Here is a 56,365-nt window from a genome sequence, read left to right on the forward strand (position 1 = left end):
CCGCGCTCGCCTACGGGTACCTGCCGGTGCTGCTCGGCGACCGCACGGGGTCGTGGGGGCTCGGCTACGCGACCCTGCTGACCGTCATCGCGCTCGGGATGGCGTCCCTGGTGCAGCCGATCGCCAAGCGTCTCCACACCGTCTCCAGCGCGCGCGGCCTGGTCTCGGCGCTGGCGATCATGGCGGTCGGGCTCGCGGTGCTGACCGGTGCGGTCGCCGCCCGGTCGCTGCTGCTCGGGCTCGCCGCCGCGGTCGTGCTGGGAGCGGGGATGGGCGTCGCGCTCGTCTCCGGTCTGCTGGAGGTGCAGCGCATCGCCTCGCCGCGGGATCTCGCGGGGCTCACCGGCGTCTTCTACGCGGTCGCGTACGCCGGGTTCCTGCTGCCGACGCTGATGGCCGCGCTGACACCGCCGCTGCCGACGCTCGTGCTGCTCGCGGCTGTGGTCGTGCTCGCGGTGCTGTCAGCGCTCGCGCTGCTCCCCGCCTCCACCCGCCACCTCCCGCACACGCCCCTCGCCGAGTAGCCGCCGAGTACGCGGAAAATGCTCCCTGAGATCGATCCCGGGGAGCATTTTCCGCGTACTCGGCGGCTGGGGTCTCGGCGGCCGCCTCAGCCGACCTGCTGCGCCGAGAGGAGGCGCTGCACGGCCGTGAACGGGATCGGGATCCACGCCGGGCGATGCCTGGCCTCGTAGAGGATCTCGTACACCGCCTTGTCGAGCTCGAACGCGTCGAGCAGCCGCTGGTGGTCGTGCAGCTCCGTGCCGACGACCGACGCGTACCCGTCGAGGTACGCCTGCCGCGCCCGCGCCGCCCACGCCGAGGCGTCGACGGGAGGCTGCCGCTGGGCCAGCGAGCCCGCGACGTAGTCGAACGAGCGCAGCATCCCCGCGACGTCGCGCATGGTCGCGTCGGGCAGCGAGCGCTCGGCGAGCGGCCGCAGCGGCTCGCCCTCGAAGTCGATGAACTGCCAGCCGCGCTCCCCCGAGTGCAGCACCTGGCCGAGGTGGAGGTCGCCGTGGATGCGCTGCAGCGTCGGCAGCGGCCCCGCGGCGGCCGACTCGTAGACCGCGGCGATGCCCGCCCGCAGCTCGCCGACCTCCGGCACCTCCGTGGTGGTCAGCGTGAGCCGCCGGAACATGCCGTCGAGGGCCTGGGCGATGTCCTCCTGCTCGGCCTCCCTGGTCGGCAGGGCGCTCGCCATGAGGCGGTGCAGCTCGGCCGTGCCGCGGCCGAGGTCGTAGGCGCGGTCGGCGAAGTCCTCGCCGCGCTCGGCGGCGTCGACCGCGAGCTCCCAGCCGTCCTCGGCGCCGGGGACGAAGTCCTGCACCAGCGCCAGCTCCCCGTGCGCGGCGCCCTGGCCGGAGGGCGCCGGCCAGCTGCCGCTCAGCCAGCCGAGCAGTGCAGGGGTGCGGCGCGAGCCGCCCTGCGTCAGGGCGGCCAGGGTGGAGATGTCGGGGTTCTCGCCGTCCTGCACCACGCGGAACACCTTGATCAGCGTGAGCCGGCCGTCGTCGAGCTCGGCGACGATGGAGGTGTTGGACTGCTCCCCGGTCAGCCGGCGCGAGGAGCGCACCGCGATCGTGCCGCCCAGCGTGTGGCCCTGCGCGTGCGCGTCCCGCCCCTCGGTGCGGGCGGCGCCGCCCATCAGCGCGGCGAGCGCCGACACGTACGCCTCCTCGGCGGGGCCGTCGTAGAGGTGGCGGCCTCCCGCCTCGCCGATGAAGGCGGCGGGGTCGCCGTCGCGGTCGTCGCGCGCGACGACGGGCACCTGGTAGACGCGCGGGGTGCGCGGCGCGTCGTCGGCGAAGAAGTGGGTCACGATGCGGACGCCGGCGTCCGCGGGCTCGGGCTCGGTCTCGAAGGAGGCGAGGAGGCGCAGCTTCGGTTCGACGCTCTTCGTCGAGTACCACCGCTGGCGGCGCATCCACGTGCCGACGAGCTCCGTCAGTTCGGTCATGCCTGAACCGTACGCCCGCCTCCCCCGATCTGAGGAGGCCCTTGCGGAACCCACAGGATCACGGCACGCGGGTCCCAGCGCAGGCGGCGGCGCGCGCCCGGCGCTTCAGCGGGTGCCGAGCGCCACCCCGCGGGCCGCGAGGAACGGCAGCGGGTCGATCTGCACCCCGTTCACCCGCACCTCGAAGTGGAGGTGGCAGCCGGTGGAGGCGCCGGTGGTCCCGACCTGCGCGATGGGCTGCCCGGCGGCGACCTGCTGGCCGACGGTCACGCCGATGCCGCCGTCGCGGATGTGCCCGTAGGCCGTCTGCACCCCGCCGCCCTGGTCGATCAGCACGAAGTTGCCGTAGGAGCCGTTCGGGCCGGCCGCGACGACCGTGCCGGCCGCGGCCGCCGAGATGGTGGTGCCGCAGGCCGCGCCGACGTCGTCGCCCGGGTGGAAGAGCGCGGTCCCGGCGGGCCGCGACGGCCGCGGCCCGAAGCCGTCGGTGAGCGAGCCGTGCACCGGGAGCGCCCAGCCCGATCCGGCGGGTGCGGCGCCGGGGTCGACGGTCAGCGCCTGCCAGCCGCCCGCCGCCGAGAGCACGGTCGGCAGGGAGGCAAGGGCCGTCGCGGCCAGGTCGACCTGCGTCTGCGCGGCGGCGACCGCCTGCTCGCTGGAGGCGGTATCGATCGCGCCGACGGCCTCCGTCGCCTGGGAGGCCTTCTGCGCCAGGTCGTCGGCCCGCTCGGCGTCGGCGGACGCGGCGCGGAGGGCGGCGTCACGGTCCGCGGAGAGCGTGCGCAACCGGTCGACGGCGCCCAGCTTGATGAGGAGGTCGCCGCCGGGCGCGCTCAGCGCCGCGGCCAGCGGGTCGGGGCCGGGGAGCCCCGGCTTGCCCGCGCTGCGCAAGAGCGCGGTGGCGAACGCCGCCGACGCCGTCGCCGTCTCGCGCGCATCGGCGGCCTGCGCGGCGAGCTGGTCGGCGGCGGCCTGGGCGCGCTCCCGCTCGCGCTCGGCGCCGCGCGACTGCTCGGTGGCGTCGGCGAGCGCCTGCTGGGCCTGCGCGAGGTCGCTGGCCAGCTCGGACGCGCGCTGCACCTCCACGGGGTCGATCGTGTTCCCGGCCGGGAGGTCGGGGGCGACGAGCGGGACCTCATCGGTCGGCGGCGGGGCGGCGGGGGCGGGGGTGCTCGGGGCGGGCGTCGGCGTGGGCGTCGGAGTCGGCTTGGGGGTGGTCGACGGGGTCGGGGTGGGTGTCGGAGTCGGAGTGGGTGTCGGAGTCGGAGTGGGTGTCGGAGTCGGCGTCGGCGTGGGAGTCGGGGTCGGAGTGGGCGTGGGCGTGGGAGTCGGCGTGGGTGTCGGCGTCCCGTCGCCGCCCTGGTCGCCGTCCCCGTCCCCGTCGTCGCCGTCACCCTTCGGAGTCGGAGTCGGAGTCGGAGTCGACTGCTCCCCCGTCTCCGCGCACCCCGGCTGCTCGCACGTCGTCGCGGTGGCGGCCTGCGGAGCTGCGAGCACCCCGACCGCGAGCACGACGGCGGCGAGCGACGACAGGAGCCGTCCGGCACCAGGCGGGCGCCCGAGTGGCGTGAGCCGTGCGGGATCGACGCGGCGCGGTCGTCCGCGTCGTGCATCCTTCCCGAAGCCTGGGAGTGCGTTCCGCATGGTCACGCGGGAGCCGGCGGTCGCCGGACGACCCGTGTGAAGATGCTCTCACCCTGTACGCGGTACGACAAGGAGCGGGGTGCCGATCGGATGCGTCTTTCAGCCTCCACACGCTAGCGTGATCAGTTGTGACCGACACGACCGCGACCGCACGCCCTCGCCGCTCCTCTCGTCGTTCGGGCTGGAAGTCGCTGCTGCGCGATGTGGTCGTCATCGTCGTCGTCGCCGTCCTGGTCTCGTTCCTGATCAAGACGTTCGTGGCGCGCTCCTTCTACATCCCCTCCGGGTCGATGGAGAACACGCTGCAGATCAACGACCGCATCATCGTGAACGAGCTGCAGCCGAAGGTGTTCCCGCTGGAGCGGGGCGATGTCGTCGTGTTCAAGGATCCGGGCGGCTGGCTGCCCCCGGCGCCCCCGGCGACCGGCAACGCGTTCCAGCAGGGCGTCGGCGCGGTGCTCGACTTCGTCGGCCTCGGCGCCTCGGACAGCGACCAGCACCTGGTGAAGCGCCTCATCGGGCTCCCGGGTGACACGATCAGCTGCTGCAACGCGCTCGGTCAGATGAGCGTCAACGGCGTCCCGCTGAAGGAGCCGTACGTGCTCCTCCCCGCCGGAACGCAGGCGGTCTCGGGCAAGCCCTTCACGGTCACGGTCCCCGACGACAGCGTCTGGGTCATGGGCGACAACCGCTACAACTCCGCCGACTCCCGCTACCACATGGACGACCCGGGCAAGGGCTTCGTGCCGCTCAGCGACGTCGTCGGCAAGGCCTTCGTCATCAGCTGGCCCGCGAGCCACTGGATCTGGCTCGACGACTACCCGGACGTGTTCCGCGGAGTCGAGCGCGAGGACTAGGCGAGCTAGTTCTCCGCCCGCCCCAGCCGCCAATACCCCATGAACGCGACGCGGTGGCGGTCGATGCCGTGGCCGCGCACGAGCAGGCGGCGGATCGCCTTGACCGCGGCCGACTCCCCCGCGACCCAGGCGTAGAAGCCGCCGGGCGCGTGCTCGGGGCTCTCCCAGAGGATCTCGCGGTCGATGTCCACGTCGGCGAGCCGCTGGCGGCGCGGGGCGGCGGCCGAGGCGACGACCTCGGGGTTGGCGGCCAGCCACTGCTCGACCGCGGGCAGCAGCGCGGTGCCGGTCGGCGCCTCGCCGCGGGCGAGCCAGGTGATCGTCACGCCGGCGGGCGCGCGCAGCGGCTGGGCGTCCTCCGCAGAGGGCACCTCGATGAAGACGCGTGCGTGGCAGTCGGCCGGGCGCGACTCCAGGATCGCGGCGATGGCGGGCGTGGCCGTCTCGTCACCCGCCAGCAGCAGCTCGGTGCAGTCGCCGGGGCGCCAGTCGATGCCGGAGCCGCGGACCGGGCTGCGGGAGTCGGGGCCGACGATCACGAGCTCGTCGCCGGGGGCTGCGCCGAGCAGCCAGCGCGCGGCCGGGCCGCCGTCGCCGTGCGCGACGAAGTCGATGTCGACCCGGCGGTCGTCCGGGTCGGCCGTGCGCACCGTGTAGGTGCGGAACGGGTTGCGGCGGTCCTCCGGCAGCGCGCGCCAGCGGTCGTACCAGTCGCCCGCCGCGATCGACTCCTCGTCGTCGAAGCCGAGATCCGAGAACGTGCCGTCGGCCAGCGGGAAGAACAGCTTGATGCGCTGGTCCAGCCCCTCGGTGCCGAAGTGCTCGAACGCGTCGCAGCGGAAGCTCACCCGGGTGAAGTGCGGCGACAGGCTCCGGACGGCCACGACCTCGGCGCGATAGGGGCGGTAGGCGGGACGCTCGAGGCGGGGCGGGGCGATGATGGTCACGCGGGCCGGATCCTCTCGGGTGCGCCGCGCACGGCGGAGCCGGGGCGGGTCGGATGGGAACTAAGGTAAGCCTATACTTACCTGCCCCGGCCGTACCTCCGAGCTTCCTCCGAGCCGGGCGCAGGCGTGAAGCAGTCCCCATGACGCACCGGCCGCGAAGGGCCATGATCGTCGTGTGAGCAGCGGTAGCGAGCACCCGGTCGTCGAGACGCGCAGCGGCGCCGTGCGCGGGACCGACGACGGCCGCACGGCCGTGTGGCGCGGCCTCCGGTATGCGGAGCCTCCCGTCGGCCCGCTGCGCTGGCGCGCGCCAGTGCCCGCCGCACCCTGGAGCGGGGTCGCCGACGCCACGGCGTTCGGCGGGACGGCGCCGCAGATCCCCAACCCCGCGGTGCCGCAGGGCCCCGCACGGCAGGACGAGGACTGCCTCTTCCTCAACGTGTGGCGGCCGTCGCTGCGGGAGGCGCTGCCGGGCGCCCCGCGGCCCGTGATGGTGTGGATCCACGGCGGCGCCTACACCCTCGGCTCCGCGAGCCAGCCGATTTACGACGGGTCGCGGCTGGTCGAGGTGGGCGACGTCGTCCTGGTCACACTCAACTACCGCCTGGGCGCGCTCGGCTTCCTCGACCTGAGCAACGTCGTATCGGGAGGCCGGAGCGGGGAGTTCGACACCAACCCCGCCCTCCGCGACGTGCTCCTCGCCCTCGCCTGGGTGCGCGACAACATCGCGGCGTTCGGCGGCGACCCCGACCGCGTCACGGTGTTCGGGCAGTCGGCGGGAGGCGGCATCATCGCCGCCCTGCTCGCCTCCCCCGCCGCCGCTGGGCTGTTCCACCGCGCGATCGTGCAGAGCGCGCCCGCGACGTCGATGTACGGCCCCGAGCGCGCGACCGCGGTGGCCCGGCGGTTCCTGGAGGCGGCGGACGCCACGGGCGCCACTCCGGACGACCTGCGGGCGCTCCCTGTCGACACCGTCCTGCGCGCCGCCGCGAGCGCCTACACCGACGTCCCGAGGGAGCACCCCGGTACGCTCGCCTTCGCACCCTCCGTCGACGGCGACCTGCTGCCGGAAGCCCCCATCGCCGTCCTCAGCGCCGGCCGCGGCCACCCGGTGCCGCTCGTCATCGGCAGCAACCGGGACGAGGCGACCCTGTTCCGGGTCATGCGCTCGTCGCTCCTCCCGCTCACCCGCCGTGGCCTCGACGCGATGTTCGCGCGGATGCTGGAGGAGAACCCCGGCGTGGAGGCGCCGAAGTGCGACCAGGTGCTCGCCGCGTACGCCGGTCTGCCGCGCCGCGCGGTCGGCGTCGGCATGGCGACCGACATCGCCTTCCGCATGCCGGCGGTCTGGATCGCGGAGGGGCACAGCGCGGTCGCGCCGACGCACCTGTACCGCTTCGACCACGCGACGCCGCTGCTGCGCCTGGCGGGAGTGGGCGCCGCGCACGCGAGCGACCTCTACTACGTGTGGGGCAACCTGGAGGCGACGCCGCGCGACCCGTCGTTCCGGCTCGGCGGCAAGGCAGAGGCGCGCCGCGTGACCCGGCGGGTGCAGGAGCGCTGGACCGCCTTCGCCCACGGCCGCCCGCCCGGGACCGACTGGCCCGCCTACCGCGTACCCGAGCGCGAGACGCTCGTGATCGGAAGCGAGGACCGCGTCGTGCGCGACCTCGACGCCGCCCGGCTGGCGGGCTGGGGCGCCACGGCGCTCACGTTCCGCTGATCAGAACTCGGTGTGCCCCAGCCGCGGCTCCGGCACGAAGACGGCCTCGGCCTCCGCCGCCGCCTCCAGCTCCAGCACGATCAGCTCGTTGCGCCCGGAGCGGGTCACCGGCGCCGGCACGTGGAGGGTCTCCTGCGGCCCGCGCGTCCAGTACCGCCCGAGGTTGAACCCGTTCAGCCACGCCACGCCCTTGCCCCAGCCGGTCGTGTCGAGGAACAGCGTCCCCGGCTCTGCCAGCTCGAACACCGCGCGCGCGAAGACCGGCCCGGCCAGCCGCTCCGGCGCCCCGTCCGCCACGGCGGAGGCGTCGAGCGCCTCCCGTACCGCGGTGAGGGCCGTGAGGTCCAGCGGCAGCGCGCTCCACCTGCTGAGCGCCTCGCCGTTCAGCCGCACCGGCGCGATCAGGCCCTTCGCCTCGCCGATCCGGGGACCGTAGTCGACGCGGCCCTGATCCTCGACCAGCACCGTGAGCGTGCCGCGGGCGGGCGAGAGCGTGATCGCGCTGTCGTGGTGGTCGCGCGCGAGCACACCCACACGCGTGGAGCCGACGAAGACGTACGCGCGGTCGCGCACCTCCCCGAACTCCAGCACGGCCGGCTCCGTCGTGTCGATCTCGGTGCGGTACAGCCCGAAGCCGCTGTAGTGCCCGAGCGTGTCGAAGCTCGGCAGGTCGTCGCGGTGGTCCCAGCGGCCCAGCCGGTCGGCGACCGCGAACAGCGGCACGGAGGCGTCGAACGGCACCGTCAGCGACGGCGCGGCGGCGGCGAGCACCGGCTCCTCCTCCGGCACCGGCGCGTGTTTCGCGATGACCTCGCGGAACGCCCAGAACTTCTCGGTCGGCTCGCCCGCCTCGTCGAGCGGGGCGTCGTAGTCGTAGCTGGTGACGATCGGCTGGTACACGCCCTTGTCGTTGGCGCCGTTGGTGAAGCCGAAGTTGGTGCCGCCGTGGAACATGTAGATATTGACCGACGCGCCCGCGGCGAGCAGGTCGTCCAGATCGGCCGCCGACTGCTCCACCGGCGTGGTGTGGTGGTGGGCGCCCCAGTGGTCGAACCAGCCGTCCCAGAACTCCGAGCACATCAGCGGACCGGTCGGCTGGTGCTCGCGCAGGGTGGCCAGGCGCTCGCGCGAGCGGGAGCCGAAGGAGGCCGTCTTGAGCAGCCCCGGCAGCGACCCGTTCTCGAGCATGTGCGGTTCCGGCTGGTCGACCGTGGTCAGCGGCACGTCGATGCCGGCCTGGAGGGTGACCTCGGTCAGGTGCCGCAGGTACTCCCTGTCGTCGCCGTACGCGCCGTACTCGTTCTCGACCTGCACGAGCAGCACCGGGCCTCCCGCCGTCACCTGCAGCGGGCGCACGATCGCGAGCACGCGCTCCAGATAGGCGGTCACCGCGGAGAGGAAGCGCGGCTCCGAGCGGCGGATGCCGACCTCCGGGTCGGTGAACAGCCACGCGGGCAGGCCCCCGTTGTCCCACTCGGCGCAGATGTACGGGCCGGGGCGCATGATCGCGTGCATCCCCTCCTCCTGCACCGTCCGCAGGAAGCGGTCGAGGTCGAGGCCGCCCTCGGTGGTCCACTCCCCCCGGCGCGGCTCGTGCGCGTTCCACGGCACGTAGGTCTCGACGGTGTTGAGGCCCATCAGGCGCGCCTTGCGGATGCGGTCCGCCCAGTCGTCGGGGTGCACCCGGAAGTAGTGGATGGCACCCGACAGGATGCGGAACGGCTCGCCGTCGAGGACGAAGTCGTCGCCCGCGATCTCGAAGCTGGTCATGACGTGCTTTCTCTAGCGGAGGGAGGCGGTGGTGCGGACAGCGCGCGCGGCCGGCCGCCGAGGCGACCGGCCGCGCAGCGGGCTCACTTGCCGGTGACGGTGAAGCCCTGCTGGTTGCCGTACTCGACCATCGCCTTCTGCCAGGCCTGGAGGCCGGGGTTGAGGCTGCTGTTCGAGGTGTACGACTGGCCGACGGTGTCGCCGTAGATGCTGTTCGCGTAGACCTGGAACGGCAGGTACTGCCAGCCGCTGGTCACGTCCTTTGCGCCCTGCACGAGCACCTCGTTGATCTTCTGGCCGCCGAAGTACTCGGGCGCCGTGGCGAGGAAGTCGGAGGACTCGAGGTCCTTCGTGGTCGACGGGAAACCGCCGGACTCCAGGAAGACCTTGATGCTGTCCTCGTCGTTGTTGAGCCATTTGAGGAAGCCGGCCGCGAGCGCCTGGTTCTTGCTCTGCTTGAGCACGACCTGGCCGCCGCCGCCGTTCTCGGCGTTCGCCGCCTTCCCGTCGTAGGTCGGGATCGGCGCGACGCGCCACTGGCCAGAGGCGTCCTTCACCGAGGACTCGAGCACGCCGGGCATCCACGCACCGGTGATGAGGGTCGCGATCGAGCCGTTGCCGAGCGCCTTGTACCAGTCGTCGGTCCAACCGGTGACCGGCGAGAGCAGCTTGCCCTCGACCAGCTTGTCCCAGGTGCCGGTCCACTTCTTGGTGCCGTCGTCCTGCAGGTCGATGCTCACCTTGGTGCCGTCGACCTGGAACGGACGGCCGCCCGCCTGCCAGATCATCGACGTGGTGAAGCCGGAGTCGCCCGAGTCGCTGGTGATGTAGGCGTTCGGGTCGGCCGCGTGCAGCTTCTGGGCGGCGGCGACGTACTCGTCCCACGTCTTCGGCACCGCGATGCCGTGCTTGTCGAAGACGGTCTTGTTGTAGAACATCGCCATGGGGCCGGAGTCCTGCGGCAGGCCGACGAGCTTGCCGTCGACGTTCACCGAGCTCCACGGGCCCGGGGTGTAGTCCTTCTCCAGCTTGTCGAAGCCGTACTGCGTGAGGTCGACGAGCGCGTCGGAGAGCGCGAACTGCGGGATGGCGTAGTACTCGACCTGCGCGACGTCCGGCGCGCCGTTGCCCGCCTTGATCGCGTTCTGCAGCTTGGTGTACTCGGTGGTGTTGGTGCCCGCGTTGACGAGCTTCACCTTCACCTTCGGGTACTCCTTCTCGAACGCCGCGACCTGCGCCTCGGCGGAGGGGGTCCACGACCAGTACGTGATCGTGCCGCCCTTCTCGAGCGCGGACTCGATGTCGGAGGCGCTGCCGCCGCCGCTCCCGCTGCCGCCGGACGAGCAGGCGGCGAGGGAGGCGCCGAGGACGGCGGTGGTCGCGAGCGCCGCGGCGATGCGGCGCAGGCTGCGGGAGCGCGTCGCGCCCTTCAGGACCTGGTCTTTCATGGTGGTGGGGCCTTTCACTTCGTCGGGAACGGGATGGTGCTGGTCACTGCGTCGGTGCTGGTCACTGCTTGACGCTCCCGGCAGCCAGTCCGGACTGCCAGTAGCGCTGGAGCACCAGGAACGCGATCACGATCGGGACGATGGTGATGAGCGATCCGGTGATCACGAGGTTGTAGATCGGCTGGGCGCCGACCCCGGTCGCCTGCGCGCTCCACTGGCTGAGACCGACCGTGAGGGGGTACCAGGTCGGGTCGCTCAGCATGATGAGCGGCAGGAAGTAGTTGTTCCAGGTGGCGACGATCGCGAACAGCGCGACCGTCACGATGCCGGGGGCGAGCAGCCGCAGCGAGATGGTGAAGAAGGTGCGGAACTCGCCCGCCCCGTCCATCCGCGCCGCCTCCAGCAGCTCGGTCGGGATGGCCTCGCTGGCGTACGTCCAGATCAGGTAGAACCCGAACGGGCTGATCAGGGAGGGCAGGATGACCGCCCAGGGGGTGTTGGTGAGCCCGGCCTGGCTGAACAGCAGGAAGGTCGGGACGGCGAGCGCCGTGCCCGGCACCGCGATCGCGCCGAGCACGACCGCGAAGACGGCGCGCTTGCCCGGGAAGTCGAACTTCGCCATGCCATAGCCGGCGACGGTCGCGAGGAGCGTCGCCCCTCCGGCGCCGACCACCACGTACAGCAGGGTGTTGCCCAGCCACTGCACGAAGATGCCGCCGCGGTAGGTGAAGGTGTCTGCGATGTTCTGGAACAGGTTGAAGCCGTCGCCGAACCACAGGCCGAAGGTCGAGAACAGGTCGGGCTGGCTCTTGGTCGCGTTGACGATGAGCCAGATCAGCGGCACGAACGAGTAGATCGTGAACAGGACCATCACGATCGTCAGGACCAGCGACCGGCGGGGCCGGCGGCCTCCCTCCGTGTGACGGGAGGGCCGGGCGAGGGCACGGCGGGCGACCCGGGGCCCTGCGGCCGCGGCGTCCTGGACGGTGTCGAGCGTCGACATCAGCGCATCTCCTTCCGGGAGCCCCGGAGCTGCACCACGTAGGCGATGACCGCGGTGACCACTCCCATGACGATCGCGACGGTGGCGGCGTAGTTGAACTGCTGCCCGGCGAAGCTGAGGTTGTAGGCGTACATGTTGGGCGTGAAGTAGCTGCTGATCGCGTTGGGGGCGAGCTGCTTCAGGAGGTTCGGCTCGTTGAAGAGCTGGAAGCTGCCGATGATCGAGAAGATCGTCGCGATCACGATCGCGCCGCGGACGGCGGGGATCTTGATGCTGAACACCTGGCGGAACGCGCCGGCGCCGTCGATCTCGGCCGCCTCGTACAGCTCGCCGGGGATGACCCGCAGCGCCGCATAGAAGATGAGCATGTTGTAGCCCATGAACTCCCAGGTGACGATGTTGCCGATCGAGCCGAGGATCCACTGGCCGCTCAGCGGGGCGAAGTGCGTGCCGAACAGTCCGTTGATGCTCGCCGTGAGGCCGAACTGGTCGCCGTAGATGAAGCCCCAGATCAGCGCGGCGACGACGCCGGGCACCGCGTAGGGCAGGAACAGCGCGATGCGGAAGAAGCCGGCGCCGTGGAGGCGCGCGCTGTCGAGCGCGAGCGCCGCGGTCAGCGACAGCACCAGCATGATCGGCACCTGGATCAGGAGGAAGATCGACACCCGGCCGAGCGACTCCCAGAACTTGCCGTCCTGCAGCACCGCGAGGTAGTTGGCGAGGCCGACGAACGCGTTGCCGCCGATCAGCTGCTGCCGGAACAGGCTGAGGTAGATCGCGTAGACCACCGGGGCGATGATCATCGCCGCGAACACGATCATGAACGGGGCGACGAACGCCCAGCCCCGCCAGTCGCGGCGCGGACGGCGGCCGCCCGGCCGTGTGCGGGACGCAGTGCCGGCCTGGCGCGCCGGCGGCGTGATGGACGTCGTTGTCATGGCCTTCCTCGGTGTTCGGATCGGTAGGATGTTCACGTCAACATCCACGGCGGCCACCCTAACATGTTGACGTCAACATCACGCAAGCCCACGGGCGGCGAACATGCACCAGAATGGGGAGCCATGACCGAGTCGACGACCGACAGGGCGCAGGGCCAGCGGGCCCGCGGCAGCAGAGGCCCCTCCCTCGGCGACGTCGCGGCGCACGCCGGCGTCTCCACCCAGACCGTGTCCCGGGTCGCCAACGGCCTCACCAACGTGGAGGCGACCACGCGTGCACGGGTGCTCGCCAGCATGCAGGCGCTCGGCTACCGGCCCAACCGCGCGGCGCGCGCCCTCCGCTCCGGACGGTTCCGCAACCTCGGCGTCGTCATGTTCACGCTGTCCTCGTACGGCAACATGCGCACGCTCGACGCGATCGCGGGCAGCGCCGCGACGGCCGGCTACTCGATCACCGTGGTCCCGGTGGAGCGGCCGACGCAGCAGGACGTGAGCGTCGCCTTCACCCGGCTCCTGGAGCAGGCGGTCGACGGCATCATCATCGTCATCGAGGCGCACATCGTCGACCGCGCAGACGTCGAGCTCCCCGCCGGCCTGTCGGTGGTCGTCATCGACTCCACCGAGCGCCCCGACTACCCCCAGGTCGACACCGACCAGGCGCAGGGAGCGCGAATCGCGACCGAGCACCTGCTCGCGCTCGGCCACGAGACGGTGTGGCACATCTCCGGCCCCGACGACTCCTACTCGGCCGCCCGCCGCGAGCAGGCCTGGCGGGAGACGCTGGAGGCGGCGGGCGCGCCGGTGCCGGAGGTGCTGCACGGCGACTGGTCGACCTCCGCCGGCTACGAGCACGGCCGGCGCATCGCCTCCCGCCCCGAGATCACCGCGGTGTTCGCGGCCAACGACCAGATGGCGCTCGGCGTGCTGCGCGCCCTGCACGAGGCCGGCCGCCGGGTGCCGGAGGACGTGAGCGTGGTCGGCTTCGACGACATGGCCGAGTCCGACTCGTTCTGGCCGCCGCTCACGACCGTGCACCAGGAGTTCGAGGCGACCGGCCGCCGCGCGGTCGAGCTGCTCATCGCCGAGATCGAGGGCCGGCCGGAGCCGGTCACCTCGACGGTCCTGCCGACGCGCCTCGTGGTGCGTGGGAGCACCGCGGCGCCGCCGGCGCGCTGACCCGCCCGATCACGCCGGGCCCCGCCATATACTGAGATCGTCTGGGCGGAGCGACCGCCCAGTGCTCGAAAAATGGGCACGAAGCCGCCCGCGGAGGCGCGGCGCGCGAGACACATACGGACCCCGTCACTCCGTCACGTCTCGAAAGGCACCGCCATGCCCTCCGTCTCCGCCCACGTCGCCCACACCCTCGCCCGCCATGTCGACCACGTCTTCGGGGTCATGGGCAACGGCAACGCCTACTTCCTCGACGCGCTGGAGCGCACCGGCGCCGTCACGTACACCGCCATGCGCCACGAGGCCGGGGCTGTGGTCGCCGCCGACGCGTTCCACCGCGCCTCCGGCCGCCTCGCCGCGGCGACCACCACGTACGGCGCCGGCTTCACCAATACGCTGACCGCGCTGGCGGAGGCCGTGCAGGCGCACATCCCGCTGCTCCTGGTGGTCGGCGACGAGCCGACGTCCGGGCCCCGGCCGTGGGACGTCGACCAGATCGCGCTCGCCTCGGCCGTCGGCGCCCGCACCTACACGGTCGGCCGCGCGGACGCGGCGGCCACGACCGTCATCGCCATCGAGCACGCGCTGGCCTACCGTGTGCCGACCGTGCTCGCGATCCCCTACGACGTGGCGACACGGGAGGCGGGGCCCGTCCCTCCCGCGCCGGAGCCGGTGCTCCCCGCCCCGCTCGCACCGGTCACCCCGTTCGCACTCGGCGCCGTGCGCGAGGCCGCCCGGGCGCTCGCAGAGGCCGAGCGCCCGTTCCTCCTCGCCGGCCGCGGCGCCTGGCTCGCCGGCGCGAGCGCCGCCCTCGGCGAGCTGGCCGACGCGACCGGCGCGGTCACCGCCTCCACCGCCCTCGGCCGCGGGGTCTTCCCCGACGACCGCTACGACCTCGGCGTCAGCGGCGGATTCGGGGCGGAGGGCGCGATGGAGCTGGTGCGGGAGGCCGACGTCGCCGTGGTGTTCGGCGCCTCCCTCAACCACTTCACCATGCGGTTCGGCGAGCTGTTCGCGCCCGGCACGCGGGTCATCCAGGTCGACGTCGCGCCCGCCGCCACGCACCCGTACGTGGGCTCGTACATCCGCGGAGACGCGCGGGAGGTCGCGACCGCGCTGGTCGGCGAGCTCGCCGCCCGCGGCGCCCGCCCCTCCGGCTGGCGGGAGAGCATCGACGCCGCTGCCCTGCGCAGGCAGCACCCCGGCGACGGCCTCGCCCCCGACGGCCGCCTGGACCCGCGCTCGGCCGCGGCACGGCTGGCGGAGCTGCTGCCGGAGGACCGGGTCGTCGTCTCCGACGGCGGGCACTTCATCGGCTGGGCCAACATGTACTGGCCCGTCGCCTCCCCTGACCGCATGATCATGGTGGGCACCGCGTACCAGTCGATCGGTCTCGGGTTCCCGAGCGTCGCCGGGGCCGCGCTCGCGCATCCCGAGGCCACCGTGGTCCTGACCACGGGCGACGGCGGCGGCCTGATGGCCCTGGCCGATCTGGAGTCGGCCGTGCGGGTCGCGGGCGGCCGCGGTCTGGCCGTCGTGTGGAACGATGCCGCCTACGGCGCCGAGGTGAACCTGTACGGCCTGAAGGGCCTCGCGGAGGCGCCCATGCGCATCCCCGAGGTCGACTTCGCCGGCCTCGCGCGCGCCGTCGGCGCCGCAGCGGTCACGGTCCGCACCCTCGACGACCTGGAGGTCGTGACGGAGTGGCGCGCCACCCCCGCCGCCGAGCGCCCGTTCCTCCTGCTCGACCTCCGCGTCTCCGGCGCCGTCATCGCCCCCTACCAGCACGAGATCATCCGGGCGAACTCCTGACCTGACGCCCGCAACTCCGGAGATCCGCCCCGCCCGACCGCGATCCTCCGGTCGAAGCAGCATCCGTACGGCGCGTCGCCCCCGACCTCCGGAGTTACGGTGCAGGCCGGCAATTCCGGAGGCGCACGCGCGAATCCCTCCCCCAGGGCCGTTCACACGGAGATGAGGGAGGGATTCGAGCGGGCCTCCGGAGTTACGGCTTCCCGGCGGCGTCAGGCGCGGGAGGCGCCCACGATCGGGGAACGCTCCTGCTCGGCCTCGTGGTCGGGGCCCAGCGGGATGCCGGAGCGGTCGCGCAGCAGCAGCGTCGCGATCAGGCCGATCACGGTCATCCCCGCCAGGTACCACGTCACCGACCAGGTCGTCCCCGTCGCCTGCACGAGCGCGGTCGCGATGGTCGGGGCGAAGGCACCGCCGAGGATCGCGCCGATGGCGTACGAGATCGAGACGCCCGAGAAGCGGATGGAGGCCGGGAACAGCTCCGCGTAATAGGCCGCCTGCGGCCCGTAGGTGAAGCCGAGTCCGATCGTCAGCACCGCGACGCCCGCGAACAGCGACCACACCGTGCCCGCGTTGACCAGCGGGAACAGCAGGAAGACGCCGACCAGCTGCAGCACCCAGCCGATGATGTAGGTGGTGCGGCGGCCGATCCTGTCGCTCAGCCAGCCCGCGCACCAGGTCGACGCGAGCCAGGTCACGGCCGAGCCGGCGACCGCCCACAGCACCGGGCCGCGCTCGAGGCCGAGCGGCCCGTCGGGGTTCGTGGAGTAGTTCTGGATGTACCCGCCGGTGGTCATGTAGCCGACCGCGTTGTTGCCGGCGAAGATCAGCGCGGCGAGCACCACGAGCAGCGCGTGGCGGCGGAACAGCCGCACGATCGGCGTGCGGGTCTGCTCGCGGCGGGCCGCGATCTCGCGGAAGACCGGGCTCTCGTCGACCCGGCGGCGCACGTAGTAGCCGATCGCGATCAGCACGATCGAGAGGAGGAACGGCACCCGCCAGCCCCACGCGACGAAGGCGTCGCCCGGCGCGAGGATCGACATCAGCGCCATCATGCCCGAGGCGAGCAGCAGGCCGAGCGGCACGCCGATCTGCGGCGAGACGCCGAACAGGCCGCGACGCTTCGTCGGCGCATGCTCGACCGCCATGAGCACCGCGCCTCCCCACTCGCCGCCGGCCGAGATGCCCTGCAGGATGCGCAGCAGGATCAGCAGGATCGGCGCGGCGATGCCGATGGCGTCGTACGTCGGCAGGAGCCCGACCAGCGCCGTGGCCGCGCCCATGAGCACAAGCGTGATCATCAGCACGAAGCGCCGGCCGTGCTTGTCGCCGAGGTGTCCGGCGATGAAGGCGCCCAGCGGCCGGAACAGGAAGCTGATGCCGACCGTGAGGAACGAGAGGATGGTCGCGAACTGCGGCCCTGCCGGCTCGAAGAACAGCTGGCCGAAGACCAGCCCCGCCGCCGAGGCGTAGATGAAGAAGTCGTACCACTCGACGGTGGTGCCGACCACGGTGGCGAAGACCACGCGGCGCCGGTCGGTCGCCGCGGCGAAGCTCCCGGTCGGCGTGAAGTGCGCGCCGGCGGTGCCGGCACTGGTGTCGGGGGTGCTCATGGCAGGATCTCCTTCGATCTGACGTCGTCGTCCGCCGGAAAGTATATGATACGATTTCGGATACGTCGAGAGGCTCCTGTGCGTCGAGCGCACACGCTCCCCACCCTCCCCGGCCGATAGGATCACCACCGATGGCGACCGACGAACCAACGCAGAGCAAGTCGCGCGCCGCCTACGACTGGATCAGGGCGCGCATCTCCCGCCGCGACTACACCCCCGGCTACCGGCTGGTGCTGGGCGCGATCGCGAACGACCTCGGGATGAGCGTCGTGCCCGTACGCGAGGCGCTGCGTCAGCTGGAGGCGGAGGGCCTGGTCACCTTCGAGCGCAACGTCGGCGCGCGCGTCGCGATGGTCGACGAGTCGCAGTACCGCTTCAGCATGCAGACGCTCGCCCTGCTCGAGGGCGCCGCGACCGCGCAGGCCGCACCCGCCCTCGGCGCCGACGACCTCCGCCGCGCCCGCGAGATCAACGAGCAGATGACCGAGACGCTCGGCCATTTCGCGCCCGACGTCTTCACCGCCCTCAACCACGAGTTCCACGAGACGCTCTACGCCGCGTGCCCCAACCGGCGGCTGCTGGAGCTGGTGGAGGCGGAGTGGGCGCGCCTGGGCAACCTCCGCAGCTCCACCTTCGCCTTCGTGCCCGGCCGGGCGCAGGAGTCGGTGCACGAGCACGCCGAGATCCTGACACTGATCGAACGCGGCGCCCCCGCCGACGAGATCGAGTCCGCGGCCCGCCGGCACCGCACCGCGACCCTCGACGCCTACCTCGAGCACGAGCACGCCGCCTCCTGAGCCGGGCCCGCGGCGCTCCGGTTCCGCTCAGGCTGCGCCGGTACCGTGCCCGGCATGACGACCGCGCTCGCCCTGTCCGCCGCCGCCACCCCGCCCGACGAGCTCGGCGGCATCGCGGGCCTCGCCTCCCGCGTCATGCTGCTGCTCGGCGAGGTGGGCGTCGGGGTCTGCTCGTTCGTGGAGGTGGTGTTCCCGCCGATCCCGAGCGAGGTGATCCTGCCGTTCGCCGGGTTCCTCGCCCGCCAGGGGTCGCTGAACGTGGTGCTCGTGCTGGTCGCCGCGACGCTCGGCAGCCTCCTCGGCGCCGTGCTGCTGTACTGGCTGGGCCGCACGCTCGGCGAGGAGCGGGCGATCCGGCTGCTGGCGAAGCTGCCGCTGGTCGACGAGGACGACTTCCGCACCGCCGCCGACTGGCTGCACCGGCACGGTCGCGGCGCCGTGTTCTTCGGCCGCCTGATCCCGCTGGTCCGGAGCCTGATCTCGCTGCCGGCCGGCGCGACCCGGATGCCGTTCTGGGTCTTCGCACTGTTCACCGCCGCCGGCACGCTGGCCTGGAACCTCGTGCTCGTCGGCGCCGGGTACCTGCTCGGCACGCAGTACGAGGTGGTCGACCGCTACTCCGGCGTGGTCGACATCGTGATCTACGTCGCGCTGGCCGTCGCGCTGGTGTGGCTGATCGTGCGGCGGGTGCGTCGGGCGCGGGCGTCGCAGCGGGAGGCGCGGGAGTGACGGAGGCTCCTGCCGAGCAGGCGACCGCCTCGGCCCGGAGTCCATGGCTGCTGCTCGGCTGGTTCGCGATCCCGGCGGTCGTGCTGGTGGTCCCGTACCTCTTGTTCGCGACCTGGGTGCAGTTCGAGCTGGACGCGGCCGGCGTGATCGCGCAGTCGCCCGTGGCGGACGCCGGCGAGGAGGACGTCGGCCTGTTCCTCGGTCTCGCCCCTGCTCTGTTCGTCCTCGCCGCGACGCTGTTCGTGACGCTCGTCACCTTCCCGCGCGGGGCCGGACGGGTGCTCTGGACGGGGATGCTGCTGATCGCCGTCGCGCTCCCCGCCGCCGCGATCGCCTGGCTGCTGATCGCGGGCGCGTGAACGGCGCACGGACGTGATGGAGCCGGCTGCGGGACTCGAACCCGCGACCGCTCGCTTACAAGGCGAGTGCTCTACCAACTGAGCTAAGCCGGCGCACTGGACAGCGTAGCGGAGCCGGGGTCAGCCCGCCGACGGCGTGGGTGTGGGCGTGGGAGATGCCGTGGAGGTGTACTCGTCGCCCTGCGCCTGCAGCACGAACGCCTTGAAGTCGGCGGCGTTGGTGAGCGACCCGGTGTACGGCTTGCCGTTCACGAGCACGAGCAGCGCGTTCGTCATCTTCTGCACGTCGGAGTTCGGGATGGGCCCGCTCAGCGCGCGGTCGCTCGCATCGGTGACCCAGGTCTTGAACCGGCCGTCGTCGATGCACGCGTTGATCTCGCTCTTCGCGTCGGCGCCGGCCGCCGCGACCCGCTGCTTGAGCTGCTGGTCGGTGAGGCCGGGGCTGCCCTCCTTGGGCTGCTTGGCGAAGAGGGAGGCGTTGAACGTCCAGAACGCGCCGGGCGAGTAGTTCGCGACGCAGGCCGCGGCGTTGGCGGCGCGCAGCGAGTACTTCGTGCCCGCCGAATGGCTGGTGTAGATCGCCACGGGGTGCATCTCGACCGTGACGGCGCCCGCCTTCACGAGCGGCTCGAGCTGGTGCAGGTTCGTGCGCTGGAAGTCGCCGCACAGGTCGCAGAGGTAGTCGGCGTAGATGCGGATGTCGACGGTGCTGCCGCTCGGATCGGGCTTGCTCGCGACCGGCTTCGCGTCGGCGGCGAGGGCAGCGGTCGTCTTGACCTTGAGCTCGGAGCCGACCATGACGCCGTCGCTGGCCATGTTCCTCGGGCCGGGGACGGTCGGGCGGATGGCGCTCACGATGACGACGGCCACGATGGCCGCGACGGCGAGCACGCCGACGACGATGCCGCCGCCGAGCAGGGCGCGCCTCCTGCGGTCCTTGCGCTGCTGCGACGTGCGGAGCTGCCGGGCTTTCTCACGTGCCGCGGCGCGCACGTCGCCGGGACGGCCCTCGTCGGGATCGGTCATGCGTATCAACCTCGGGGTGCTTCGGGGACTGCGCGGGGGGACGCAGTGTCGGTGAGTGGCCCGCCGAGCGAGCACACGCAACCGGACGATCGTAGAACGCCTGTCTGGGAATCGACCAGACGCGGGCTGGACGCCGGAGGAGCAGCGGGGAGGCTGCCCCCCGAACGCGGTTCGGAGCACCCTCTCCGATGCCATACTATGGTCGCTGAGGCAGCGACGCCTTCGGACGTCGACGCTACATTCATCCATTCACAACGGATCGTCCGGCACGTACCTGCCGGTGAAGGAGAACGAAAGACAATGGCGACAGTCACCTATGACAAGGCCACCCGGCTCTACCCGGGATCGAACCGTCCCGCGGTGGACTCCCTCGACCTCGAGATCGCCGACGGCGAGTTCCTCGTGCTCGTCGGCCCCTCCGGCTGTGGCAAGTCGACCTCCCTCCGCATGCTCGCGGGTCTCGAAGAGGTCAACGACGGCAACATCTTCATCGGCGAGCGCAACGTCACCGACGTGCCGCCGAAGGACCGCGACATCGCGATGGTGTTCCAGAACTACGCGCTGTACCCGCACATGACGGTCGCCGAGAACATGGGCTTCGCGCTCAAGATCGCCGGCGTCGGCAAGGAGGAGCGCGCCCAGCGCGTCCTCGAGGCCGCCAAGCTGCTCGACCTCGAGCCGTACCTCGGCCGCAAGCCGAAGGCCCTCTCGGGTGGTCAGCGTCAGCGCGTCGCCATGGGCCGCGCGATCGTCCGCTCCCCCCAGGTCTTCCTCATGGACGAGCCGCTGTCGAACCTCGACGCCAAGCTCCGCGTCCAGACCCGCACCCAGATCGCCTCGCTGACCCGCCGCCTCGGCGTCACCACGGTCTACGTCACCCACGACCAGACCGAGGCGCTGACCATGGGCGACCGCATCGCGGTCCTCAAGGACGGCGTGCTGCAGCAGGTCGGCACCCCGCGCGACCTGTACGCGCAGCCGAACAACGTCTTCGTCGCCGGCTTCATCGGCTCGCCGGCCATGAACCTGTTCACGGCCGACGTCACCGACGGCGGCATCAAGTTCGGCAACGCGGTCGTCCCGGTCGAGCGCGACATCCTCGCCGCCGCCGGCTCGACGGTCACCATCGGCGTGCGTCCGGAGGACGTCGTCGTGTCGACCACCGAGGGCAGCGGCCTGAAGGTCACGGTCGACCTCGTCGAGGAGCTCGGCGCCGACGGCTACCTGTACGGCCACTCGGAGGTCGAGGGCAAGCGCACCGACATCGTCGGCCGTGTCGACGGCCGGGTCCACCCGAACGCGGGCGACACGGTCTACATCACGCCGAAGCCGGGCCACGTCCACGCCTTCCACGCGGAGTCGGGCGAGCGCCTCGGCGGCGCGGTCGTCGACTGATCCCCAGGAACCATCCTCACTCTGCCGCAGTCCGCTCGCCGGACTGCGGCAGAGTGCTTTCGCCCGCGATCCACCCCGAGAGGCACCCATGGCCGGATCTGTGAACATCACCGCCGCGACGGTCGAGCCCGCGCTGCTCGACCTCCCCTGGAACCTCCCGCTGGAGGACTGGTCGAGCGAGCACATCGCCCTGCTGCCGAAGGGCATCAGCCGGCACCTCGTGCGCTTCGCCAACCTCTCCGGCTACGTCATCGCCATCAAGGAGACGACGGCCGAGATGGCGCAGCGCGAGTACGACATGCTGCGCACGCTGCAGCGGCTCGACGTGCCCTGCGTCGACCCGTTCGCCGTGATCAAGAACCGGCAGGACGACGACGGCAACGCGCTCAACGCCGCCCTGGTCACCCGGCACCTCAAGTTCTCGCTCCCCTACCGCGCGCTGTTCTCGCAGACCCTGCGGCCCGACACCGCCACGCGCCTGGTGGACGCGCTCGCGGTGCTGCTGGTGCGCCTCCACATCGTCGGCTTCTTCTGGGGTGACGTGTCGCTGTCGAACACGCTGTTCCGTCGCGACGCGGGCGCCTTCGCCGCCTACCTGGTCGACGCCGAGACCGGCCAGCTCTACGACGGCCTCTCGAACGGCCAGCGCGAGAACGACCTCGAGATCGCGCGCGTCAACATCGCCGGCGAGCTGATGGACCTGGAGGCCGGCGGCCGCGTCGACGAGTCGCTCGACCCGATCAAGGTCTCCAACGGCATCGTCGCCGCCTACCGGTCGCTCTGGAAGGAGCTGACCGGCAGCGAGTCGTTCGCGTCGTCCGAGCGCTGGCGGATCAGCCAGCGCGTCGAGCGGCTCAACGAGCTCGGCTTCGACATCGAGGAGCTCGCGATCAAGACCTCCGACGAGGGCACGACCGTGCGCATCCAGCCGAAGGTCGTCGACGCGGGGCACCACCAGCGCCGCCTGCTGCGCCTCACCGGCCTCGACACGGGCGAGAACCAGGCCCGCCGCCTCCTGAACGACCTCGACTCCTACGCGGCCACCCTGGGCACCGAGGGACTCGACGAGGAGGCGTCGGCGCACGAGTGGCTGATGCGCGTCTTCGAGCCCGTGGTGCGGGCGATCCCGGCCGACCTCAAGGGCAAGCTGGAGCCGGCGGAGGTGTTCCACCAGCTGCTCGAGCACCGCTGGTTCATGTCGCAGTCCGAGGGCCGCGACGTGCCGCTGGCGGAGGCCCTGACCTCCTACATCAACGACGTGCTGCGCCACCGCCGCGACGAGGCCACGGTCATCGGGCCGCCGACGGAGTCGTTCAGCGCGATCAGCTCCTCCTCGTCGTCCGCCGACGACGAGGACGCCGACGACTGGCGGTCGAAGGTCTGATCAGCCGGACTCGCGCACGCGCAGCACGGCGTCGAGCGTGCGCCGGACGGTCTCGGCCGGGCGCGGCTCGTCCAGCAGCTCCAGCAGCAGCTCGCCGCAGGCCCGGCCGAACTCGCGCGGCTGGAGGTCGACGGCGGTGATCGGCGGGGTGTGGAACTCCATGATGAGGCTGTCCACACCCGAGACGATCGCGATGTCGGCGCCCGGACGGCGGCCGAGCGTGCGCAGCAGCCCTGCGAGGCGCACGGCGACGCCGTCGGCGCCGACGAACACCGCGTCGACGCCGGACTCCGGGTCGGCCCAGTCGCGCAGGCGACCGGCCAGCACGTCGTTGGGGGTGTGGATGCTCTCGAGCAGCACACGCGGCTCCAACCGACGCTCCGCGCACCACTCGCGGTAGGCCGATTCGAGCTCCTGCGCCCAGGCCGACACGCGCTCCACCAGGAACAGGCCGGGACGCTGCGCCCCGCGCTCGGTGAACCGGTCGAGCACCTGGCGCGTCGTGCGCGTGTTGGGCGACTCCACGGTCCCCCACGGCGATGGGAAGCCCGCGGGCGGCGCGTCACCGGTGACCACGGGCAGCCCCTGGCCGAGGATGTGCGCGGCGCCGGCGTCGTCCGAGTGCGGCTCGATCAGGATGAAGCCGTCGACGGGCGGGTACGACTCGATCCTGGCGCTGGTCGGCGTGCTCGGCACGATCAGCAGGGAGAGGTCGGCCGCGTGGAGGCGCTCGGTGAGGCCGAGCGTGGCCTCCGTGTAGTACCCGAAGTGCACCGCCGACTCGGGCAGGTAGAGCCCGACGGCGCCGGCCCGCGACTGCCGCAACGCGCGGCCGAGGCGGTTGATCCGGTACCCCTGCTCGCGGGCGATCGCGAGCACCCGGGCGCGGGTCTCGTCGGAGACGCCTTTCTTGCCGTTGAGCGCGAGGGAGACGGCCGCGGCGGAGACGCCTGCGCGGTCGGCGATGTCGGCGAGCGTCGTCGGCATCCGGCTGCACCGCCTTCCTCTTCGCGCCGGGCGTTTGTGTCCCGGCTCCCGAGCATTGTATAGTCCCGGATTAATCGATTGAGTGCTCAATCGATTCAGTCTCGAGATCGGACCTCCGTGACAGCAGTGCGGCTCCACCTGGCCTTCGTGAACGGCGACGTCTTCGACGGCGTCTCCGACGCCCCGGCGCGGATGGACGTCGGCGTCGCCGATGGGCGTGTCGTCGCGCTCGGCGCGGAGGTGGCCGACCGGATCGGGCCCGAGACGCGCGTGGTCGACCTCACCGGGCGGATGCTCCTCCCCGGCCTGATCGACGCGCATGTCCACCCGGTCGAGGCCGGCGTCGAGCGGCTCAACTGCGACCTCTCCGCGGGCTGGACCCGGGACGACTACCTGGCGACGATCCGCGCGTACGCCGACGCTCATCCGGAGCAGGAGTGGATCGTCGGCGGAGGCTGGCAGCAGGCCGCCTTCCCCGGTGGTGCACCGCTCGCCGCCGACCTCGACGCGGTCGTCCCCGACCGGCCGGTCGTCATGTCGAACCGCGACCACCACAGCGCCTGGGTCAACTCCGCCGCGCTGCGCGCCCTCGGCATCGACGCGAGCACCCCCGACCCCGCCGACGGCCGGATCGAGCGCGACGCCGACGGCGCACCGACAGGCACCTTGCACGAGGGCGCCCGCACGATCGCCCTCCGCGCCGCACCCCAGCCGACCATCGACGACCAGTACGCGGGCCTCCTGGAGGCGCAGCGCCACCTCCACTCGTTCGGCATCACCGGCTGGCAGGACGCCCTGATCGGCGACTACGGCAATCACACCGCCGCGATCGTGGACGTCTACCGCCGCGCGATCGACGAGGACACCCTGCGCGCCCGGGTCAACGGCGCGATCTGGTGGGAGCGCGAGGTCGGCGAGGAGCAGATCGCCCGCATCGACGGGCTGCGCCGGCGGCACCAGGACGAGCGGTTCCGCGTGACGACCGTGAAGGTCATGCAGGACGGCATCGTCGAGAACCAGACGGCCGCGATGATCCACCCCTACTGCTCCGGTCACGCGCCCGCCGGGGCGCACTCCGACGGCATCTCCTTCGTCGACCCCGAGCGGCTGCAGGCCTACGTGACCCGCCTGGACGAGCTGGGCCTCCAGGTGCACTTCCACGCGATCGGCGACCGGGGCGTCCGGGAGTCGCTGGACGCCGTCGCCGCCGCGCGCGCAGCGAACGGCCCCGGCGGGCGCACGCACCACATCGCCCACCTCCAGGTGGTCCACCCCGACGACCACGCCCGGTTCGCCCAGCTCGACGTGGCCGCCAACATCCAGGCGCTGTGGGCCTGCTACGACCCGCAGATGGTCGAGCTCAACATCCCGCTGCTCGGCGCCGAGCGCACGCTCACCCAGTACCCGTTCGGCTCCCTGCTCCGCGCGGGCGCCCGCCTGGCCGCCGGCTCCGACTGGCCGGTGACCACGCCCGACCCGTGGCTCGCGATGCACGTCGCCGTCAACCGCCGGCTGCCGGACGGGCACCCCGACTCCCACCCCGACGTCTTCCTCCCGGCCGAGCGCATCGGCCTGGCGGACGCGCTGCGCGCCTACACCAGCGGCGCCGCGCACATCAACGGCCGCGCCGACCGAACCGGGTCGATCGCGGTCGGCTCCTGGGCCGACCTGGCCGTCGTCGATCGCAACCCCTTCGACGGCCCGGCGGACGACATCGCACGCACCCGCACCATCGAGACCCTCTTCGCCGGAGAGACGGTCTACTCGGCAGCCGACGCCTGACGCCACGCGTCCGGTGCGGCGGGACCGAGCGATCCGCAGCACACACCCCCAAGGAGACAGCACCCATGAGACAGCACCACCTGACCACGGCCGGACTGGCCGTCCTCTCCGCCGCCGCGACCGTCGCGCTGCTCGCCGGCTGCTCCGCCGGCGCGTCCGGCGACGCCGGCGGGAAGAAGGCGGACGACCACCGGACCGCCATCGACGTCGCCGACATCGCGAAGGACGACGCCGCCGCGAAGCTGCTGCCGGAGTCGGTGCAGAAGGCGGGCAAGCTCGTCGTCGGCGTCGACCCGACCTACGCGCCGAACGAGTTCAAGGACAAGGCGGGGCAGCCGATCGGCTGGGAGATCGACCTGATCGACGCCGTCGCCGCGAAGCTCGGCGTGAAGACCGACTACCGCACCGCCAAGTTCGACAACATCGTCCCGAGCATCCTGGGCGAGAAGTACGACCTGGGCCTCGGCGGGTACTACGACACCAAGAAGCGCCAGGAGACGCTCGACATGGTCGACTTCTTCCAGGCCGGCAACCAGTTCGCATCGCCCAAGGACGCTCCGATCACCGACGAGCTCGATGTCTGCGGTCTGAAGGTCGCGGCCCAGAACGGCGGGTCGGCTCCCCTGGTGTACCTGCCGGAGCTCGACAAGAAGTGCACCGCCGCCGGCAAGAAGACCATCACGGTCCTCGGCTACGACACGCAGGACGACGCCACCGCCGCGGTGAGCCTCGGCCGCGCCGACGCCATGGTCGCCGACTCCCCCGTGATCGGCTACGCCGCCAAGCTCAGCAAGGGCAAGCTCGTCACCTCGCCGATCTACGACTCCACGCTCTCCGGCACGCCGATCAAGAAGGACCGCGGGCAGTTCGCGGACGCCGTGCTGCAGGCGCTGCAGGGCCTGCAGAAGGACGGCACCTACACGGACATCCTCACCTACTGGGGCGTCGAGAACGGCGCCATCGACACCATGCAGATCAATGGCGGCACCGAGTAGCCGCCCGGCGGCGCGCCCGGGGCTCCACCCGGTCACGGGCGCGCCCGCCATCCGCTCGACGCCGGTGCGCCACCCGTGGCGGATGGTCGCGGGCATCGTCGTCCTGCTCGCGCTCGCGCTGTTCCTGATCGACGCGAGCGGCCGGGAGGCGTACGACTGGCCCGCCTTCGCCGAGTACCTGTTCGACCCGCGGATCGTGCAGGCCGCCGGGATCACCCTCCTGCTCACGGTGCTCTCGATGGCGATCGCGGTCGCGCTCGGCGTGCTGCTCGCGATCATGCGGCAGAGCGCCAATCCGATCCTCCGCTGGGCGTCGGCCGTCTTCATCTGGATCTTCCGCGGCACCCCCGTCTACGTGCAGCTGGTCTTCTGGGGCCTGCTCTCGACCATCTACCGGACGATCGACGTCGGCATCCCGTTCCAGAAGCCCTGGCTCGTGCTCGAGAGCATCGACCTGCTGGACGTGTTCTGGATCGCCGTGATCGGCCTCGCGCTCAACGAGGCCGCCTACATGGCCGAGATCGTGCGCGCCGGCCTGCTCTCGGTCGAGACCGGGCAGAAGGAGGCGTCGACGGCCCTCGGCCTCACCCGCGCGCAGATGATGCGCAAGATCGTGCTGCCGCAGGCGATGCGTGTCATCATCCCGCCGACCGGCAACGAGGTCATCTCCATGCTGAAGACGACCTCGCTGGTCACCGCGGTTCCGTTCAGCCTGGACTTGTACACGCGCTCGCGCGACATCTCGGCCGAGACGCTGAACCCGATCCCCCTGCTGCTCGTCGCCTCCGTCTGGTACCTGGCGTTCACGTCGCTCATGATGATCGGCCAGCACTTCCTGGAGCGGCGCTACGCCCGCGGCTTCGACCACCGCGGCGGGGGAGCCCCCGATCAGGCGGCGGCCGCGACCGCCGCGCTCGCGACCGAGGACGGCGTGCCCGACGCAGCCGCACCCTCCACCCTCACCGAAGGAGCAGGCCGATGAACGGACGCCCGATGGTCCTCGCCGAGGACGTGCACAAGGCCTACGGACAGCACCACGTGCTCAAGGGCGTGTCTATGGAGGTGCGGGCCGGCGAGGTGGTCTGCGTCATCGGCCCGTCGGGCTCCGGCAAGTCGACCTTCCTGCGCTGCATCAACCATCTGGAGGGCATCGACGGCGGCCGGATCCTCGTCGACGGCGACCTCATCGGGTACCGGCAGAACGGCGACCGCCTGCACGACCTGAAGCCGAAGGAGGCGGCGGCCCAGCGGCGCGACATCGGCATGGTGTTCCAGCGCTTCAACCTCTTCCCCCACCTGTCGGCGCTCGAGAACATCACCGTCGCGCCGACGATGGTGGGCGGCCTCAAGCCGGCCGCCGCGACGGCCCGCGCGCGGGAGCTGCTCGACCGGGTGGGTCTCTCCGCCAAGGCGGACGCCTATCCGGCGCAGCTCTCCGGCGGACAGCAGCAGCGCGTCGCGATCGCCCGCGCGCTGGCTATGGACCCGAAGCTGATGCTGTTCGACGAGCCGACCTCCGCCCTCGACCCCGAGCTCGTCGGCGAGGTGCTGGACGTCATGAAGGGGCTGGCGCGGTCCGGCATGACGATGATCGTCGTCACGCACGAGATCGGCTTCGCGCGGGAGGTGGGCGACACGCTCGCGTTCATGGACGGCGGCGTCGTCGTGGAGTCCGGCCGTCCGGCCGAGGTCATCGCGGCGCCGCAGCGGGAGCGCACCCGGGCGTTCCTCTCGCACGTGCTCTGAGGCTGCCGCCCGGTGCCACGGGAACCCGCGGGGCGGCGGCCTGCTGGGCGCGCGGTGAGCGTTCCCGGCGAGGCGTCGGGTATGGTCGTTCGGGGCGTCGAGTGAGAGGAGCCGGAAGCTGCATCCGAAGATCATCCCGTTCGTGGTCGCCGGCCTGATGGCCGTGACGACCGGCGGAAGCCTCCTCTCCCCCGTGGCGCCGGCCGCTCCTGCGCCCCAGTCCGCGCCGACGAACGTGCCGAGCCAGGCGGTCGCGCAGCCGTTCGCCGCCGCGCCGACGCCGCCGGCGACGCCATTCCCCGGCGCCGCGTCCGGCGCCCTCTCTGCTCCGAGCCCGCAGGCGGACCGCCGCGCCTGGCAGCAGCAGGTCTCCCCCGAGCCCAAGCAGCGCATCAAGCAGGTCGCCATGGCCGCCATCGGCGACTCCATCACCGCGTTCACCGATCGCAACGGCGCCCGCACCCCGTGGTCGTGGGTGCGCACCGCGGCGGTCGGCGGAGTGACGGATGCCGGAGGCTACCGCCACTGGGGCGACACGTCGGCCCAGATCCTCGCGCACACCGGCCGCGTCAAGGCCGACGTGGTCGTGGTGATGGCCGGGACGAACGACATCCGCGACGGCTCCCGCCCCGTGCCCACCGCGCAGACGCTCGCCAACGTGACCGCGATCTTCGACCGCGCCGGGGTGAAGGCCCGCGTGTTGTCCGCCCTCGCGCCCAAGAGCGACGGCGGAGCCGCCGCGACCCTCAAGCTCAATCAGGCGCTGCGCCAACTCGCGGCCCAGAAGGGGTGGACCTTCGTCGACCCCTGGTCGAGCCTCCGCAAGGCCGACGGCCGCTGGGTCGCCGGCGCCACGGTCGACGGCACCCACCCCACCGCCCGCAGCGGCGCCATCGCCGGTGCGGCGCTGCGCGCAGCGGTCGTGGCGGTGTCGCCGGACCGCAGCATCCTGCGCTGATCCCGCGGGAGCGCCGGTCGGCTAGTGCCGCCCGAGCGCCGACGGCGCCTTCGAGGCCGGCGTCCGCCCGCTGAAGCGCCCCAGCGACCAGCGGGCGTGCGCCTCGGGCAGCGCCCGCCCCTCCACCAGGTCGGCGACGCGCTCCCCCACCAGCGCCGCGAACGTGAAGCCCTCGCCGGAGTCGCCGCACGCGATCGTGACGGCGCTCAGGAGGCGGTCGATGACGAAGTCGCCGTCCGGAGAGTCCGTCCACGAGCACACCTGCGCCGCGCCGGTCGTGGTGGGGAGCCCGGGCAGGGTGCGCGCCACGCGCTCGCGGATCATGGCGGTCGGCTCGCGGTCCGGCTCGCGGTCGGCGTCGCCGTCATCGAGCGCGCGCAGCGGCCGGTCGAGCCCGACCTTGTAGCCGAGGCCGGGCGCCGGCATACAGGAGATGCCCGCCTCCCATGCCCGCCTCGTCCACGAGCGCCCGGCGCCAGCACGACGTGGTCGGCACAGCCCTCGCCGCTCCTGCAGACGGGCGCCGACCAGCGCCTCCAGCCGTTCCATCGCCGCGACCGCCTGCGCGAGGGCACGCGCCCGCCAGGCCAGCGTGTCGATGCGCCGCCACAGCCGCGTCGTGCCGGAGGAGGACGAGAGCGTGTTGCCGACGCCGTAGCGGTCGACGAGCGTCACCTCGTGGCCGCGCTCGACCAGCTGCAGCGCGGCGGGCAGCCCCAGGCGCCTGCGCCGACGACGACGACCCTCATCGGACGAGCGGGCTCAGGAGGCCTGGCCGCCCTTCTCGGCGCGCAACTTGGCGATCTCGTACAGCGTGACGCTCGCCGCGATACCCGCGTTGAGCGACTCCGTGCTCGCGCTGATCGGGATGGAGACGACCGCGTCGCAGGTCTCGGTCACCAGCCGCGAGAGGCCCTTGCCCTCGCTGCCGACGACGATCACGACCGGGCGGTCGGCGAACGACAGGCCGGGGAGGCTGGTGTCGCCTCCCCCGTCGAGCCCGAGCACGAACACGCCCGCCTGCTTGAACGCCTTGAGCGTCTGCGTGAGATTCGCGGCCATGGCGACGGGCGTGCGCGCTGCCGCGCCCGCCGAGGTCTTCCACGCGGCGGCGGTCATGCCGACCGAGCGGCGCTGCGGCACGATGACGCCCTGACCGCCGAAGGCGGCGGTCGAGCGGATGATCGCGCCCAGGTTGCGCGGGTCGGTGATGCCGTCGAGCGCGACGAACAGCGGCGTCTCGCCCTTGCGGATCGTCAGGTCGAGCAGCTCCTGCGGGTGCGCGTACTCGTACGGCGGCACCTTCAGCGCGACACCCTGGTGCACGGCGTCGCGGCCGGCGAGCCGGTCGAGCTCGGGGCGCATGACCTCCAGCACCGGGATGGCGCGGCCGGTCGCGATCGAGAGGATCTCCTTCATCCGGTCGTCCATCTCGACCCGCGCCGCGACGTACAGCGTGGAGGCGGGGATGCGGGCCCGCAGCGCCTCCAGCACCGAGTTGCGACCGGTCACGATCTCGCTCTCGTCGCCGGACTTGGCCCGGCGGGAGGCGCCGGACGCACCGCGCGGGGTCGTGTCGCGGCCGCCGCCGCGCTGGGCCGCCTTGGCCGCGGAGCGCTCGCGGAGCACCTTCGCCTTGTGGGCGACGTGCCACTCGCGGTCCTCGGCCTTCGGCGTCGGGCCCTTGCCCTCGAGCGCCTTGCGGCCGTTGCCGCCCGTGCCCTTCAGCGGGCCCTTCTTGCCCTTGCGCACGGCTCCTGCGCGGGGCTTTCCACCCGAGTTCTTCATGGTTCGATGCTCCAATGCGACCCCGTCGGGGTGTCTTCGATGGTGATTCCCGCGGCGGTCAGCTCGTCGCGGATGCGGTCGGCGGCGGCGAAGTCACGCGCCTGCCGCGCCTCCTGCCGGTCGGCGAGCAGCCGCCCGACCAGCTGGCCGAGCGCCGCGTCGGCTGCGGACGAGCCCCCGGCGTTCCAGTGCGGCGACAGCGGGTTGATGCCGAGCACCTCCGTCATCGCGAGGACGTGCCCGCGGGCGGCGGCGGCCGCCTCCAAGTCTTCCGCATCGAGCGCCGCGTTTCCTGAACGCACGGTGTCGTGCAGCACGGCGAGCGCCTGCGGCACCGCGAGGTCGTCGTCCATCGCCTCGGCGAACGCGCCCGGCACGGTCTCGACGCCGCTCCCCGCGAACCGGGTGCCCTGGAGGCGCCGGTCGACGCGCTCGAAGAAGCCGGCGATGCGATCGAGGGCCGCCTCGGCCTCCTCCAGGCTGCCGTCGTGGAAGTCGATGGTGGAGCGGTAGTGCGCCGAGCCCAGGTAGTAGCGCACGACGATCGGGCGCGCCGCGCCCAGCAGGTCGGCCGCGTAGACCGAGTTGCCGAGCGACTTGCTCATCTTCTGGCCGTTCACGTGCACGAGGCCGTTGTGCACCCAGTACTGCGCGAAGTCGTCGCCGGCGGCCGTCGACTGCGCCAGCTCGTTCTCGTGGTGCGGGAAGCGGAGGTCGAGCCCGCCGCCGTGGATGTCGAACGCCGGCCCGAGGTAGCGGCGCGACATGGCCGAGCACTCGATGTGCCAGCCGGGGCGGCCCTCGCCCCACGGGGACGGGAACGCGGCGGAGGCGGGCTCGTCGGTCTTGCGGCCCTTCCAGAGGGCGAAGTCGCGCGGGTCGCGCTTGGCGCGCGGGTCGGCGTCGGCCGCCGCCTCCATGTTGTCGATGCTCTGCCGGGTGAGCGAGCCGTAGGCCGGCCAGCTCTGCACGTCGAAGTAGACGTCTCCGGAGCCGTCGGGAGCGACGTAGGCGTGACCGCGGTCGATGAGGCGCGCGATGATCTCCTGCATCTGCGGGATGCTGGCGGTCGCCCGCGGCTCGTAGGTCGGAGGCTGCACGCCGAGCGCCGTGTAGCCTGCCGTGAACTCCAGCTCGAACCGGTAGGCCAGCGCCCACCACTGCTCGATGCTGCCCTGCTCCTGCGCGGCGGCCGCGTTGACCAGGATCTTGTCGTCGATGTCGGTGACGTTGCGCACCAGCGTCACGTCGAGCCCGCGGTATACGAACCAGCGGCGCAGCTGGTCGTAGACGAGGGCCGAGCGGAGGTGCCCGATGTGCGGCGAGGACTGGACGGTCGGACCGCACACGTACATCCCCACCTTGCCCGGTTCGAGCGGGACGAAGTCGCGCAGGGCGCCGGCCTTCGTGTCGAAGAGTCGCAGAGTCACGCGTTACAGCCTAGAGGGCTGGTCGCGCCTGCGCCCTCGTCACCGCCCCGGAACCACCAGCGCCGTCGCGAACGCGGCGAGCCCCTCCCCGCGGCCGGTGAAGCCCAGCCCGTCCGTCGTGGTCGCGCTCACCGTCACCGGGGCGCCGAGGACGCTCGCGAGGGTGTCCTCGGCCTCCCGCCTGCGGGTCGAGAACCGCGGCCGGTTGCCGACCAGCTGCACGGAGACGTTGCCGATGCGGAACCCCGCCTCCTCGACCAGCCGCCGGGTCTCCTCCAGGAAGACGGAGCCGTGCGCACCCGCGAGCCGCGGATCGCCGGTGCCGAAGATCGTGCCGATGTCGCCCAGCCCCGCGGCCGACAGCAACGCGTCGACGATCGCGTGGGCGACCACGTCGCCGTCGCTGTGCCCGGCCAGCCCCGGCTCGCCCGGCCAGTACAGGCCGGCGACCCAGAGCTCCGCGGACGCGTCGAAGCCATGCGTGTCCGTGCCGAAGCCGACGCGCGGGAGGCTGGCGCCCGCCAGCAGCTCCTCCGCGCGGCGCAGATCCCACGGGGTGGTGATCTTGAACGCGTGCGCATCGCCCGGGATCACCGTCACCGCGTGGCCCGCCGCGGCGACGAGCCCGGCGTCGTCCGTCTCCTCGGTCTCCGCCGCGGCGTACGCGGCCAGGAGCTGCGCGGCCGGGAAGCCCTGCGGCGTCTGCACCGCGGCGAGCTGCGAGCGGTCGACGGTCTCGTGCACCTCGCCGTCGCCGCCCACCCGCTTGATGGTGTCGCTCACCGGGAGGCCGGGGACGATGCCGTGACCGCCCTCGACCACCGCCTCCACCACCCGGTCGAAGAGCGCGGACGGCGTGAGCGCACGGGCGGCGTCGTGGACGAGGATCACCTCGGTGCCGTCGTCCAGCAGCGACAGCCCCTCCTGCACCGAGCGCTGGCGGGTGCCGCCGCCGGGCAGGACGTCGATCAGCCGGCCGAAGATCTCGAAGCCGAGCCGCCGCGCCTCGTCCATCCGGTCGGCCGGCACCACCACGACCGGGTCGGCCGCGTGGCGCATGCCGCGCACAGCATGCAGCGAGCGCTCGAGCAGCGACTGCCCGGCGAGCGTGACGAACGCCTTCGGGACGTCGGCGCCCAGCCGCGTGCCGGAGCCGGCGGCGACGATGACGACCGCGACCCGCGGTCCGGACGTGGAGTCGGCGGTGGAGGTCATGAGGCGACCCTACCCGCCGCGGACGTCCGGGGCCCCACAACGTCGAAGGCCCCGCGACCGGTGGTCGCGGGGCCCTGGAGCGTATGGGGTGAAGCCTAGGAGGCCAGCACCTCGTCGAGCAGGCTGGACGCCTTCTCGTCGTCGGTCTTCTCGGCGAGCGCCAGCTCGGAGATGAGGATCTGGCGGGCCTTGGCGAGCATGCGCTTCTCGCCGGCCGAGAGGCCGCGGTCCTGGTCGCGGCGCCACAGGTCGCGCACGACCTCCGACACCTTGATGACGTCGCCGGAGGCCAGCTTCTCGAGGTTGGCCTTGTAGCGGCGGGACCAGTTGGTGGGCTCCTCCGTGAACGGGGCGCGGAGCACCTCGAAGACGCGGTCGAGGCCCTCCTTGCCGATGACGTCGCGCACTCCGACGAGGTCGACGTTGTCGGCGGGGACCTCGATGGTCAGGTCGCCCTGCGTCACGTTGAGCTTGAGGTACAGCTTCTCTTCACCCTTGATGATTCTCTTCTTGACCTCGGTGATCGTTGCAGCCCCGTGATGGGGGTAGACGACGGTTTCGCCAACCTCGAAAAGCATAGATATGTTGTCCCTTCAGCAAAGAATAGGATACCACACGAGGCACATGCTAAGGTTCGCCCTCGCACCTTCCTCGCGGCCGGGAGCGCGTGGGCGCATGCGCTAGGATCGAACCGAAAACCCCGCTGTGATCAGGGCAGAACCGTGCCCTCCGGCGGAACGATCTGGAGGGTCCTGCCAAGTGAAAGCTCGCGTCGCGGCGTCCGTCGTCCTCGCTCTGTCCGTCGCCCTCGGCACCGCCGGCTGCGGACTCGTCGCCCCGCAGGCGACGACGAAGCACTACGACGCGAGCGACGGTGTGAGCGGCAGCGTCGGCTCCATCGACGTGCGCAACGCGATCGTCGTGACGGGCGACGACGACAGCGTCGGCAGCCTGGTCGTCACCCTCGTCAACACCGACTCCAAGAGCCACCGCGTGGCGGTCACCGCCGGCGACGACTCCTCTTCCCGTGCCTACGTCACGGTGGAGCCCGGCCAGGTCAAGCAGGTCGGCAGCGACCCGGAGTCCGAGACCGGCAACGTCTTCTTCCCGGAGTTCAGCGGTAAGCCGGGCGGGCTCTTCCCCGTCTACTTCCAGTACGGCGACAACACCGGCGTCCAGCTGAAGGTGCCGGTGCTCTCCGGCGGCCTCCCCGAGTACTCCAGCCTGGTGCCGCCGAGCATCCTCCCGGCCGCTCCATAGGCCCCACGACCTACGAAGAAGGGAGGCGGTGCATCGCGCGCACCGCCTCCCTTCTTCGTATACCGGCTCGCTACGCGTTGAAGCGGTAGCCGAGCCCGCGCACCGTCACCAGCATGCGCGGCTCCGAGGGGCTCTCCTCGATGCGCGAGCGGATGCGCTTGATGTGCACGTCGAGCGTCTTGGTGTCGCCGAAGTAATCGCTCCCCCACACCCGGTCGATCAGCTGGCCACGGGTCAGCACGCGGCCGGCGTTGCGCAGCAGCAGCTCCAGCAGCTCGAATTCCTTGAGCGGCATGGAGATCTCGGAGCCGTTGACCGCGACCGTGTGGCGGTCGACGTCCATGCGGACCGTGCCGGCCTCCAGCACGCCGTCGTCGGCCAGCTCCTCCGCCTCCACCCGGCGGCGCAGCACGGCCCGGATGCGGGCGAGCAGCTCGCGCGACGAGTACGGCTTGGTGACGTAGTCGTCGGCGCCGAGCTCGAGCCCGACGACGATGTCGACCTCGGAGTCCTTCGCGGTCAGCATGATGATCGGCACGCTGGAGCGGGTGCGGATCTCGCGGCACACCTCGGTCCCCGGGATGCCCGGGAGCATCAGGTCGAGCAGCACCAGGTCGGGGCCGACGCGGTCGAACTCGGCGAGCGCTGTGGGCCCGTCCTCGGCCACGGTCACCTCGTAGCCCTCGCGCTTCAACAGGTACGCGAGCGGCTCGCTGAGCGCGGCCTCATCCTCGACGAGCAGGACGGATGTCACGGGTTCTCTCCAATCGGGGGGCGGATGACGGCGGCCTCCGGAAGCCGGATCGTGAACGTGGAGCCGCGGCCGGGCTGCGACCACACGCGCACCTCGCCGCCGTGGTTCTGCACGGCGTGCTTGACGATCGACAGCCCGAGTCCGGTGCCGCCGGTGTTGCGGGAGCGGGCCTGGTCGACCCGGAAGAAGCGCTCGAAGACGCGGTCGAGGTCCTCCTCGGGGATGCCCTCGCCCTGGTCGGTGACCGCGATCTCCACGACGCCGTCGACGTCGCGCACACCGATGCCGATGCGGGAGTCGTCGGGAGAGTACTGGATCGCGTTCGAGATGAGGTTGTCGACCGCGGTGACCAGGAGCTTCTCGTCGCCCATGATCTCGGCCTTCTTGTCGCCACGCAGGGCGATCTCGATGCCGCGCGCCTCCGCGGCGACGCGGTTCTGGTCGACGGCCGCCTTGACGATCTTGTGCGCGGAGAGGAGGACGGCGTTGCCCAGCGCATCCGTCGCCTGCAGCCGGCTGAGCTCGATGATGTCCTGGGTGATGCGGGCGAGGCGCGACGCCTCCTCGCTGAGGCGCAGGGCGAACCGGCGCACCTGGTCGGGGTCGTCGGAGGCGTCGTCGAGCGCCTCCGCGAGCAGGCTGACCGCGCCGATCGGTGTCTTCAGCTCGTGACTGATGTTGGCGACGAAGTCGCGGCGGACCGAGTCCAGCCGGAACGACTCGGTGCGGTCCTCCGCGAGCAGCAGCACGTAGCGGGAGCCGAGCCGCGCGACGCGGACGCTCAGGTGGATGTTGGCCTCGCCGAACGGACCGCGTGCGAGCTCGCACTCCGCGGTGATCGGCTCGCCGGTGCGGCGCACGCTGTCGACCATCTCGACGAGCCGGGGGTGCACGAGTGCGCCGTTCCAGACCAGTCCGATCGCATGCGCGCCCGGTGATGCCTTGACCACGTTGTTGGAGGGGTCGAGCACGACGCCGGCGGACTCCATCGCGTCGAGCACGGCATCCACGCCGTCCGGGACGGCCGGGCTGACGACCTGCGCGGCGTGCGTTCCGCGGCGCTCGGCGATGTGCAGGATCCACACGAACCCGGCGCCGACGATGAGCCCCAGGCCCAGCGAGAGCAGCACCAACCAGGCGGAGTCCATACGGCCAAGCGTAGGCGATGGCCCGACGCGTGAAATGCCGGGATGCTCGTTTCGCCGCGTGTTTTCGCGGGTACGTTAGACAGTGTTCAGGTGGACGGCACCGTTCGTTAACCTGTGCCCGAGAGCATTCCGAGCGGAGTCAGTCGACCCCTCGTCCCGCGTGCGTCCGCACGCCAGGAAGGATCACACCCATGCGCGCAGTTTTCCAGCAGGAGCTCGCAGAAGTCCAGGACCGGCTGGTCGAGATCGCCGAGCTGGTCGTGCGCTCCATCCGCAGCGCGACGCAGGCCTTCAACGAGTCCGACGTCTCGCTCGCGGAGGAGGTCATCGCCAACGACCACCGCATCGACGAGGCCACGGTCATCCTGGACGAGCTCTCCATCCAGATCCTCGCCCGCCAGCAGCCGGTGGCGCGCGACCTGCGCATCGTCGTGACGGCGCTGCGCGTGAGCGCCTCGCTCGAGCGCATGGGCGACATGGCCGAGCACATCGCCCAGCTCGCCCGCTACCGCTTCCCGGACAAGGTGGTGCCGAAGAGCCTCCGCTCGACCTTCGCCGAGATGGGCCGCCTCGACGTCGCCATCGCCGAGAAGCTGGTGGAGCTGCTCCGCACCCAGGACATCCGCCTCGCCGACGAGATCCGCAACGACGACGACGACATCGACGAGCTGCACATCAGCGTCTTCGACAAGGTGCTCGGCGAGACGTGGAAGGGCGAGGCGGTCGACACGGTCGACGCGACCCTGGCCTCCCGCTACCACGAGCGCTTCGCGGACCACGCGGTCTCGATCGCCAAGAAGGTCCAGTACCTCGCGACCGGCGACTGGGCCCCGGAGCTCACGACCAACTGACCCGGCTCGGCAAACCGCCGAGTACGCAGAAAGTGCGCGGATTCGCTTCGAGTCCGCGCACTTTCTGCGTACTCGGCGGTTTGCTACGGGCGGAGGGGGACGGTCGCGGCGATCAGGCGGCGGCCGTGCGGGGCGCGCACGACCACCGCGATCGCGGTGAGGGTCGTGCGCTCGCCCGGGTGCAGCGCGCCCGCGCGCTGGTCGGTCACGTGCGGGCGGAACCCGGCCCGCAGGTGACGCTGGTCGCGGATCGTGGCGCCCGCCGCCTCCAACGCATCCACCACGGAGAGGTGGAGGCTGCGCAGCGGCTCCGAATCATGCAGCACGGTCACGGGCACGGTCGCGCGGGAGCCGAACCGCTCGCGCCGGCCGCCGACGACCGGGATGGGCGGAACGCGCGGGACGAGCGCGGCCACGGCCTCCGCCTCCAGCTCGGCATCGAAGGGCGGCACGATCGTAACGTGCAGCGGCCAGTCGGACGTCGGGAACTCCGCGCGCGCGAGCGCCGGTACAGACGCGTCGTCGCCGCGCTCCGGAAGGAACGCGGCGACGACGAAGGTGCGAGTCGTGGCTACTTCTTGCCCTGGTTGGCGACCGCGGCGGCGCCGGCGGCGGCGGCCTCGGGGTCGAGGTAGTACGACGGCTCGATCGGCGAGAAGTCCTCGTCGAGCTTGTAGACGAGCGGGATGCCGGTCGGGATGTTCAGCTCGGCGATCTCCTCGTCGGAGATGCCGTCGAGGTGCTTCACCAGCGCGCGCAGCGAGTTGCCATGCGCGGTGACGAGCACGGTCTTGCCCTCGGCGAGGCTGCCGGTGATGTCGGACTCCCAGTACGGGAGCATGCGCGCGATGACGTCCTTGAGGCACTCCGTGCGCGGCAGCTCGTCGCCGAGGCCCGCGTAGCGCGGGTCGCCGACCTGCGAGAACTCGGCGTCGTCCGCGAGCGGCGGCGGCGGCACGTCGAAGGAGCGGCGCCAGAGCTGGAACTGCTCCGGGCCGTACTTCTCGAGCGTCTCGGCCTTGTCGAGGCCCTGCAGCGCGCCGTAGTGGCGCTCGTTGAGACGCCAGGAGCGCTCCACCGGGATCCAGAGCCTGTCGGCGACCTCGAGCGCGAGGTTCGCGGTCTGGATCGCGCGGGTCAGCACGGACGTGTAGAGGATGTCGGGGGTGAGGCCCGACTCGGCGAGCAGCTCGCCTGCGCGCTTCGCCTCGGCGACGCCCTGCTCGCTGAGCCGGACGTCGACCCAGCCGGTGAACAGGTTCTTCTGGTTCCACTCGCTGTTGCCGTGGCGGAGGAGGATCAAGGTGTAGGGGGCGGCCATGCCTCCAATCTACCGGGCCGGATGCGCGAGACTGGACGCATGGCATCGGGCGCGGTCGGGACGGTCACGCGTGGCACGACGAACACGAATCGGCTGCGCCGCGTCGACCGCTGGATCGCCTCCCTCCCCCTGCTGCGCCGCACGGCCGACCCGCTCGTCGTCGACCTCGGCTACGGCGCCAGTGGCGTGACGGCGCTCGAGCTGCACCAGCGCCTCGCGAAGGTGCGCGCCGACGTCGAGGTCGTCGGCCTCGAGATCGAGCCGGGCCGTGTCCGGACGGCGGAGGAGCAGCTGGTGGAGGTGCGCGCCGGGCGCACGTCGTTCGACCCGGCGGCGCGCATCCGGTTCGCCGTCGGCGGGTTCGAGGTGCCGCTGCCCGATGGACGCCGCGCGGCCGTCATCCGCGCCTTCAACGTGCTCCGCCAGTACGACGAGTCGGAGGTGGCCGCAGCCTGGGAGCGGATGCTCGCGCGGCTGCAGCCCGGCGGCCTGCTGGTGGAGGGCACCTGCGACGAGATCGGGCGCATCTCCTCGTGGGTCGCGCTCGGGCCGGAGGGGCCGCGCACCTTCACCGTCTCGCTGCGGCTCACCGGGCTGGAGGCGCCGTCGATCGTGGCGGAACGGCTGCCGAAGGCGCTGATCCACCGCAACGTGCCCGGCGAGCGCGTGCACGACCTCCTGCTCGACCTCGACCGGCTCTGGCGCATCCACTCGCCTCTCGCCGCCTACGGGCCGAGGCAGCGCTGGATCGCGGTCGCCCAGGGCATGCGCGACGCCGGCTGGCCGGTGATCGGCGGCCGGTCCCGCTGGCGGCTCGGGGAGCTGACGGTGGCGTGGGAGGCGGTGGCCCCGGTCACGCCTCCGCCCGCGACCGCCACAGCAGCCACAGGAAGTACGGGGCGCCGATGACCGCGGTGGTGAGCCCGACCGGGATCTGAGCCGGGGCGATCAGGGTGCGCCCGACGGTGTCGGCCACGCTCACCAGCACCGCCCCGAGCAGGGCGGCGACCGGCAGCACGCGCGCGCTGCGCCTCCCGACCAGCGAACGGGCGGCGTGCGTGGCGACCAGGCCGACGAACCCGATGACGCCGACGGCGGAGACGGCGGCGGCGCTCAGCGCGACCGCGACGGCGAGCAGCCAGAGCCGTGTCCGGCCGAGCGGGACGCCGAGGAGCCGCGGTGTGTCGGGGTCGAGTCCGACGAGGTCGAGCCGCCGATGGGCGACCGCGAGCAGCGGGGCCGCCACCACGAGCGCGACGAGCACCGGCAGCACCTGCGGGAAGGTGCGGCCGTAGGTCGACCCCGAGAGCCACACCAGCGCCTTCGCCGCGTTGAACGGGTCGGTCAGCACGATCAGCAGGCTGGTCAGCGCCGTCGCGCCCGACGAGACGCCGATGCCGATCAGCACGAGCCGGTTCTGCTCCAGCCCGCGGCGCGCCGCCAGGCCGAAGACCAGGGCGGCTGCCGCGGTGGCGCCGATCAGCGAGAAGCCGCCGACGAGCCAGAAGGAGGCGAGCGGCACGACGGTGATGACCGCCACCGCGCCGACGCCCGCTCCCCCGACGACGCCGAGGATGCCGGGCTCGGCGAGCGGATTGCGCGACACCGCCTGCACGATCGTGCCCGCGAGCGCGAGCGCGGCGCCCGCGAGCAGGGCGGCGAGCACCCGTGGGAGGCGGGTGTCGAGCACGAACGAGACCACCCTCCCCGCGTTCCCCGTCGCCCAGTTCCACACGTCGCCCAGCAGGAGGCGCGCGTCGCCCAGCAGCACGGCCGCGACGACGGAGGCCACCAGTGCGAGGGAGGACACCACGAGCGCGAGCACGAACGCCCGCCGCCCGCGCAGCTTGACGAAGGCGGCGCCTTCCGGCTCGGAGCTGCTGTCGCGCGACCGGTACGCGAGCCAGACCAGCACGGCCGCGCCGAAGACCGTCGTGACGATGCCGGTCGGGACCGCGACTCCGGCCTCCGCCCCGAACAGCGCCCGGAGGAGCACGTCCGCGCCGAGCACGACGAGCACCCCCGCGACCGCCGACGCGGGCAGGAATGCGCGATGCCGCAGCAGCCCGGGCACGCGCGAGCCGACGAGGCGCACGATCGCGGGCGCGCAGAGGCCGACGAAGGCGATCGGCCCGGCCAGCGTGACCGCGACCGCGGCCAGCAGCACGGCCAGCACGACCGCGATGCTGCGCGTGAGCCGCGGGTTCACCCCGACGACGGCCGCGCCCTCGTCCCCCATCGCCAGGATGTCGAGGCGACGGCCGAGCACGAGGAGGCCCGCGAACGCGACCGCGGCGACCGGGAGCAGCTGCAGCGCCGGCCCCATCCCGGTCTGCGCCAGGGTTCCGTTGCCCCAGGCGAAGAGACCGGTGGTCTCCTGCTGGAACAGCAGGAGCAGCATCCCGCTCATGCCGCTGAACGCCAGCGTCAGCGCCGAACCGGCGAGCACCAGCCGTACCGGCCCCGCGCCCGCCCGCGAGAGGCCCAGCACGATCGCGGCGGCGACCAGTCCGCCCACGAACGCGACCGCTCCGGAGGACAGCGCCGGGAGGGTGACGCCGAAGGCGGCGACCGCGACGACCGCGAGATACCCGCCCGCGTTGACGGCGAGCGTGTCGGGCGACGCGAGCACGTTGCGGGAGGCGGACTGGAGCGCGGCTCCCGCCGCCCCCAGCGATGCGCCGACGACCAGCCCGGCCACGAGCCGCGGCAGACGCGAGGCGACGAGCACGGCGTCGGCGGCCTCCGACCCCGAGCCGGAGCCGAGCCCCGCGATCGCCCGCCAGATCGCGGCGGGCGTGACCGCGGCCGTGCCCTGGCTGACGTGGAGGGCCGCGAGCGCGAGCAGGGCGACGACGGCCGCGGCGGCGAGCAGCGTGAGCCGTCCGCCGCGGCGGGCGACGTCGGTCACTTCGTCAGCGCGCTCACGAGGGCGTCGACGTACTGGGTCATCGACGCGGTCCCGCCGAACATCCAGATGCCGTCGGGGAGGCGCGTGGCGTGGCCCGCCTTCACGAACGCCAGCGAATTCCACACGGCGTTGTCCGTGAGACCGTCGGCGAACGGGTCGCCGTCGGTGTCGTTGGCGATGTAGACGAAGCGGGTGTCGGCCGGGAGCGCGGTGAGCCCCTCCACGTCGGTCGAGGCGAGACCGTACGCCTCGTCGCCCTTCAGCGTCCACGGGTCGGTCAGGCCGAGCTTCTCGTTGACGTCCGCGATGAGCGAGCCCTTCACGTACGGGCGGACGCTGACCTGGCCGCCCTGCTGCCAGCCGTCGGCGAAGGCGACGGGCGTGCCGCCGAGGCCGGCGTCGGCGAGCTTCTTCTTCCCGTCGGCCAGGGCCGCGTCGAAGGCGTCGAGCGCGTCGCCGGCCTCGTCCTCCGTGCCGGTGGCCTTCGCGATCATGGTCAGGTTGTCCTTCATCTGCTGCAGCTGCCTGCTCGCGTCGGCGGAGCGCACGACGACAACGGGCGCGACCTTCTCGAGCTGGTCGATGGCCGAGTCGGCGAGGTCGGTCGTCGCCACGACCAGGTCGGGCTTGAGCGCGGCGACGGTGTCGACGCTGGGCTCGCCGCGGGTGCCGATGTCCTTGGTGCCGGCCGGGAGCTTCTCCGCTGTGTCCCAGGCGGTGTAACCGGTGACGTCGGCAGCGCCCACCGGCTCGACGCCGAGCGTGAGCAGCGCCTCCACCACGTTCCACTCGGTGCCGACCACGCGCTTCGCGGGACCGTCGAGCGAGACCTTCTCGCCGCGCGCGTCGGTCACCGTGAGCGAGCCGGAGCCCTCCTGCGCGTCGGCGGCGGGCTCTGTCGTCCCGCAGCCGGCGAGGGCGAGGGTCGCGGCCGCGGCGAGGGCGGCGGCGGGCAGGAGGCGGCGGAGGTTCATGAGGTCCTTTCGGCGGTGACGGACGTGCTGCGGAGGTGGTGCGCACCGACCGCCCGCGTGCGCGGGACGCCGGTGAGCGGATCGAGGTCGACGTGGATGCGGATGCCGTAGACGCGCGTGAGCAGCTCGGCGTCGTAGACCTCTGCCGCGCCTCCCGCCGCCACCACACGGCCCTCGGAGAGGAGGACGACGCGATCGGAGACGGCGGCGGCCTGGTCGAGATCGTGCAGGACCATGCCGACGGTCACGCCGTGCACGTCGGCGAGCTCGCGGGCCAGGTCGAGGATCTCGACCTGGTAGCGCAGGTCGAGGTAGGTGGTGGGCTCGTCGAGCAGCAGGACGTCGGTGTCCTGCGCGAGGCAGCAGGCGAGCCAGACGCGCTGCAGCTGGCCGCCGGAGAGCGCCTCCACGCCGCGGTCGGCGAAGGCGGTCACGCCGGTGAGCCGCATGGCGCGCTCGACGGCGGCGGCGCCCTGCGGGTCGGTGCCGCGCAGGCGCGCCCGGTAGGGGTGCCTGCCGAAGCCGACCACGTCGCGGACGCTGAGCCCGGCCGGGGTGGGGCGGCTCTGCGCGAGCAGGGTCACGCGGCGGGCGAAGGCCGGGCGGGAGAGGGCGAGCGCGTCCTCGTCGGCGCCGCCGTGCGCGTGCAGGGTGACCCGTCCGGCGCGGGCGTCCTTCAGTCGCGCGATCGCCCGCAGCAGCGTCGACTTGCCGCTGCCGTTCGGGCCGATGAGCGAGGTGACGCGACCGGCGGGGAGGCGGAGGTCGGCCTCCCGCACCACATCGTCGCCGTCGTAGGCGACCGTCATGCCCAGCGCGGTGAGCCCGACGGGGCCGGTCGCGAGAGCGGCCTCCTGTGCGGGCAGCGTCGAACTCGGACGGAGGGAGGGGGTCACGCAGGTTAGGTTAGCATTACCTAAAAAGCCGTCGTCAAGTCAGGACCGTGAGGTCGGCGCCCGTCGACTCGGGCAGCTCAGCCGCGCGGCTTGCGCGTCACCGCACCCAGGCGCGGCAGGCGCGGCACGTCGGCCTCGGCGCCCGCCTCCGGCGGCACGACGACCTCCTGCGCGGCGGCGACGGCCGTGCCGTCCGCGTCGACCGTGAGCGTGGCCGCGGCGTCCGTTCCGCGCTTGACGACGGCCAGCGCGATCGGCCCCAGCTCGTAGTGGAGGGCCGACGAGGTGACCGCGCCGACCTCCTTGCCGTCGAGCGACACGACGGCCCCTTGCGCCGGATGCACGCCCTCCGAGCCGTCCAGGTGCAGCATGACCAGGCGCCGCGGCGGGTGGCCGAGGTTGTGCACCTTCGCCACCGTCTCCTGGCCGCGGTAGCAGCCCTTGGTCAGGTGCACGGCGGTGCGCAGCCAGTCGAGCTCGTGCGGGATGGTGCGCTCGTCGACCTCCGTCGAGAACCGCGGCCGCCAGGCGGCGATGCGCAATGCGTCGGCCGCCAGCGTGCCGGCGGCGGCGAACTCGCCGGCGGCGACGCGGTCGACGATGCCCGCGAGGGCGTCGCGTGGGACCAGCCGCTCGCTCCAGCTCCAGTCGGCGCCGGGATGCTCACCGCGCGCGTACTGATGGCCGCCCGGCGTGACGGCGTGCCACGGGTCGTGCCAGACCAGCGGAACCCCGTTCGAGACGGCTGCTGGGAGGTCGGGCTCGCCGAGCGTGCCGATCGTCGCGTACTCGTCGGTGCGGTCCGCCACCTCCACCCGCAGCATGAAGCGCATGGAGTCCAGCCAGCCGCGCAGCCCCTCCGCCTCCGGCCGGTCGACCAGCAGCCAGACGGTCTCGCCGTCCTCGACGATCCGTGCCGCGTGCTCGACCCGGCCGGTGACGTCGAGCAGGAGGGTCTCGGACGACTCCCCCGGCTGCAGCCCGGTCAGGGCCTGGCTGGTCAGCGAGTTGAGCCAGCTGAGCCGGTCGGGGCCGGTGACCGTCAGCACGGCGCGGTCGGACAGGTCGACGATCGCGCGGCCCTCCGCCAGCGCCCGCTGCTCGGCGAGCGGGTTGCCGTAGTGCGCGGGGACGCCCGTCTCCGCGATGTCGACGGCGCCGGGGAGGCCGAGGAACGGCGATGCCATCAGCTGTCCGCCTTCGTCAGTCGACCTTGGCGAGCCGCGCCGAGGCGTGGGTGCGCAGGTCCTGGCCGAGCGCCGCGATGTCCCAGGCCCAGAGGAGGTGCCCCTCCACCAGTCCGTACAGCCGCGTCGCCGCCGAGTACTCCTTGGCGCCCGCGGTGCGCACGACGGCGTCGGTCGCGAGGTCGATGCGCGGACCGGCGACCTGGCCGAGGTAGAGCTCGCTGACACCGTCGGGGTGGATGATCGCCACGTCGATGTCGAAGCCGCCGTGGGAGTTGCGCAGCGTCTCCACCGACTGGGCGGTGTTGAAGGGCCGCACGCCGACGCCCGGCAGCATCGCCGGGCCCGCATCGCCTTCGATGAGCTTGCGGCTCAGCCGCCAGTAACCGGTCTCGGCCGCGAGCGGCGTGCGCTCCTCGTCCAGCACCCACGACGTGGCCGAGTAGTTGAGGTACGGCTGCCCGTCGTGACTGAAGCTGATCCGCTGACCGAACTCGAGCTCGGTGTGGTCGTCGCCGATCGCGTAGTCGAGCACACCCGTGCCCTCCCACACGCCGAGGAGCCAGGAGAGCGGGACGAGTTCGGCCGGGAGGTCGGTCGGCAGTTCGATCATGCGACGGCGACCGCTGCCTAGCGCTGCCCGCGGAACAGGTTGTAGACGACGACGCCCGAGACGCCGAGGATGGCCAGCGTGGCGAGCCCCAGGAGCCCGATGAAGAAGAGTTCGAGAGCGACGAGCATGCCGCCAGTCTAGTCGGGCCGTCCGACGGTTGCGGGAAGGCGGGCTCAGGCCGACAGCGCGATCGCCCCGAGGATCGCGCCGGTCACGCCGAGCACGACGAAGCAGCCGGTGAGCGTGGCCGCGAGGCGGTCAACGAAACCGTCCTTGTGCTGGGTCGCGAGCTGGGCGACGAAGGCGAGCAGCACGCACACGGCGAGCGCGAGCGACAGCCAGGCGGCGTACTGGTCGGGCTGCGAGACCGTGCCGATCAGGACGCCGAGCACGAGCGCGACCGCCCACACGGCGATCACGCTGGCGATCCTGGCGCCGCGCGAGAGCGGCGGCGGCAGGGGCGCGGCGGCGGCGGGGCCGAGGCCGTGCACCTCCGGCTCCTCCCCCAGCGGCGCGGGAGGCTCGTGGAGCGGCTGCTCCGGCGTCGCGTCGGTCATGCACCCATTGTGCCCCTCCACGCACCGCGGGAGGGACACGCCCGCGGTTCCGGTAGCATTGCGGCACGAGCAGGGTGAGGAGGTACTGAGTGGCGCAGTTGTTGATCCTCACCTCCGCGCCCGATGCGGAGGTGCTCCCGTCGCTCGCCCTCCTCAGCCACCGCACCCGCCAGATCCCCGCAGAGCCGGCCGCCCTCGTGAACGCGCCGAGCTGCGACCTGATCTTCGTCGACGCCCGCCGCGACCTCGCGAGCGCCAAGTCGCTGTGCAAGATCCTCACCACGACGGGCGTCACCGTGCCGCTGCTGCTGGTCCTCACCGAGGGCGGCCTGACGGCGGTCAGTGCCGACTGGGGCGTCAACGACGTCGTGCTCGACACGGCGGGCCCCGCGGAGGTCGACGCGCGCATCCGCCTCGCGATCGGCCGGCAGACGCAGGAGCACTCGCAGACCAAGATCCAGGCCTCCGGCATCACGATCGACGAGGCCAGCTACTCCGCGAAGGCGCACGGCCGCCAGCTCGACCTCACCTTCAAGGAGTTCGAGCTGCTGCGGTTCTTCGCGACGCACCCCTCGCGCGTCTTCACGCGCGAGCAGCTGCTGAGCGAGGTGTGGGGGTACGACTACTTCGGCGGCACGCGCACCGTCGACGTGCACGTGCGGCGGCTGCGCGCCAAGCTCGGCGACCTGGAGTCGCTGATCGGCACGGTGCGCAACGTCGGATACCGGTTCAACGTGTACGAGGACGACAATGAGCGCCTCCCCTCCTCCGTCCGGCCCTGACGCCGCCCGGCTCAGCGCTGCCGACCTCGGCGACCCCGGGCAGCGGGAGGCGTTCTTCGGCGTGGCCGACGCCGCCCGCGCGGCGGACGGGGCCGATCCCTTCAACGAGCAGACCAGGCTCGACGTCGACAGCGGGCGGCGCACGCCGTACCTCGTGCGCGCGGCCGGCCGGGTCGTCGGCGCTGCGGTGCTGGGCGGCGGCGAGCTCGACCTGGCGGTGCTGCCGTCCGATCGGCGGCGCGGCGTCGCGACCCGCGTGGCGGAGGCGCTGCTCGGCGATGTCGACGGGCCGGTGACGGCGTGGGCGCACGGCGACGACCCCGCGGCCGCACGGCTGGCCGGGCGGTTCGGCTTCGAGCGGGTGCGCACGCTGCTCAAGCTGGGGACTCCGCTGGACGCCGAGCCGCAGACCGTGGAGATCCCGGCGGGGTACGAGCTGACGGCGCTGCGACCCGGACTGGACGACGAGGAGTGGGTGGCGCTCAACGCGCGTGTCTTCGCCGGCCATCCCGAGCAGGGCGCGCTTACCGTCGACGACCTGCAGGCGCGGCAGGCGGAGCCGTGGTTCGACGCGGGCGACGTGCTGCTGCTGCGCGACGGCTCCGGCCGGCTGGTCGGGTACGACTGGGTGAAGGTGGAGGCCGGAGCGGCGGCGGGCGAGATCTACGTGCTCGGCGTCGCGCCGGAGGAGGCGGGACGCGGCCTGGGCCGCGCGCTCCTCGCGGCCGGGCTGTGGCGGCTGCGCGACCGCGGCTGTACGGAGGCGGAGCTGTATGTGGAGGGCGACAACGCCGCGGCGCTCCCGCTGTACCGGTCGGCCGGGTTCGCGGACCGCTCCGTCGATGTCCACTACCGGCGCGGCTGAGCCGATTCTCCACAGATCGGCCGCCGCCGTTCATCCTGTCGTTCGGCAGTGCCAAGATGGGGGACATGGACGGCGACAACATCCTCTTGGACAACGGCCTGGCGGGCAGCCTGGGCGGTGACTTCGACGACGACTTCGCGCCGTTCATCTACGAGCCGGACCCCGCGCTCCCCGACGACCGGTACCTCGACCGCGAGCTGAGCTGGCTGGCGTTCAACCAGCGCGTGCTGGAGCTGGCGGAGGACCCGCTGCTCCCCGTGCTCGAGCGGGCCAACTTCCTCGCGATCTTCGCGAGCAACCTCGACGAGTTCTTCATGGTCAGGGTCGCGGGCCTCAAGCGGCGCATCGCGACCGGGCTCGCGGTGCCGACCAACACCGGACGCGCCCCGCAGGAGGTGCTGGCCGACATCTCGCGCATGGCGCACGAGCTCCAGCTGCGGCATGCGAAGGCGTACCGCGAGCTCGTCCTCCCGGCGCTCGGCGAGGCCGGCATCACCGTCGCCTCGTGGAACGAGCTCGACGAGGGCGACCGCGTGCACCTGCGCGAGGTCTTCTCGCAGCAGATCTTCCCGGTGCTCATGCCGCTCGCCGTCGACCCGGCCCACCCCTTCCCCTACATCTCGGGGCTCTCGCTCAACCTCTCCATCCGCGTGCGCAACTCCCGCAGCGGCAAGGAGCAGTTCGCCCGCCTCAAGGTGCCGCAGATGCTGCCGCGGTTCGTCCGCATCGACCAGCGCGAGGCGCTCGGGCAGGTGCGGTTCCTGCCGCTCGAGGAGCTGATCGCCAACCACCTCGGCGACCTGTTCCCGGGCATGGAGATCCTCGATCACCACGTCTTCCGCGTCACCCGCAACGAAGACGTCGAGATCGACGAGGACGAGACCGAGAACCTCATCCAGGCGCTCGAGCGCGAGCTGCTGCGCCGCCGGTTCGGGCCGCCGATCCGGTTGGAGGTCACCGACGACATGGACGACGTGACCCTCGGCCTGCTGGTGCGCGAGCTCGACGTGACGGAGCAGGAGGTCTACCGCCTCCCCGGCCCGCTCGACCTCGGCGGCCTGTTCGACCTGGCCAAGATCGACCGGCCCGACCTGCACTATCCGAACCATGTGCCGACCACGGCTCCGCAGCTCATGCCGAGCGAGCCGAACGCGAAGCCCGACATCTTCGCGGCCATCGCGCGACAGGACATCCTGCTCCACCATCCGTACGAGTCCTTCGCGACGAGCGTGCAGGCGTTCCTCGAGCAGGCCGCGGCCGACCCGCACGTGCTGGCCATCAAGCAGACGCTGTACCGCACCTCCGGCGACAGCCCCATCGTCGAGGCGCTGATCGACGCCGCGGAGGCGGGCAAGCAGGTGCTCGCCCTCGTCGAGATCAAGGCCCGCTTCGACGAGCAGAACAACATCTCCTGGGCACGCAAGCTCGAGAAGGCCGGCGTGCACGTCGTCTACGGGCTCGTCGGGCTCAAGACGCACTGCAAGCTGGCGCTCGTCATCCGCGAGGAGAAGGGCGTCCTCAAGCACTACAGCCACATCGGCACGGGCAACTACAACCCCAAGACCTCGCGCATCTACGAGGACCTGGGCCTGCTGACCGCCGACGACCAGGTCGGCAAGGACCTGACCCGGCTGTTCAACGAGCTCTCCGGCTACGCCATCGAGAAGAAGTTCAAGCGGCTCCTCGTCGCGCCGCTGCACCTGCGCAAGGGGCTGCTCAAGCGCATCGACGTGGAGCGGGCGCATGCCGAGGCCGGCCGGCCCTCCGGCATCCGGATCAAGGTCAACTCCATCGTCGACGAGGCGATCATCGACGCGCTCTACCGGGCGAGCCAGGCCGGCGTGCCGATCGAGCTGTGGGTGCGCGGCATCTGCGGGCTCGTCCCGGGGCGGGCGGGGCTCTCCGAGAACATCCGCGTGCGCTCGGTGCTCGGGCGGTACCTGGAGCACTCGCGCGTGTTCTCGTTCGTCAACGACGGCGACCCGCAGGTCTACATCGGCAGCGCCGACATGATGCACCGCAACCTCGACCGCCGGGTGGAGGCGCTGGTGCGGCTCACCGACCCCGAGCACCTGGCCGAGCTCGACCGGCTGTTCGACCTCGCCTTCGACGAGCGCACGGCGACGTGGACCCTCGCGGAGGACGGCGTCTGGACCAGGCACCACCTCGACGAGTCGGGCAAGCCGCTCACCGATCTGCAGAACAAGCTCATGCAGCAGACCAGCCAGCGGCCGCGCAGCACCCGCACGGGAACCAGGCGGTGAGCCGCGACGTGACCCCGGCCGTCTACGCCGCGGGCGCCCTCTGCTGGCGCGTCGTCGACGACCGCATCGTGGTGCTCGTCGTGCACCGGACCAAATACGGCGACGTGACGATCCCCAAGGGCAAGGTCGACGAGGGCGAGACCCTCCCGCAGACGGCCGTGCGCGAGATCGAGGAGGAGACCGGGCTCGGCATCCGGCTCGGTGTCCCGCTCGGCGTCTCGCGCTACCCGCTCGCCTCCGGCCGCGAGAAGATCGTGCACTTCTGGGCGGCGGAGGTCTCCGACAAGGCGATCGAGCGCTCCACGTTCGTCCCCAACGCCGAGATCGCCGCCATCGAGTGGGTGACCATCAAGAAGGCGCGCAGCTACCTGACCTACGAGCGCGACGTGGAGATCCTCGACGCGTTCGACGCGCTCGTCAGGCAGGGCGTCACCTCCACCTTCGCCCTCATCGCGCTGCGTCACGGCAAGGCCGCGCCGCGCGCCGACTGGGACGGCCCCGACGCCGCCCGCCCGCTGACGGAGCGCGGCGTGCGCCAGTCGGCCTCCGACGTGCCGACCCTCCTCGCCTGGAAGCCGCGCCGCATCATCACGAGCGACGCGGTCCGCTGCGTCGCCACCGTCGCCCCTCTGGCCGCCGCGACGGGCATCAAGCCGCAGCGCGAGCACGGCATCAGCCAGGACGCCTACGAGGAGGGCCGCGGCGAGGTCAGGGACATCGTCGGCAAGCGTGTCCGCTCCCGCAAGACCGCGGTCCTGTGCAGCCACGGCCCGGTGCTCCCCGAGATCCTCCGCGAGATCGCGCTCGCGACCGGCACGATGCCCGGCGGCTACCTCAATGACGCCGCCGACCTCGACACCGGCGGCTTCTCCGTCGTCCACCTCTCCGCCACCAACCCCGCCTCCGGCATCGTCTCGATCGAGACGTACTCGCCGGTCGCGCGCTGAGCACAGGCCGAGCACACCCTTCCGGATCCCCAACCCAACACCCGTCGTTAACCTCGCGTTTACCGCTGCGGGGGACGCTGGACAGACACGGTGCATAGCGTCACAGGCGGGTCGCACCGACCCCGTCCTGTTGTTACTGATCCCCGGAAGGGACAACTGTGAAACTGAAGCGTCTTGGCGCTCCTCTGGCCGTTCTGGCCGCTGCCGCCATCTCCCTCACCGCGTGCGCGTCGAACGAGGGCAGCGCCCCGGCGTCGACGTCCGCCGCTCCGTCGAACCTCTCCGGCACGCTCAACGGCATCGGCTCCTCGGCGCAGGGCGCCGCGCAGACCGTCTGGGCCGCCGGCTTCCAGGAGGCCAACCCCAAGGTCACCGTCAACTACGACCCGCAGGGCTCCGGCGCCGGTCGCAAGAGCTTCATCTCGGGTGCCGCCGACTTCGCCGGCTCGGACGCCGCGCTGAAGGCGGAGGAGCTCTCCTCCACGTTCGCCGGCTGCGCCCCGAGCAGCAAGGGCATCGACCTCCCGGTCTACATCTCCCCGATCGCCATCGCGTACAACGTCGACGGCGTCAAGGACCTGAAGCTGGACGCCGCGACCATCGCGGGCATCTTCTCGGGCAAGATCACCACCTGGGACGACGCGAAGATCAAGGACCAGAACAAGGACGCGTCGCTGCCGTCGGCCCCGATCACCGTCGTGCACCGCTCCGACGACTCGGGCACCACGCAGAACTTCACCGAGTACCTCGCGGCCAACGCGGCGGACGTCTGGACGGCCCCGGCCTCCCAGACCTTCCCGTTCCAGGTCGGTGACGCGGCGAAGGGCACCTCGGGTGTCGCCGACGCCACGAAGAACGCCAAGAACTCGATCACGTACATCGACGAGTCGGGCTCGGCCGGTCTCTCCATCGCGCAGCTGAAGGTCGGCGACGAGTACACCAAGCTCAGCGCCGACGGCGCCGCCGCTGTCGTGGCCGCCTCCCCGATCGCCGACGGCCGTGAGGCCAACGACCTCGCCATCGCGATCGACCGCAAGGCGACCAACAAGGGCGACTGGCCGCTGGTCCTCGTCTCCTACATCGTCGCCTGCCAGGAGTACAAGGACGCAGCCAAGGCGGACCTCGTGAAGGGCTACGTCGACTACATCATCAGCGAGGACGCTCAGAAGGCCGCCGCCGAGCAGGCCGGCTCCGCGCCCCTCGCCAGCGACCTCGCCTCCAAGGTGAAGGACGCTGTCGCCAGCATCAAGTAACACCCCGGCGCCCGCTCGGCCTGGGCTGCTCGTCAGCCCGGGCCGAGCGGTGCGTCACCCCCTCACCCGCCGCCGCGGGAACACCCGATGAGAGGCACTGACGTGAAGAAGGACCAGCAGGCATGACCGCCGGAACCGTAGGAACCGTAGGAGCCATCCGCCCCAAGGCGAAGGTCCGCCTCGGCGACCGCGTCTTCTCCACCGCCTCCATCGTCGCCGGATCGCTGATCCTCGCGACGCTCGCCGCCGTCGCCCTCTTCCTGGTCGTGCAGAGCATCCCCGCCGTGTTCGCGGGCGAGGGCGAACTGCCCAACCAGGCCACGAACTTCTGGTCGTGGGTCTGGCCGCTGGTCTTCGGCACCATCTGGGCCGCCATCCTCGCGCTCCTCGTCGCGACGCCGCTGTCGCTGGGCATCGCCCTCTTCATCTCGCACTTCGCCCCGCGCCGCGTCGCGCAGGGCCTCGGCTACGTGATCGACCTGCTGGCCGCGGTGCCGTCGGTCGTCTTCGGCCTCTGGGGCATCGCCACCCTCGCCCCGTTCGTCCAGCCGTTCTACGCCTGGCTCGGCGCGAACGTCGGCTGGTTCCCGCTCTTCGCTCCCCCGGTCTCCGGCACCGGCCGCACCATCCTGACCGCGGCCCTCGTGCTCGCCGTCATGGTCATCCCGATCATGACCGCCATCTGCCGCGAGATCTTCCTGCAGACGCCGCGTCTCCACGAGGAGGCCGCGCTCGCCCTGGGCGCAACCCGCTGGGAGATGATCAAGATGGCCGTGCTGCCCTTCGCCCGCAGCGGCATCGTGTCGGCGATCATGCTCGGCCTCGGCCGCGCGCTCGGCGAGACGCTCGCCATCGCGATGGTGCTCTCGCCCGCCCTGATCGTGAAGCTGCCGATCCTGCAGGCCCAGAGCCCGAACACGATCGCGGCCAACATCGCCCTCCAGTTCCCCGAGGCCACCGGCGTCGGCGTGAACGCGCTCGTGGCCTCCGGCCTCGTGCTCTTCGTGGTGACGCTGCTGATCAACATGCTCGCGCGCTACATCGTCAACCGTCGCAAGGCCTTCTCGGGAGCCAACTGATGACCGCCACGACCACCGCCGCAGCGCCCGCCCGGCCGCTCGCCAACTCGTACACCGCCGGCAAGCTCCCGCGCTGGACGCCGTGGGTCATGCTCGTCGGCTCCTGGGCCGTCTTCGCCGCGATCTTCGCCATCCTGGCCGCCAGCAAGGCGACGGAGGGCTTCAACATCGTCGGCGCCGTGTTCTTCGGGACCGTGCTGTTCGACGTCGCGATCTACACCACGTCCCTGCTGGTCGAAGGTCCGCGCAAGGCCATGGACCGGCTGATCACCTCGCTCGTCGCCACCGCCTTCATCGTGGCGCTGCTCCCCTTGATCTCGCTCGGCTGGACCGTCGTCGTGCAGGGCCTCGCCCGCTTCGACATCGACTTCTTCAGCCAGTCGATGCGCAACGTGATCGGAGCGGGTGGAGGCGCATTGCACGCCATCGTCGGCACGCTCGAGATCACCCTCATGGCGGCGCTCATCTCGGTGCCGATCGGCCTGCTGACCTCGATCTACCTGGTCGAGTACGGCCGCGGGATGCTCGCCCGCGGCATCACCTTCTTCGTCGACGTCATGACCGGCATCCCGTCGATCGTCGCCGGCCTCTTCGCCTTCGCCCTGTTCTCGCTGTTCTTCGGGCCCGGCATCCGCAACGGCTTCATGGGCGCGATCGCGCTCTCGGTGCTGATGATCCCGGTCGTGGTGCGCTCGAGCGAGGAGATCCTGCGCATCGTCCCGAACGAGCTGCGCGAGGCCTCCCTCGCCCTCGGCGTGCCGAAGTGGCTGACCGTGCTCAAGGTCGTGCTCCCCACCTCCCTCGCGGGTCTCGTCACGGGCGTCATGCTCGCGATCGCCCGCGTCATCGGTGAGACGGCGCCGCTGCTGATCGTCGCCGGCTTCACCACGAGCATGAACTACGACCTCTTCAACGACCGGATGATGACCCTCCCCGTCTTCGTGTACACGCAGTACACGCAGGCGGCCGGCCTGCACGCGCAGGACTCGATCGACCGCGCCTGGACCGGCGCGCTCGCCCTGATCATCATCGTGATGCTGCTCAACCTCATCGGCCGGATCATCGCCAAGGCCTTCGCCCCCAAGTACGGCCGCTGAGCCGGCACCCCGACGCCCCACGAGCCACCCGACGGCCCAGACAAGGAACTCACGTGTCCAAGCGAATCGAAGTCAACGACCTCAACGTCTACTACGGCGACTTCCGCGCCGTGGAGGGCGTCTCCCTCACCATCGAACCCCGTACCGTCACCGCCTTCATCGGCCCGTCGGGCTGCGGCAAGTCGACCTTCCTGCGCACTCTCAACCGCATGCACGAGGTCATCCCCGGCGCCTACGTGGAGGGTGAGGTGCTGATCGACGGCAACAACCTCTACGGCACGGGCGTCGACCCGGTGCTCGTGCGCCGCCAGGTCGGCATGGTGTTCCAGCGGCCGAACCCGTTCCCCACCATGAGCATCCGCGAGAACGTGCTGGCCGGCGTGAAGCTCAACAACCGCCGCATGTCGAAAAGCGACTCCGACGACCTGGTGGAGAAGTCCCTCCAGGGCGCGAACCTGTGGAACGAGGTCAAGGACCGGCTCAACCTCCCCGGCTCCGGCCTCTCGGGCGGCCAGCAGCAGCGCCTCTGCATCGCGCGCGCCATCGCCGTCTCCCCCGACGTTCTGCTGATGGACGAGCCGTGCTCGGCCCTCGACCCGATCTCGACGCTCGCGATCGAGGACCTCATCGAGGAGCTCAAGAACGACTACACCATCGTCATCGTGACCCACAACATGCAGCAGGCGAGCCGCGTCTCCGATCGGACCGCGTTCTTCAACATCGCGGGCACCGGCAAGCCGGGCAAGCTCATCGAGTACAACGACACCAACCTGATCTTCTCGAAGCCGAACGTGCAGGCCACCGAGGACTACGTCTCCGGCCGCTTCGGTTGATCGCTCCCCCGGCCGGGTAACCGCCGAGTACGCAGAAAGTGCGCGGATTCGCTTCGAGTCCGCGCACTTTCTGCGTACTCGGGGGTTGGAGACCGGGAGTCAGGAGGGGATGGCGACGATCGGGTCGGTCGTGGGGCGGTCGGAGCCGCCGCGCGGCTCCACCGTGACGCCGACCGTGGCGCCCGGGGTCATCTCGCCGGTCAGGACGCGCCATGCCGCACCCGAGTCGCCCGGCGTCATGGTGCCGGCGGGAGTCGCGGTGCCGCTGTCGATGTACCAGAGCTCGTAGACCTTGCCCTCTGCGAGCTGCGGCAGGTCCGTAGCGATAAGAGCGGACTTCTGGAGGTCGGCCGACCACACGAGTGTGGCCGAGCCTCCTCCGGCCACCTCCGCCGTCGACCGCTGCACATCCGAGGCGGCGTTCAGCTGGGCGAGCGCGGAGGCCTGCTGCTGCTGATAGGAGTTGCCGCCCGCCAGCACGCTGCCGACGAACGCACCGCCGATGAAGATCACGACCGCAGCGCCCACCGCGGTGAGGATGGCGGCGGGGCGGGAGAACCAGCGCCGGCGGGCCCGGCGCTCGGCGGGGCCGGGGGCCGCGGGGGTGGGTGCGGGCGCGGCGGAGTCCGGCACAGCCTCCGCAGACGGCACCGCCTCGGCAGATGGCGATGCCTCCGCGGGCAGCTGCGGCATCGAGGCGAGCTGTGCGAACAGCGCGGCTTTCAGCTCGGGCCGGGGTTCGACCGGCTCCGCGGCGAGCGCGAGCTCGGCGGCCACGGCCTCGAAGTCGTCGGCCTCCCGCTCGTCCCTGGCGCCGAGGGCGCGGCCCAGACGGGTCTCCTCGTTGCGGTCATCGCTCATCTCGTCACCCCCAATTCCTCACGCAGCCGTATCATCGCATCGCGCAGCCGTGTCTTCGCTGTGCCCAGTGGGATGCCGAGCCTGGCCGCGACCTCGCTCTGGCTGAGCCCGCCGTAGTAGGCGAGCGCGACGGCCTCCCGCTGCTGCTCGCTCAGCACCGCCATCGCACCCTCCACCCGCTCGTGCTCGACCCGCACCTCGACCGTCTCCGCGACCTCGTCGTATGCGGTCGGGAGGTCGCGGACGCCCACCACCGCGTCCCGGTCGTGCGCCGCCTGCGACGCACGGACCCGGTCGATGGCGCGGCGGTGGGCCATGGTCAGGATCCACGTGAGCGCTCGTCCCCTATTCGGATCGAAGCGCGCAGCGGATTGCCACGCCTCCAGGAACACCTCCTGTGCGACCTCCTCGGACTGCGCGGCGTCGATGAGGA

Annotated in this window: 53 protein-coding genes and 1 tRNA gene (2 of these 54 cut by a window edge); 26 read left to right on the top strand and 28 right to left on the bottom strand. The window is 71.9% G+C overall.

Annotated elements, in window-relative coordinates:
• Positions 1-524, top strand: partial view of an MFS transporter gene (locus P5G50_RS16305; RefSeq protein WP_301211949.1) — the final stretch only. It extends 694 nt beyond the left edge of the window; only the last 524 of its 1,218 coding nucleotides appear in the window; its start codon lies off the left edge, out of view; its stop codon occupies positions 522-524.
• An 86-nt stretch (positions 525-610) separates the two neighbouring features.
• On the opposite strand, the gene P5G50_RS16310 is transcribed toward P5G50_RS16305, so the two are convergent.
• Together P5G50_RS16310 and P5G50_RS16315 are read right to left on the bottom strand one after the other, a co-directional pair.
• The gene (locus P5G50_RS16310; protein WP_301211948.1) at positions 611-1,960 is read right to left on the bottom strand and encodes a maltokinase N-terminal cap-like domain-containing protein; all 1,350 of its coding nucleotides are present in this window, start codon (positions 1,958-1,960) and stop codon (positions 611-613) included.
• Between the two features lie 105 nt (positions 1,961-2,065).
• The gene (locus P5G50_RS16315) at positions 2,066-3,472 is read right to left on the bottom strand and encodes a M23 family metallopeptidase (RefSeq protein ID WP_301211947.1); all 1,407 of its coding nucleotides are present in this window, start codon (positions 3,470-3,472) and stop codon (positions 2,066-2,068) included.
• A gap of 260 nt (positions 3,473-3,732) precedes the next feature.
• Here P5G50_RS16315 and lepB point away from each other — a divergent pair, with 260 nt between their 5' ends.
• A complete protein-coding gene (gene lepB / locus P5G50_RS16320; protein ID WP_301211946.1) occupies positions 3,733-4,461 on the top strand; it encodes a signal peptidase I in 729 nt (242 codons plus the stop codon).
• Positions 4,462-4,466: 5 nt separating this feature from the next.
• Here the strand turns inward: lepB and P5G50_RS16325 are convergent, their stop codons facing one another.
• Positions 4,467-5,408, bottom strand: coding sequence for a siderophore-interacting protein (locus tag P5G50_RS16325; RefSeq protein WP_301211945.1), 942 nt, complete (start codon positions 5,406-5,408; stop codon positions 4,467-4,469).
• 175 nt (positions 5,409-5,583) lie between these two features.
• Here P5G50_RS16325 and P5G50_RS16330 point away from each other — a divergent pair, with 175 nt between their 5' ends.
• Complete coding sequence (locus tag P5G50_RS16330; protein ID WP_301211944.1) at positions 5,584-7,131, top strand: carboxylesterase/lipase family protein; 1,548 nt, start codon at positions 5,584-5,586, stop codon at positions 7,129-7,131.
• Here P5G50_RS16330 and P5G50_RS16335 read toward each other — a convergent pair whose 3' ends face one another.
• The 4 genes from P5G50_RS16335 to P5G50_RS16350 form a co-directional block, all read right to left on the bottom strand.
• Entirely contained in the window at positions 7,132-8,901 is a 1,770-nt protein-coding gene (locus P5G50_RS16335) for a glycoside hydrolase family 35 protein (protein ID WP_301211943.1), read from the bottom strand. It abuts the gene before it with no gap.
• Positions 8,902-8,984: 83 nt separating this feature from the next.
• Complete coding sequence (locus P5G50_RS16340) at positions 8,985-10,349, bottom strand: ABC transporter substrate-binding protein (RefSeq protein ID WP_301211942.1); 1,365 nt, start codon at positions 10,347-10,349, stop codon at positions 8,985-8,987.
• A gap of 61 nt (positions 10,350-10,410) precedes the next feature.
• Positions 10,411-11,352, bottom strand: coding sequence for a carbohydrate ABC transporter permease (locus P5G50_RS16345; protein WP_435870907.1), 942 nt, complete (start codon positions 11,350-11,352; stop codon positions 10,411-10,413).
• On the bottom strand, positions 11,352-12,290 hold the full coding sequence (locus P5G50_RS16350; protein WP_301211940.1) for a carbohydrate ABC transporter permease: 939 nt from the start codon (positions 12,288-12,290) through the stop codon (positions 11,352-11,354). The genes P5G50_RS16345 and P5G50_RS16350 overlap by 1 nt, the downstream gene beginning before the upstream one ends.
• Before the next feature lie 123 nt (positions 12,291-12,413).
• On the opposite strand from P5G50_RS16350, the gene P5G50_RS16355 reads away from it, so the two are divergent.
• Together P5G50_RS16355 and P5G50_RS16360 are read left to right on the top strand one after the other, a co-directional pair.
• On the top strand, positions 12,414-13,466 hold the full coding sequence (locus tag P5G50_RS16355; RefSeq protein WP_301211939.1) for a LacI family DNA-binding transcriptional regulator: 1,053 nt from the start codon (positions 12,414-12,416) through the stop codon (positions 13,464-13,466).
• 156 nt (positions 13,467-13,622) lie between these two features.
• Positions 13,623-15,275, top strand: coding sequence for a thiamine pyrophosphate-binding protein (locus P5G50_RS16360; protein WP_301211938.1), 1,653 nt, complete (start codon positions 13,623-13,625; stop codon positions 15,273-15,275).
• A 212-nt stretch (positions 15,276-15,487) separates the two neighbouring features.
• On the opposite strand, the gene P5G50_RS16365 is transcribed toward P5G50_RS16360, so the two are convergent.
• Positions 15,488-16,888: an MFS transporter gene (locus tag P5G50_RS16365; protein ID WP_301211937.1), complete on the bottom strand. Its 1,401-nt coding sequence runs from the start codon at positions 16,886-16,888 to the stop codon at positions 15,488-15,490.
• 131 nt (positions 16,889-17,019) lie between these two features.
• Between P5G50_RS16365 and P5G50_RS16370 the strand changes: the two genes are divergently transcribed.
• The 3 genes from P5G50_RS16370 to P5G50_RS16380 are packed head-to-tail and all read left to right on the top strand — an operon-like array spanning position 17,020 to position 18,773.
• Positions 17,020-17,685 (top strand): GntR family transcriptional regulator, encoded by a 666-nt coding sequence (locus P5G50_RS16370; RefSeq protein WP_301211936.1) that lies wholly within the window; start codon positions 17,020-17,022, stop codon positions 17,683-17,685.
• A 54-nt stretch (positions 17,686-17,739) separates the two neighbouring features.
• Positions 17,740-18,414: a DedA family protein gene (locus P5G50_RS16375; RefSeq protein ID WP_301211935.1), complete on the top strand. Its 675-nt coding sequence runs from the start codon at positions 17,740-17,742 to the stop codon at positions 18,412-18,414.
• A complete protein-coding gene (locus P5G50_RS16380) occupies positions 18,411-18,773 on the top strand; it encodes a hypothetical protein (protein WP_301211934.1) in 363 nt (120 codons plus the stop codon). Before P5G50_RS16375 ends, P5G50_RS16380 begins: the two co-directional genes overlap by 4 nt.
• 17 nt (positions 18,774-18,790) lie before the next feature.
• On the opposite strand, the gene P5G50_RS16385 is transcribed toward P5G50_RS16380, so the two are convergent.
• Positions 18,791-18,866, bottom strand: a tRNA-Thr gene (locus P5G50_RS16385).
• Positions 18,867-18,893: 27 nt separating this feature from the next.
• Positions 18,894-19,799: a DsbA family protein gene (locus tag P5G50_RS16390; RefSeq protein ID WP_301211933.1), complete on the bottom strand. Its 906-nt coding sequence runs from the start codon at positions 19,797-19,799 to the stop codon at positions 18,894-18,896.
• Positions 19,800-20,099: 300 nt separating this feature from the next.
• Between P5G50_RS16390 and P5G50_RS16395 the strand changes: the two genes are divergently transcribed.
• Together P5G50_RS16395 and P5G50_RS16400 are read left to right on the top strand one after the other, a co-directional pair.
• Positions 20,100-21,194, top strand: coding sequence for an ABC transporter ATP-binding protein (locus tag P5G50_RS16395; RefSeq protein ID WP_301211932.1), 1,095 nt, complete (start codon positions 20,100-20,102; stop codon positions 21,192-21,194).
• Positions 21,195-21,282: 88 nt separating this feature from the next.
• Positions 21,283-22,578 (top strand): DUF4032 domain-containing protein, encoded by a 1,296-nt coding sequence (locus P5G50_RS16400; RefSeq protein WP_301211931.1) that lies wholly within the window; start codon positions 21,283-21,285, stop codon positions 22,576-22,578.
• Here P5G50_RS16400 and P5G50_RS16405 read toward each other — a convergent pair whose 3' ends face one another.
• Positions 22,579-23,565 carry a LacI family DNA-binding transcriptional regulator gene (locus P5G50_RS16405; protein ID WP_301211930.1) on the bottom strand — a complete coding sequence of 329 codons (987 nt, stop codon included), beginning with the start codon at positions 23,563-23,565 and terminating at the stop codon, positions 22,579-22,581.
• Between the two features lie 117 nt (positions 23,566-23,682).
• Between P5G50_RS16405 and P5G50_RS16410 the strand changes: the two genes are divergently transcribed.
• The 5 genes from P5G50_RS16410 (at position 23,683) to P5G50_RS16430 (ending at position 29,046) form a co-directional block, all read left to right on the top strand.
• Positions 23,683-25,347, top strand: coding sequence for an amidohydrolase (locus P5G50_RS16410; protein WP_301211929.1), 1,665 nt, complete (start codon positions 23,683-23,685; stop codon positions 25,345-25,347).
• Between the two features lie 65 nt (positions 25,348-25,412).
• The gene (locus tag P5G50_RS16415; RefSeq protein WP_301211928.1) at positions 25,413-26,342 is read left to right on the top strand and encodes an ABC transporter substrate-binding protein; all 930 of its coding nucleotides are present in this window, start codon (positions 25,413-25,415) and stop codon (positions 26,340-26,342) included.
• Positions 26,326-27,324 (top strand): amino acid ABC transporter permease, encoded by a 999-nt coding sequence (locus P5G50_RS16420; RefSeq protein ID WP_301211927.1) that lies wholly within the window; start codon positions 26,326-26,328, stop codon positions 27,322-27,324. Before P5G50_RS16415 ends, P5G50_RS16420 begins: the two co-directional genes overlap by 17 nt.
• Entirely contained in the window at positions 27,321-28,088 is a 768-nt protein-coding gene (locus P5G50_RS16425; protein WP_301211926.1) for an amino acid ABC transporter ATP-binding protein, read from the top strand. The genes P5G50_RS16420 and P5G50_RS16425 overlap by 4 nt, the downstream gene beginning before the upstream one ends.
• 142 nt (positions 28,089-28,230) lie before the next feature.
• Entirely contained in the window at positions 28,231-29,046 is an 816-nt protein-coding gene (locus P5G50_RS16430) for an SGNH/GDSL hydrolase family protein (RefSeq protein WP_301211925.1), read from the top strand.
• Positions 29,047-29,067: 21 nt separating this feature from the next.
• Here P5G50_RS16430 and P5G50_RS16435 read toward each other — a convergent pair whose 3' ends face one another.
• The 5 genes from P5G50_RS16435 to P5G50_RS16455 all read right to left on the bottom strand — a co-directional run bounded on the left by P5G50_RS16435 (position 29,068) and on the right by P5G50_RS16455 (position 34,057).
• The gene (locus P5G50_RS16435; RefSeq protein ID WP_301211924.1) at positions 29,068-29,721 is read right to left on the bottom strand and encodes an FAD-dependent oxidoreductase; all 654 of its coding nucleotides are present in this window, start codon (positions 29,719-29,721) and stop codon (positions 29,068-29,070) included.
• Positions 29,722-29,808: 87 nt separating this feature from the next.
• Positions 29,809-30,834 carry a 23S rRNA (guanosine(2251)-2'-O)-methyltransferase RlmB gene (rlmB, locus tag P5G50_RS16440; protein ID WP_301211923.1) on the bottom strand — a complete coding sequence of 342 codons (1,026 nt, stop codon included), beginning with the start codon at positions 30,832-30,834 and terminating at the stop codon, positions 29,809-29,811.
• Positions 30,831-32,264, bottom strand: a complete 1,434-nt coding sequence (gene cysS, locus P5G50_RS16445) for a cysteine--tRNA ligase (protein WP_301211921.1) — start codon at positions 32,262-32,264, stop codon at positions 30,831-30,833. Before cysS ends, rlmB begins: the two co-directional genes overlap by 4 nt.
• A 39-nt stretch (positions 32,265-32,303) precedes the next feature.
• Positions 32,304-33,479 carry a 2-C-methyl-D-erythritol 4-phosphate cytidylyltransferase gene (ispD, locus tag P5G50_RS16450; RefSeq protein ID WP_301211920.1) on the bottom strand — a complete coding sequence of 392 codons (1,176 nt, stop codon included), beginning with the start codon at positions 33,477-33,479 and terminating at the stop codon, positions 32,304-32,306.
• A 95-nt stretch (positions 33,480-33,574) separates the two neighbouring features.
• Entirely contained in the window at positions 33,575-34,057 is a 483-nt protein-coding gene (locus P5G50_RS16455; protein WP_301211919.1) for a CarD family transcriptional regulator, read from the bottom strand.
• A 181-nt stretch (positions 34,058-34,238) separates the two neighbouring features.
• Here P5G50_RS16455 and P5G50_RS16460 point away from each other — a divergent pair, with 181 nt between their 5' ends.
• A complete protein-coding gene (locus P5G50_RS16460) occupies positions 34,239-34,739 on the top strand; it encodes a hypothetical protein (protein ID WP_301211918.1) in 501 nt (166 codons plus the stop codon).
• A gap of 70 nt (positions 34,740-34,809) precedes the next feature.
• On the opposite strand, the gene P5G50_RS16465 is transcribed toward P5G50_RS16460, so the two are convergent.
• Together P5G50_RS16465 and P5G50_RS16470 are read right to left on the bottom strand one after the other, a co-directional pair.
• Positions 34,810-35,493: a response regulator transcription factor gene (locus P5G50_RS16465; RefSeq protein ID WP_301211917.1), complete on the bottom strand. Its 684-nt coding sequence runs from the start codon at positions 35,491-35,493 to the stop codon at positions 34,810-34,812.
• Positions 35,490-36,641 (bottom strand): sensor histidine kinase, encoded by a 1,152-nt coding sequence (locus P5G50_RS16470; RefSeq protein ID WP_301211916.1) that lies wholly within the window; start codon positions 36,639-36,641, stop codon positions 35,490-35,492. Before P5G50_RS16470 ends, P5G50_RS16465 begins: the two co-directional genes overlap by 4 nt.
• Positions 36,642-36,832: 191 nt before the next feature.
• Here P5G50_RS16470 and phoU point away from each other — a divergent pair, with 191 nt between their 5' ends.
• Positions 36,833-37,492, top strand: coding sequence for a phosphate signaling complex protein PhoU (gene phoU, locus P5G50_RS16475; protein WP_301211915.1), 660 nt, complete (start codon positions 36,833-36,835; stop codon positions 37,490-37,492).
• An 83-nt stretch (positions 37,493-37,575) separates the two neighbouring features.
• On the opposite strand, the gene P5G50_RS16480 is transcribed toward phoU, so the two are convergent.
• Together P5G50_RS16480 and P5G50_RS16485 are read right to left on the bottom strand one after the other, a co-directional pair.
• The gene (locus tag P5G50_RS16480; protein ID WP_488192647.1) at positions 37,576-37,959 is read right to left on the bottom strand and encodes a 2'-5' RNA ligase family protein; all 384 of its coding nucleotides are present in this window, start codon (positions 37,957-37,959) and stop codon (positions 37,576-37,578) included.
• 104 nt (positions 37,960-38,063) lie between these two features.
• The gene (locus tag P5G50_RS16485; protein WP_301212154.1) at positions 38,064-38,813 is read right to left on the bottom strand and encodes a phosphoglyceromutase; all 750 of its coding nucleotides are present in this window, start codon (positions 38,811-38,813) and stop codon (positions 38,064-38,066) included.
• Between the two features lie 39 nt (positions 38,814-38,852).
• Between P5G50_RS16485 and P5G50_RS16490 the strand changes: the two genes are divergently transcribed.
• Positions 38,853-39,722: a class I SAM-dependent methyltransferase gene (locus P5G50_RS16490; protein ID WP_301212155.1), complete on the top strand. Its 870-nt coding sequence runs from the start codon at positions 38,853-38,855 to the stop codon at positions 39,720-39,722.
• Here P5G50_RS16490 and P5G50_RS16495 read toward each other — a convergent pair.
• From P5G50_RS16495 to P5G50_RS16520, 6 genes are all read right to left on the bottom strand, one after another.
• Entirely contained in the window at positions 39,667-41,724 is a 2,058-nt protein-coding gene (locus P5G50_RS16495) for an iron ABC transporter permease (protein WP_301212156.1), read from the bottom strand. The two genes, P5G50_RS16490 and P5G50_RS16495, sit on opposite strands and share 56 nt — an antisense overlap.
• Positions 41,721-42,698 carry an iron-siderophore ABC transporter substrate-binding protein gene (locus P5G50_RS16500; protein WP_301212157.1) on the bottom strand — a complete coding sequence of 326 codons (978 nt, stop codon included), beginning with the start codon at positions 42,696-42,698 and terminating at the stop codon, positions 41,721-41,723. The genes P5G50_RS16495 and P5G50_RS16500 overlap by 4 nt, the downstream gene beginning before the upstream one ends.
• On the bottom strand, positions 42,695-43,507 hold the full coding sequence (locus tag P5G50_RS16505; RefSeq protein ID WP_301212352.1) for an ABC transporter ATP-binding protein: 813 nt from the start codon (positions 43,505-43,507) through the stop codon (positions 42,695-42,697). Before P5G50_RS16505 ends, P5G50_RS16500 begins: the two co-directional genes overlap by 4 nt.
• Positions 43,508-43,671: 164 nt before the next feature.
• On the bottom strand, positions 43,672-44,781 hold the full coding sequence (ygfZ, locus tag P5G50_RS16510; RefSeq protein ID WP_301212158.1) for a CAF17-like 4Fe-4S cluster assembly/insertion protein YgfZ: 1,110 nt from the start codon (positions 44,779-44,781) through the stop codon (positions 43,672-43,674).
• A gap of 16 nt (positions 44,782-44,797) precedes the next feature.
• A complete protein-coding gene (locus P5G50_RS16515; protein ID WP_301212159.1) occupies positions 44,798-45,394 on the bottom strand; it encodes a heme-binding beta-barrel domain-containing protein in 597 nt (198 codons plus the stop codon).
• A 173-nt stretch (positions 45,395-45,567) separates the two neighbouring features.
• The gene (locus tag P5G50_RS16520; RefSeq protein ID WP_301212160.1) at positions 45,568-45,951 is read right to left on the bottom strand and encodes a hypothetical protein; all 384 of its coding nucleotides are present in this window, start codon (positions 45,949-45,951) and stop codon (positions 45,568-45,570) included.
• An 89-nt stretch (positions 45,952-46,040) separates the two neighbouring features.
• On the opposite strand from P5G50_RS16520, the gene P5G50_RS16525 reads away from it, so the two are divergent.
• The 8 genes from P5G50_RS16525 (at position 46,041) to pstB (ending at position 55,071) form a co-directional block, all read left to right on the top strand.
• A complete protein-coding gene (locus P5G50_RS16525) occupies positions 46,041-46,733 on the top strand; it encodes a response regulator transcription factor (protein WP_301212162.1) in 693 nt (230 codons plus the stop codon).
• Complete coding sequence (mshD, locus tag P5G50_RS16530; protein WP_301212164.1) at positions 46,702-47,598, top strand: mycothiol synthase; 897 nt, start codon at positions 46,702-46,704, stop codon at positions 47,596-47,598. The genes P5G50_RS16525 and mshD overlap by 32 nt, the downstream gene beginning before the upstream one ends.
• Positions 47,599-47,663: 65 nt before the next feature.
• Positions 47,664-49,862 carry an RNA degradosome polyphosphate kinase gene (locus tag P5G50_RS16535; protein ID WP_301212166.1) on the top strand — a complete coding sequence of 733 codons (2,199 nt, stop codon included), beginning with the start codon at positions 47,664-47,666 and terminating at the stop codon, positions 49,860-49,862.
• Between the two features lie 8 nt (positions 49,863-49,870).
• A complete protein-coding gene (locus P5G50_RS16540) occupies positions 49,871-50,809 on the top strand; it encodes an NUDIX hydrolase (protein ID WP_301212353.1) in 939 nt (312 codons plus the stop codon).
• Between the two features lie 158 nt (positions 50,810-50,967).
• The gene (gene pstS, locus P5G50_RS16545) at positions 50,968-52,062 is read left to right on the top strand and encodes a phosphate ABC transporter substrate-binding protein PstS (protein ID WP_301212167.1); all 1,095 of its coding nucleotides are present in this window, start codon (positions 50,968-50,970) and stop codon (positions 52,060-52,062) included.
• A 122-nt stretch (positions 52,063-52,184) separates the two neighbouring features.
• Positions 52,185-53,141, top strand: coding sequence for a phosphate ABC transporter permease subunit PstC (gene pstC, locus P5G50_RS16550; RefSeq protein ID WP_301212169.1), 957 nt, complete (start codon positions 52,185-52,187; stop codon positions 53,139-53,141).
• The gene (gene pstA / locus P5G50_RS16555) at positions 53,141-54,238 is read left to right on the top strand and encodes a phosphate ABC transporter permease PstA (RefSeq protein WP_301212170.1); all 1,098 of its coding nucleotides are present in this window, start codon (positions 53,141-53,143) and stop codon (positions 54,236-54,238) included. Before pstC ends, pstA begins: the two co-directional genes overlap by 1 nt.
• 53 nt (positions 54,239-54,291) lie before the next feature.
• Positions 54,292-55,071 (top strand): phosphate ABC transporter ATP-binding protein PstB, encoded by a 780-nt coding sequence (pstB, locus tag P5G50_RS16560; RefSeq protein WP_301212171.1) that lies wholly within the window; start codon positions 54,292-54,294, stop codon positions 55,069-55,071.
• Between the two features lie 99 nt (positions 55,072-55,170).
• Here the strand turns inward: pstB and P5G50_RS16565 are convergent, their stop codons facing one another.
• Both P5G50_RS16565 and sigK read right to left on the bottom strand, forming a co-directional pair.
• A complete protein-coding gene (locus P5G50_RS16565) occupies positions 55,171-55,932 on the bottom strand; it encodes an anti-sigma factor (RefSeq protein WP_301212172.1) in 762 nt (253 codons plus the stop codon).
• On the bottom strand, positions 55,929-56,365 hold the 3' portion of the coding sequence (sigK, locus tag P5G50_RS16570) for an ECF RNA polymerase sigma factor SigK (protein WP_301212173.1). It continues 121 nt past the right edge of the window; 437 of the gene's 558 nt are visible here — the last part of the coding sequence; its start codon lies beyond the right edge, outside the window; the stop codon is at positions 55,929-55,931. Before sigK ends, P5G50_RS16565 begins: the two co-directional genes overlap by 4 nt.

The sequence above is a fragment of the Leifsonia williamsii genome, assembly GCF_030433685.1.
Lineage (GTDB): Bacteria > Actinomycetota > Actinomycetes > Actinomycetales > Microbacteriaceae > Leifsonia > Leifsonia williamsii.

Bases quoted from the DNA above. Each gene is read 5' to 3' on its own strand.
- P5G50_RS16310 (WP_301211948.1), bottom strand. From the start codon at position 1,960: ATGACCGAACTGACGGAGCTCGTCGGCACGTGGATGCGCCGCCAGCGG.
- P5G50_RS16335 (WP_301211943.1), bottom strand. From the start codon at position 8,901: ATGACCAGCTTCGAGATCGCGGGCGACGACTTCGTCCTCGACGGCGAG.
- P5G50_RS16340 (WP_301211942.1), bottom strand. From the start codon at position 10,349: ATGAAAGACCAGGTCCTGAAGGGCGCGACGCGCTCCCGCAGCCTGCGC.
- P5G50_RS16345 (WP_435870907.1), bottom strand. From the start codon at position 11,352: ATGTCGACGCTCGACACCGTCCAGGACGCCGCGGCCGCAGGGCCCCGG.
- P5G50_RS16350 (WP_301211940.1), bottom strand. From the start codon at position 12,290: ATGACAACGACGTCCATCACGCCGCCGGCGCGCCAGGCCGGCACTGCG.
- P5G50_RS16355 (WP_301211939.1), top strand. From the start codon at position 12,414: ATGACCGAGTCGACGACCGACAGGGCGCAGGGCCAGCGGGCCCGCGGC.
- P5G50_RS16360 (WP_301211938.1), top strand. From the start codon at position 13,623: ATGCCCTCCGTCTCCGCCCACGTCGCCCACACCCTCGCCCGCCATGTC.
- P5G50_RS16365 (WP_301211937.1), bottom strand. From the start codon at position 16,888: ATGAGCACCCCCGACACCAGTGCCGGCACCGCCGGCGCGCACTTCACG.
- P5G50_RS16370 (WP_301211936.1), top strand. From the start codon at position 17,020: ATGGCGACCGACGAACCAACGCAGAGCAAGTCGCGCGCCGCCTACGAC.
- P5G50_RS16375 (WP_301211935.1), top strand. From the start codon at position 17,740: ATGACGACCGCGCTCGCCCTGTCCGCCGCCGCCACCCCGCCCGACGAG.
- P5G50_RS16390 (WP_301211933.1), bottom strand. From the start codon at position 19,799: ATGACCGATCCCGACGAGGGCCGTCCCGGCGACGTGCGCGCCGCGGCA.
- P5G50_RS16395 (WP_301211932.1), top strand. From the start codon at position 20,100: ATGGCGACAGTCACCTATGACAAGGCCACCCGGCTCTACCCGGGATCG.
- P5G50_RS16400 (WP_301211931.1), top strand. From the start codon at position 21,283: ATGGCCGGATCTGTGAACATCACCGCCGCGACGGTCGAGCCCGCGCTG.
- P5G50_RS16405 (WP_301211930.1), bottom strand. From the start codon at position 23,565: ATGCCGACGACGCTCGCCGACATCGCCGACCGCGCAGGCGTCTCCGCC.
- P5G50_RS16415 (WP_301211928.1), top strand. From the start codon at position 25,413: ATGAGACAGCACCACCTGACCACGGCCGGACTGGCCGTCCTCTCCGCC.
- P5G50_RS16420 (WP_301211927.1), top strand. From the start codon at position 26,326: ATGGCGGCACCGAGTAGCCGCCCGGCGGCGCGCCCGGGGCTCCACCCG.
- P5G50_RS16425 (WP_301211926.1), top strand. From the start codon at position 27,321: ATGAACGGACGCCCGATGGTCCTCGCCGAGGACGTGCACAAGGCCTAC.
- rlmB (WP_301211923.1), bottom strand. From the start codon at position 30,834: ATGAAGAACTCGGGTGGAAAGCCCCGCGCAGGAGCCGTGCGCAAGGGC.
- ispD (WP_301211920.1), bottom strand. From the start codon at position 33,479: ATGACCTCCACCGCCGACTCCACGTCCGGACCGCGGGTCGCGGTCGTC.
- P5G50_RS16455 (WP_301211919.1), bottom strand. From the start codon at position 34,057: ATGCTTTTCGAGGTTGGCGAAACCGTCGTCTACCCCCATCACGGGGCT.
- P5G50_RS16470 (WP_301211916.1), bottom strand. From the start codon at position 36,641: ATGGACTCCGCCTGGTTGGTGCTGCTCTCGCTGGGCCTGGGGCTCATC.
- phoU (WP_301211915.1), top strand. From the start codon at position 36,833: ATGCGCGCAGTTTTCCAGCAGGAGCTCGCAGAAGTCCAGGACCGGCTG.
- P5G50_RS16485 (WP_301212154.1), bottom strand. From the start codon at position 38,813: ATGGCCGCCCCCTACACCTTGATCCTCCTCCGCCACGGCAACAGCGAG.
- P5G50_RS16490 (WP_301212155.1), top strand. From the start codon at position 38,853: ATGGCATCGGGCGCGGTCGGGACGGTCACGCGTGGCACGACGAACACG.
- P5G50_RS16500 (WP_301212157.1), bottom strand. From the start codon at position 42,698: ATGAACCTCCGCCGCCTCCTGCCCGCCGCCGCCCTCGCCGCGGCCGCG.
- P5G50_RS16505 (WP_301212352.1), bottom strand. From the start codon at position 43,507: ATGACGGTCGCCTACGACGGCGACGATGTGGTGCGGGAGGCCGACCTC.
- ygfZ (WP_301212158.1), bottom strand. From the start codon at position 44,781: ATGGCATCGCCGTTCCTCGGCCTCCCCGGCGCCGTCGACATCGCGGAG.
- P5G50_RS16515 (WP_301212159.1), bottom strand. From the start codon at position 45,394: ATGATCGAACTGCCGACCGACCTCCCGGCCGAACTCGTCCCGCTCTCC.
- P5G50_RS16520 (WP_301212160.1), bottom strand. From the start codon at position 45,951: ATGACCGACGCGACGCCGGAGCAGCCGCTCCACGAGCCTCCCGCGCCG.
- mshD (WP_301212164.1), top strand. From the start codon at position 46,702: ATGAGCGCCTCCCCTCCTCCGTCCGGCCCTGACGCCGCCCGGCTCAGC.
- P5G50_RS16535 (WP_301212166.1), top strand. From the start codon at position 47,664: ATGGACGGCGACAACATCCTCTTGGACAACGGCCTGGCGGGCAGCCTG.
- pstC (WP_301212169.1), top strand. From the start codon at position 52,185: ATGACCGCCGGAACCGTAGGAACCGTAGGAGCCATCCGCCCCAAGGCG.
- pstA (WP_301212170.1), top strand. From the start codon at position 53,141: ATGACCGCCACGACCACCGCCGCAGCGCCCGCCCGGCCGCTCGCCAAC.
- P5G50_RS16565 (WP_301212172.1), bottom strand. From the start codon at position 55,932: ATGAGCGATGACCGCAACGAGGAGACCCGTCTGGGCCGCGCCCTCGGC.